The 55,309-nt window shown below is 68.1% G+C and carries 54 protein-coding genes and 1 tRNA gene (1 of these 55 cut by a window edge); 17 read left to right on the plus strand and 38 right to left on the minus strand.

Annotated elements, in window-relative coordinates:
• Positions 1–732 precede the first annotated feature (732 nt).
• The 16 genes from VDQ18_RS03810 to VDQ18_RS03885 form a co-directional block, all read right to left on the minus strand.
• The gene (locus VDQ18_RS03810; RefSeq protein WP_323019691.1) at positions 733–1,293 is read right to left on the minus strand and encodes a hypothetical protein; all 561 of its coding nucleotides are present in this window, start codon (positions 1,291–1,293) and stop codon (positions 733–735) included.
• Positions 1,290–2,357, minus strand: a complete 1,068-nt coding sequence (gene recA, locus VDQ18_RS03815; RefSeq protein ID WP_323019692.1) for a recombinase RecA — start codon at positions 2,355–2,357, stop codon at positions 1,290–1,292. Before recA ends, VDQ18_RS03810 begins: the two co-directional genes overlap by 4 nt.
• Positions 2,358–2,520: 163 nt before the next feature.
• Positions 2,521–4,533, minus strand: coding sequence for a sigma-54-dependent Fis family transcriptional regulator (locus VDQ18_RS03820; RefSeq protein ID WP_323019693.1), 2,013 nt, complete (start codon positions 4,531–4,533; stop codon positions 2,521–2,523).
• Positions 4,534–4,593: 60 nt separating this feature from the next.
• Entirely contained in the window at positions 4,594–5,073 is a 480-nt protein-coding gene (locus VDQ18_RS03825; protein ID WP_323019694.1) for a hypothetical protein, read from the minus strand.
• 234 nt (positions 5,074–5,307) lie between these two features.
• Positions 5,308–7,491, minus strand: coding sequence for a catalase/peroxidase HPI (gene katG / locus VDQ18_RS03830; RefSeq protein WP_323019695.1), 2,184 nt, complete (start codon positions 7,489–7,491; stop codon positions 5,308–5,310).
• Positions 7,492–7,537: 46 nt separating this feature from the next.
• Positions 7,538–7,933, minus strand: coding sequence for a VOC family protein (locus VDQ18_RS03835; RefSeq protein WP_323019696.1), 396 nt, complete (start codon positions 7,931–7,933; stop codon positions 7,538–7,540).
• Between the two features lie 108 nt (positions 7,934–8,041).
• Positions 8,042–9,085 (minus strand): NAD(P)-dependent alcohol dehydrogenase, encoded by a 1,044-nt coding sequence (locus VDQ18_RS03840; protein ID WP_323019697.1) that lies wholly within the window; start codon positions 9,083–9,085, stop codon positions 8,042–8,044.
• A gap of 57 nt (positions 9,086–9,142) precedes the next feature.
• The gene (locus VDQ18_RS03845; protein WP_323019698.1) at positions 9,143–10,774 is read right to left on the minus strand and encodes a molecular chaperone GroEL; all 1,632 of its coding nucleotides are present in this window, start codon (positions 10,772–10,774) and stop codon (positions 9,143–9,145) included.
• A gap of 67 nt (positions 10,775–10,841) precedes the next feature.
• Positions 10,842–11,645, minus strand: a complete 804-nt coding sequence (locus VDQ18_RS03850; RefSeq protein WP_323019699.1) for a metal-sulfur cluster assembly factor — start codon at positions 11,643–11,645, stop codon at positions 10,842–10,844.
• Positions 11,646–11,650: 5 nt separating this feature from the next.
• On the minus strand, positions 11,651–12,673 hold the full coding sequence (locus tag VDQ18_RS03855; protein ID WP_323019700.1) for an amidohydrolase family protein: 1,023 nt from the start codon (positions 12,671–12,673) through the stop codon (positions 11,651–11,653).
• Between the two features lie 33 nt (positions 12,674–12,706).
• A complete protein-coding gene (locus VDQ18_RS03860) occupies positions 12,707–13,786 on the minus strand; it encodes an NAD(P)-dependent alcohol dehydrogenase (RefSeq protein ID WP_323019701.1) in 1,080 nt (359 codons plus the stop codon).
• A gap of 69 nt (positions 13,787–13,855) precedes the next feature.
• Entirely contained in the window at positions 13,856–14,224 is a 369-nt protein-coding gene (locus tag VDQ18_RS03865; RefSeq protein WP_323019702.1) for an MmoB/DmpM family protein, read from the minus strand.
• A gap of 21 nt (positions 14,225–14,245) precedes the next feature.
• On the minus strand, positions 14,246–15,307 hold the full coding sequence (locus VDQ18_RS03870) for an aromatic/alkene monooxygenase hydroxylase subunit beta (RefSeq protein WP_323019703.1): 1,062 nt from the start codon (positions 15,305–15,307) through the stop codon (positions 14,246–14,248).
• 47 nt (positions 15,308–15,354) lie between these two features.
• Positions 15,355–16,413 (minus strand): 2Fe-2S iron-sulfur cluster binding domain-containing protein, encoded by a 1,059-nt coding sequence (locus tag VDQ18_RS03875; RefSeq protein ID WP_323019704.1) that lies wholly within the window; start codon positions 16,411–16,413, stop codon positions 15,355–15,357.
• 78 nt (positions 16,414–16,491) lie between these two features.
• Positions 16,492–18,156, minus strand: coding sequence for an aromatic/alkene/methane monooxygenase hydroxylase/oxygenase subunit alpha (locus VDQ18_RS03880; protein WP_323019705.1), 1,665 nt, complete (start codon positions 18,154–18,156; stop codon positions 16,492–16,494).
• Positions 18,157–18,690: 534 nt separating this feature from the next.
• Positions 18,691–19,890, minus strand: coding sequence for an RNA polymerase subunit sigma-54 (locus tag VDQ18_RS03885; RefSeq protein WP_323019706.1), 1,200 nt, complete (start codon positions 19,888–19,890; stop codon positions 18,691–18,693).
• A 143-nt stretch (positions 19,891–20,033) separates the two neighbouring features.
• Between VDQ18_RS03885 and VDQ18_RS03890 the strand changes: the two genes are divergently transcribed.
• Positions 20,034–20,993: a hypothetical protein gene (locus tag VDQ18_RS03890; protein ID WP_323019707.1), complete on the plus strand. Its 960-nt coding sequence runs from the start codon at positions 20,034–20,036 to the stop codon at positions 20,991–20,993.
• Here VDQ18_RS03890 and VDQ18_RS03895 read toward each other — a convergent pair.
• From VDQ18_RS03895 to VDQ18_RS03905, 3 genes are read right to left on the minus strand one after another with little or no spacing between them, the layout of a single operon-like run.
• Positions 20,990–21,169, minus strand: a complete 180-nt coding sequence (locus VDQ18_RS03895; protein WP_323019708.1) for a hypothetical protein — start codon at positions 21,167–21,169, stop codon at positions 20,990–20,992. The two genes, VDQ18_RS03890 and VDQ18_RS03895, sit on opposite strands and share 4 nt — an antisense overlap.
• Positions 21,170–21,189: 20 nt before the next feature.
• Positions 21,190–22,326 (minus strand): hypothetical protein, encoded by a 1,137-nt coding sequence (locus VDQ18_RS03900; RefSeq protein WP_323019709.1) that lies wholly within the window; start codon positions 22,324–22,326, stop codon positions 21,190–21,192.
• A complete protein-coding gene (locus VDQ18_RS03905) occupies positions 22,323–22,619 on the minus strand; it encodes a hypothetical protein (RefSeq protein WP_323019710.1) in 297 nt (98 codons plus the stop codon). The genes VDQ18_RS03900 and VDQ18_RS03905 overlap by 4 nt, the downstream gene beginning before the upstream one ends.
• A 49-nt stretch (positions 22,620–22,668) precedes the next feature.
• Between VDQ18_RS03905 and VDQ18_RS03910 the strand changes: the two genes are divergently transcribed.
• Complete coding sequence (locus VDQ18_RS03910; RefSeq protein ID WP_323019711.1) at positions 22,669–22,965, plus strand: hypothetical protein; 297 nt, start codon at positions 22,669–22,671, stop codon at positions 22,963–22,965.
• Between the two features lie 348 nt (positions 22,966–23,313).
• Positions 23,314–24,168, plus strand: a complete 855-nt coding sequence (locus tag VDQ18_RS03915; protein ID WP_323019712.1) for a GNAT family N-acetyltransferase — start codon at positions 23,314–23,316, stop codon at positions 24,166–24,168.
• A gap of 13 nt (positions 24,169–24,181) precedes the next feature.
• On the opposite strand, the gene VDQ18_RS03920 is transcribed toward VDQ18_RS03915, so the two are convergent.
• Positions 24,182–24,255: transfer RNA gene (locus VDQ18_RS03920), tRNA-Gly, on the minus strand.
• Positions 24,256–24,386: 131 nt separating this feature from the next.
• Here VDQ18_RS03920 and VDQ18_RS03925 point away from each other — a divergent pair.
• Positions 24,387–24,839, plus strand: coding sequence for an Lrp/AsnC family transcriptional regulator (locus tag VDQ18_RS03925; RefSeq protein WP_323019713.1), 453 nt, complete (start codon positions 24,387–24,389; stop codon positions 24,837–24,839).
• Positions 24,840–24,891: 52 nt separating this feature from the next.
• On the opposite strand, the gene VDQ18_RS03930 is transcribed toward VDQ18_RS03925, so the two are convergent.
• Positions 24,892–25,554: a GcrA family cell cycle regulator gene (locus VDQ18_RS03930; protein ID WP_323019714.1), complete on the minus strand. Its 663-nt coding sequence runs from the start codon at positions 25,552–25,554 to the stop codon at positions 24,892–24,894.
• Between the two features lie 268 nt (positions 25,555–25,822).
• Here VDQ18_RS03930 and VDQ18_RS03935 point away from each other — a divergent pair, with 268 nt between their 5' ends.
• Together VDQ18_RS03935 and VDQ18_RS03940 are read left to right on the plus strand one after the other, a co-directional pair.
• Positions 25,823–26,605 (plus strand): ABC transporter permease, encoded by a 783-nt coding sequence (locus tag VDQ18_RS03935; RefSeq protein WP_323019780.1) that lies wholly within the window; start codon positions 25,823–25,825, stop codon positions 26,603–26,605.
• A 134-nt stretch (positions 26,606–26,739) separates the two neighbouring features.
• Positions 26,740–27,183: a cytochrome C gene (locus VDQ18_RS03940; RefSeq protein ID WP_323019715.1), complete on the plus strand. Its 444-nt coding sequence runs from the start codon at positions 26,740–26,742 to the stop codon at positions 27,181–27,183.
• A 55-nt stretch (positions 27,184–27,238) separates the two neighbouring features.
• Here the strand turns inward: VDQ18_RS03940 and VDQ18_RS03945 are convergent, their stop codons facing one another.
• Positions 27,239–27,679 (minus strand): MmcB family DNA repair protein, encoded by a 441-nt coding sequence (locus VDQ18_RS03945; RefSeq protein WP_323019716.1) that lies wholly within the window; start codon positions 27,677–27,679, stop codon positions 27,239–27,241.
• A 150-nt stretch (positions 27,680–27,829) separates the two neighbouring features.
• Between VDQ18_RS03945 and VDQ18_RS03950 the strand changes: the two genes are divergently transcribed.
• Positions 27,830–28,573, plus strand: a complete 744-nt coding sequence (locus VDQ18_RS03950) for an isoprenylcysteine carboxylmethyltransferase family protein (RefSeq protein WP_323019717.1) — start codon at positions 27,830–27,832, stop codon at positions 28,571–28,573.
• Between the two features lie 238 nt (positions 28,574–28,811).
• Here VDQ18_RS03950 and VDQ18_RS03955 read toward each other — a convergent pair whose 3' ends face one another.
• The 6 genes from VDQ18_RS03955 to VDQ18_RS03980 form a co-directional block, all read right to left on the minus strand.
• On the minus strand, positions 28,812–29,147 hold the full coding sequence (locus VDQ18_RS03955) for a hypothetical protein (RefSeq protein ID WP_323019718.1): 336 nt from the start codon (positions 29,145–29,147) through the stop codon (positions 28,812–28,814).
• 71 nt (positions 29,148–29,218) lie between these two features.
• The gene (locus VDQ18_RS03960; protein ID WP_323019719.1) at positions 29,219–29,629 is read right to left on the minus strand and encodes a hypothetical protein; all 411 of its coding nucleotides are present in this window, start codon (positions 29,627–29,629) and stop codon (positions 29,219–29,221) included.
• On the minus strand, positions 29,619–30,575 hold the full coding sequence (locus VDQ18_RS03965) for a D-glycerate dehydrogenase (RefSeq protein ID WP_323019720.1): 957 nt from the start codon (positions 30,573–30,575) through the stop codon (positions 29,619–29,621). Before VDQ18_RS03965 ends, VDQ18_RS03960 begins: the two co-directional genes overlap by 11 nt.
• Positions 30,575–30,907 (minus strand): tRNA-binding protein, encoded by a 333-nt coding sequence (locus VDQ18_RS03970; RefSeq protein ID WP_323019721.1) that lies wholly within the window; start codon positions 30,905–30,907, stop codon positions 30,575–30,577. The genes VDQ18_RS03965 and VDQ18_RS03970 overlap by 1 nt, the downstream gene beginning before the upstream one ends.
• Positions 30,904–31,716, minus strand: a complete 813-nt coding sequence (gene proC, locus VDQ18_RS03975) for a pyrroline-5-carboxylate reductase (protein WP_323019722.1) — start codon at positions 31,714–31,716, stop codon at positions 30,904–30,906. Before proC ends, VDQ18_RS03970 begins: the two co-directional genes overlap by 4 nt.
• Before the next feature lie 56 nt (positions 31,717–31,772).
• On the minus strand, positions 31,773–32,675 hold the full coding sequence (locus tag VDQ18_RS03980) for a LysR substrate-binding domain-containing protein (RefSeq protein WP_323019723.1): 903 nt from the start codon (positions 32,673–32,675) through the stop codon (positions 31,773–31,775).
• 87 nt (positions 32,676–32,762) lie between these two features.
• Between VDQ18_RS03980 and VDQ18_RS03985 the strand changes: the two genes are divergently transcribed.
• Positions 32,763–32,894: a hypothetical protein gene (locus tag VDQ18_RS03985; RefSeq protein ID WP_323019724.1), complete on the plus strand. Its 132-nt coding sequence runs from the start codon at positions 32,763–32,765 to the stop codon at positions 32,892–32,894.
• Here VDQ18_RS03985 and VDQ18_RS03990 read toward each other — a convergent pair.
• From VDQ18_RS03990 to VDQ18_RS04000, 3 genes are all read right to left on the minus strand, one after another.
• On the minus strand, positions 32,879–33,382 hold the full coding sequence (locus VDQ18_RS03990; RefSeq protein WP_323019725.1) for a YbjN domain-containing protein: 504 nt from the start codon (positions 33,380–33,382) through the stop codon (positions 32,879–32,881). The two genes, VDQ18_RS03985 and VDQ18_RS03990, sit on opposite strands and share 16 nt — an antisense overlap.
• A 285-nt stretch (positions 33,383–33,667) precedes the next feature.
• Positions 33,668–35,251 (minus strand): tannase/feruloyl esterase family alpha/beta hydrolase, encoded by a 1,584-nt coding sequence (locus VDQ18_RS03995; RefSeq protein WP_323019726.1) that lies wholly within the window; start codon positions 35,249–35,251, stop codon positions 33,668–33,670.
• A 168-nt stretch (positions 35,252–35,419) separates the two neighbouring features.
• Positions 35,420–36,142 (minus strand): transglutaminase family protein, encoded by a 723-nt coding sequence (locus tag VDQ18_RS04000; protein ID WP_323019727.1) that lies wholly within the window; start codon positions 36,140–36,142, stop codon positions 35,420–35,422.
• A 156-nt stretch (positions 36,143–36,298) separates the two neighbouring features.
• On the opposite strand from VDQ18_RS04000, the gene VDQ18_RS04005 reads away from it, so the two are divergent.
• The 3 genes from VDQ18_RS04005 to VDQ18_RS04015 all read left to right on the plus strand — a co-directional run bounded on the left by VDQ18_RS04005 (position 36,299) and on the right by VDQ18_RS04015 (position 39,722).
• Positions 36,299–36,634, plus strand: coding sequence for a hypothetical protein (locus VDQ18_RS04005; protein ID WP_323019728.1), 336 nt, complete (start codon positions 36,299–36,301; stop codon positions 36,632–36,634).
• An 82-nt stretch (positions 36,635–36,716) separates the two neighbouring features.
• Entirely contained in the window at positions 36,717–37,757 is a 1,041-nt protein-coding gene (locus tag VDQ18_RS04010) for a type I restriction endonuclease (protein WP_323019729.1), read from the plus strand.
• Positions 37,758–37,829: 72 nt separating this feature from the next.
• On the plus strand, positions 37,830–39,722 hold the full coding sequence (locus tag VDQ18_RS04015) for a cation-translocating P-type ATPase (protein WP_323019730.1): 1,893 nt from the start codon (positions 37,830–37,832) through the stop codon (positions 39,720–39,722).
• A 3-nt stretch (positions 39,723–39,725) separates the two neighbouring features.
• On the opposite strand, the gene VDQ18_RS04020 is transcribed toward VDQ18_RS04015, so the two are convergent.
• The 7 genes from VDQ18_RS04020 to VDQ18_RS04050 form a co-directional block, all read right to left on the minus strand.
• Positions 39,726–40,607, minus strand: a complete 882-nt coding sequence (locus VDQ18_RS04020; RefSeq protein WP_323019731.1) for a hypothetical protein — start codon at positions 40,605–40,607, stop codon at positions 39,726–39,728.
• An 11-nt stretch (positions 40,608–40,618) separates the two neighbouring features.
• On the minus strand, positions 40,619–42,103 hold the full coding sequence (locus VDQ18_RS04025; RefSeq protein ID WP_323019732.1) for a hypothetical protein: 1,485 nt from the start codon (positions 42,101–42,103) through the stop codon (positions 40,619–40,621).
• Entirely contained in the window at positions 42,088–43,182 is a 1,095-nt protein-coding gene (locus tag VDQ18_RS04030; protein WP_323019733.1) for a glycosyl hydrolase family 8, read from the minus strand. The genes VDQ18_RS04025 and VDQ18_RS04030 overlap by 16 nt, the downstream gene beginning before the upstream one ends.
• On the minus strand, positions 43,179–45,407 hold the full coding sequence (locus VDQ18_RS04035; RefSeq protein WP_323019734.1) for a cellulose biosynthesis cyclic di-GMP-binding regulatory protein BcsB: 2,229 nt from the start codon (positions 45,405–45,407) through the stop codon (positions 43,179–43,181). Before VDQ18_RS04035 ends, VDQ18_RS04030 begins: the two co-directional genes overlap by 4 nt.
• Complete coding sequence (bcsA, locus tag VDQ18_RS04040) at positions 45,407–47,818, minus strand: UDP-forming cellulose synthase catalytic subunit (protein WP_323019735.1); 2,412 nt, start codon at positions 47,816–47,818, stop codon at positions 45,407–45,409. Before bcsA ends, VDQ18_RS04035 begins: the two co-directional genes overlap by 1 nt.
• A gap of 50 nt (positions 47,819–47,868) precedes the next feature.
• Entirely contained in the window at positions 47,869–48,606 is a 738-nt protein-coding gene (locus tag VDQ18_RS04045; RefSeq protein WP_323019736.1) for a hypothetical protein, read from the minus strand.
• Between the two features lie 288 nt (positions 48,607–48,894).
• Positions 48,895–49,353, minus strand: coding sequence for a nucleoside deaminase (locus tag VDQ18_RS04050; RefSeq protein WP_323019737.1), 459 nt, complete (start codon positions 49,351–49,353; stop codon positions 48,895–48,897).
• An 85-nt stretch (positions 49,354–49,438) separates the two neighbouring features.
• Here VDQ18_RS04050 and VDQ18_RS04055 point away from each other — a divergent pair, with 85 nt between their 5' ends.
• The 6 genes from VDQ18_RS04055 to VDQ18_RS04080 form a co-directional block, all read left to right on the plus strand.
• Complete coding sequence (locus VDQ18_RS04055) at positions 49,439–50,479, plus strand: pseudouridine synthase (RefSeq protein ID WP_323019738.1); 1,041 nt, start codon at positions 49,439–49,441, stop codon at positions 50,477–50,479.
• A gap of 192 nt (positions 50,480–50,671) precedes the next feature.
• The gene (locus VDQ18_RS04060) at positions 50,672–51,661 is read left to right on the plus strand and encodes a 5-bromo-4-chloroindolyl phosphate hydrolysis family protein (protein WP_323019739.1); all 990 of its coding nucleotides are present in this window, start codon (positions 50,672–50,674) and stop codon (positions 51,659–51,661) included.
• Complete coding sequence (locus tag VDQ18_RS04065) at positions 51,654–52,820, plus strand: toxic anion resistance protein (RefSeq protein WP_323019740.1); 1,167 nt, start codon at positions 51,654–51,656, stop codon at positions 52,818–52,820. Before VDQ18_RS04060 ends, VDQ18_RS04065 begins: the two co-directional genes overlap by 8 nt.
• On the plus strand, positions 52,798–53,751 hold the full coding sequence (locus VDQ18_RS04070) for a DUF2927 domain-containing protein (protein ID WP_323019741.1): 954 nt from the start codon (positions 52,798–52,800) through the stop codon (positions 53,749–53,751). The genes VDQ18_RS04065 and VDQ18_RS04070 overlap by 23 nt, the downstream gene beginning before the upstream one ends.
• A gap of 35 nt (positions 53,752–53,786) precedes the next feature.
• Positions 53,787–54,899, plus strand: coding sequence for an SPFH domain-containing protein (locus VDQ18_RS04075; RefSeq protein WP_323019742.1), 1,113 nt, complete (start codon positions 53,787–53,789; stop codon positions 54,897–54,899).
• Positions 54,900–54,905: 6 nt separating this feature from the next.
• On the plus strand, positions 54,906–55,309 hold the 5' end (the start) of the coding sequence (locus VDQ18_RS04080) for a primosomal protein N' (replication factor Y) - superfamily II helicase (protein ID WP_323019743.1). The gene runs 775 nt beyond the window's last position; the window shows 404 of its 1,179 coding nt (coding positions 1–404); the start codon lies at positions 54,906–54,908; the stop codon falls past the right edge of the window.

Below are 55,309 nucleotides of genomic sequence, written 5' to 3' on the forward strand. Positions count from 1 at the left end.
CCGGGGCCCGGGTTTCGCCCTGGGCTCGCGCCTGCGGGCGACCGGAAGCGGGGGGCCAGCCCCCCGCGCCCCCCCGCCAAAGGGGGTTTTCCACCCCCTTTGGAAACCCCCGAGGATATTTGCGGCGCAAAGAAGGGGCGAGGTTCGGGGGAGCTTTGGAGGCGCGGTGCCCTTTGGACGTGTCGCCGGCCTTTCGCCGTGTTTCCCCTGCCCTTTCGGAACCCCAGTGAGTGACGGGAAGCTGAGGCCCTGTCAGGGATCTTGGGCTTGCGTTTGGTGAATGCTGCGGAGGCGAATGGGTGCCCGGACAGGAGCGCTTGGTCAGAGAGGACTGGCGGGATTGCCTGGGGCGCGGCCGCTGGGCCTTGTCGCGCCTGGTCACGCAGGATCCGTGGGCCTGCCCTGTCAGCTCGCGGGCGTGTCCTCCGGTCGTATATGAAGTTCCTGTCTTCTGCGGTGTTCTCGGGCCTGCGGAGGAAGTGATCGGCCGCACTGTCCCTGTCCCGTCGCGCTAGGGGCGCGCTCCTGGGGCGGTTCCGGCAGGCTTGATCCTGTGATCACGACCGGGGCGCGTTTCGCAGACACTGGATTCATCCAGACACAGGCCCGCAGGCAGATCAGCCCCTCGGAGCCGCGGCTGACGCCGCCGACGTCATCCCGGACAAACGGCGTCGCAGTGACCTGACCAGCGCGGCTGCATCTTACCGAAGATACGCCCCGCCTCGCCGGATATCAGCGCAGGACGCGAATCAGGTCGCCGTTGGCGATCTCACCGTCCGTCTCGACGCTGCACAGAAGCCCGCGCAGGCGCAGCGGCGGGTGGTCGGGGGCGGTGATCCAGTCCTTGGCGGCGCTGCCGTAGCGGACTTTCCACTTCACGCAGGCGTCGTTGAAGACCTCGGACAGCCGCAGCACCGCGCTGCCGACGGCCAGGAGTGTGCCGGTCGGCAGATTGGCCTCGCTGGTATCCAGATCCGCCACGAAAGTATCGCCCGGATGGGGCGTGCCCTCGCGGTCGCGCCAGACCAGATCCATGACCCGCTGCGGCAGGATCGAGACCTGGATCCCGGGATGCGGGCTGCCGTCGGGCAGGCGCAGCCAGGGGGCGGTAGACCAACGTTCGCCAGGGATCCCGCCCGCGCGGGTCAGCGTGATCCGGTCGACGAAACGCCGTTCGTTATAGGCGGGGCGCAGGCAGAGCATCTCGACCGCCGCGCCGTCCTTCGGCGCGGCCAGCACATGCGGCAATCCGGCGGCGAGTTCTTCGGCCGTGACCTGCGCCCTGCCCGTCACTCGTCAAGCACCGCGCCGTCTTCCTCGCTCATGTGGAAGTCGAGGCCGTTCGCCGCGCGGATCTTGTCCTCGATCTCGTAGGCGATCTGCGGGTTGGACTTGAGGAAGCCCTTGGCATTCTCACGCCCCTGCCCGATCCGTTCGTCGCCGTAGGAATACCAGGAACCCGATTTCTCCACCACACCGGCCTTGACGCCGATGTCCAGGAGTTCGCCGGTCTTGGAAATCCCGTCGCCGTACATGATGTCGAATTCGACCTGCTTGAAGGGCGGCGCGACCTTGTTCTTCACCACTTTCACGCGGGTCTGGTTGCCCACAACCTCGTCCCGGTCCTTGATCGAGCCGATGCGGCGGATGTCGAGGCGCACGGAGGCGTAGAATTTCAGCGCATTGCCGCCGGTCGTGGTTTCGGGCGAACCGAACATGACGCCGATCTTCATGCGGATCTGGTTGATGAAGATGACCATGCAGTTCGAGCGCGCGATCGAGCCGGTCAGCTTGCGCATGGCCTGGCTCATCAGGCGGGCATGGACGCCGACCGAACTGTCGCCCATGTCGCCCTCAAGCTCCGATTTCGGGGTGAGCGCGGCGACCGAGTCGACCACCACCACCGAGACGGCGCCCGAGCGCACCAGCATGTCGACGATTTCCAGCGCCTGTTCGCCGGTGTCGGGCTGCGAGATCAGCAGGTCGTCCAGATTGACGCCCAGCTTCTTTGCATATTGCGGGTCGAGCGCGTGTTCGGCGTCGACAAAGGCGCAGGTGCCGCCTTTTTTCTGTTCCTCGGCAATGACATGCAGCGTCAGCGTCGTCTTGCCCGAGCTTTCCGGCCCGTACACCTCGATAATGCGGCCCTTGGGCAGGCCGCCGATGCCCAGCGCGATGTCGAGGCCGAGCGAGCCGGTCGAGGTCGATTCGATCTCGGCCACGGGATTGTCTTTCCCCAGCCGCATGATCGAGCCCTTGCCGAACTGCCGTTCGATCTGCGCCAGCGCCGAGTCGAGCGCCTTCTGCTTGTCCTGTGCGCGTTTGTCCTGCATGTCGAGAAGGCTCGCCGTTGCCATGTTCAGACCCCTTATCCCATAGCCCGTACCGGGCGGCAATGTCGCGTTTGTTCCACTCTTGTTCTCGCCAATATGCGCACAAAACAGGAACATTTCAAGCGGAGTTTCAGAAACCCCAGCTTCGCAGACATATGGTTAAGGAAGCATTGATGCTGGCGCCGGTTCAGGGCTTGCCGATGCGGTAATTCTTCAGCTTGCGGTAGAGCGTCGGGCGCGAGATGCCGAGTTGCGCCGCCACCCGGGTCAGGTTGCCCCCTTCGGCGATCATCGCCCGGCGGATCGCGCCTGCCTCGATGCTCTCCAGATCGCCGGAATTGCCCTTGAGGATATTGCCCAGCGATTCATCGGTCGGATCGTCCAGGTCTTCGCGGATCTCGGCCGGAAGATCGGCCAGGGTCACGACATCGCCCCGCACCATCAGGTAGCTGCGCTGCACCAGGTTGCGCAATTCGCGGACATTGCCGGGCCAGGGATAGGACAGCAGCCGCTCCATCGCCGCGTCGGCGAAACGCAGCGCCGGGCGGTTGAACTCGGCCGCGTAGAGCCCGGCGAAATGCTGGCAGAGCCCCAGCACATCCTCGCCCCTCTCGCGCAGGGGCGGAACCTCGATGGTGACGACGCTGATCCGGTAGAACAGGTCGCGGCGGAATTTGCCCTTGTCGATCTCCTGCCGCAGGTCGCGATTGGTGATCGACACCAGCTTCACATCGACCGGACGGCGCTGGTTGTCGCCCATCCGGTAGATCGCCCGTTGCTCCAGCGCCCGGAGCAGATAGGGCTGCAATTCGATGGGCATGTCGCCGATCTCATCGAGGCAGAGCACCCCGCCATTGGCCAGTTCGAACTTGCCGGGCCGCCCGCCGCGCGTGGCGCCGGTGAAGGCGCCGTCGACATAGCCGAACAGCTCGGCCCCAATCAGGTCGTTCGAGACGGCGGCGCAATTGACCGGGACATAGGGCGCCTTTTCCGACGGCAGGCTGCCATGCACCAGCCGGGCGAACAGCTCCTTGCCGACGCCGGTCTCGCCCAGGATCAGCACCGAGACATTGGTATGCGCGGCGCGTTCGGCCAGTTCCATCGCCTCGACCATCTTGGGCGAGCTGCCGACGATGTCGATCCGCCGCTCGGCGACGTCACGGCGGGGCTTGATCGAGCGCGTGGTCGGCAGGGGCTTGCCCGGCGTGCGCTCGGTCTTCAGAAAAAGCGCGGCGCCCCGATTGGCGCCGTCGAAATAGAGCAATTCGAGTCCCCGGGCCTCGATCGCGGGGGGCAGCAGCTTGACCAGATCCTGATCGCTGTGCCCGTCGAGCTTGGGCAACAGGCGGCTGCCCAGCGCCAGCGATCCGACCGCGGGATGCTCCTTGTCGTCCAGCCCCCGGCGGAACAGGATCCGCCCGTTGCGGTCCAGAAGCAGCACCTTGTTGTCGAGCTGCGCGCGTTCGGACATCAGGAACGCCTCAAGCAGCTGGGTGCGGTCCTGCCGCTGCTGTTCGGCCAGCGCGATCTCGATCTCGCGCGCGGCGGCCAGCACCAGGGCGATGTTGTGCTGCTGGAAGATCTGCGGCGGGCCGGACAGATCGACCACGCCGACCACCGCCTGGGTCATCGGGTCGCGGATCGGCACCCCGGCGCAGGTCCAGCTTTGCACGCCCTCGACGAAATGCTCGGAGGCATGGACATAGATCGGCAGGCCGGTCTTCAGCGCGGTGCCGATGCCATTGGTGCCGACACTGCTTTCCGTCCAGTCGCCGCCCACTTCCAGATGGATCGACTGCCCCTCGTCCAGCACCGATTCATCGCCGATGGCGTCGATGATCACCCCCTGGTCATCCGCGAGGATCAGGATGGTCTTCGCTTCTTTCAGATAGGGTTCGAGGCGGCGGAAGGCGGCCAGCGCCGCCCGCCGCAACGAGGCGTTGCGCTCGCGGCGCTGATAGATCTCCTCGTCATCGGCGATCTTGCGGGCGACCAGACCCGAGGCGTCGATCCCCAGTTCGGCGCTGCGGCGCCAGGAATCGAGGATCGGCTCGCGGACATTGCGCGGGCGCGCCTCATCGGAGCGGCCCGAGCTGACAAAGCTCTCCCAGGCCTGCCGGGTGCTGCGCTCGGAGACGCCGCTGGCACCCGCCTTGCCGGCCGGGGGATCGTTCGGTTTGAAATAGCTACTGCGGGCCATGATAAGAGCGGGTTCCGTTTTGCCATGCTGAGCCCGAACCGGCTCGGTCATCGGGTCACGTCACACGCCGAGGGCCTCCTCTAGCGCGCGGGCGAGGTCTTTCTCGGTGAACGCGCGCGTCAGGGGGATCTCGGCAAAGGGGGCAAGAGCGCCCCGCATTTGGTCGTCGATCGGCGACAGGAAACCGTTCTCGGCGGTGGCCAGGACGAAGCGCCGGGCGAACGAGGCGCCGCGGATCTCGCCCAGCATCTGCAGCTGGCGGCTGGTGACCTTGTCGACCAGAACCACGCGGCCGTTCAGGCTGACCTTGACATAGGGTTCGACCGTGTCGCCGCGCGCGGGCGCCTTGAGGTCGCGGATGATCAACCCCTCGGCCTGCGGCTGCTGGGCCCGGCGGGCCTTGTCCTGTTGCATCTTGGTGTATCCGCCGTTGCTGATCTGGTCAGCCAGTCGGCGGATGGTGGTGGAGTTCTCGGCAATCATCCGCCGGGCACGCAGGTCCTCGGCACGCGGTCCTTCGCGCTTGGAAATGATATCCACGGTTGGTCTCCTCCTAATTCCAAATGGTAGCATTGCGGGCCTATCCCGCAAAGGAAATTCGGCTTTGATCCGGGCGAGAAATGCGCCGGGACAGCGCGGGCCGCCGAACCGGAGCGCGGCGAGTATGCCCGGATTTTACCTTTTACTAACAAGGCCCTGTAACGGGTCGTGATCCCGGGGGACGGATCCGCCCCCGGGTTTCGTTGCTTCGTTCAACATGGCGCCGAGGCGCCGTCAGAAACGATCGGCCTGCATCACCTTCGTCCAGGCGGCGACGAAGGCGTTGACGAAGGCACGCTCGTTGGCGGGGCTGGCATAGACCTCGGCCAGCGCGCGCAGTTGCGAGTTGGAGCCGAAGACCAGATCGACCCGGCTGCCGGTCCATCTCACCGCGCCGGTCTTGCGGCAGCGGCCCTCGAAACGGGTGGCCTCGGCATCGAGCGGCGCCCAGACGGTCCCCATGTCGAGGATGTTGACGAAGAAATCGCGGCTGAGCGTGCCGGGACGGTCAGTCAGCACCCCGGCGGGATCGGCACCATGCGTCGCGCCGATGGTCCTGAGGCCGCCGACCAGCGCCGTCATTTCAGGCGCGCTGAGGCCCAGAAGCTGGGCGCGGTCGACCAGAAGCGCCTCGGCCGGGACCGAATAGGCCTGTTTCTGGAAGTTGCGGAAGCCGTCGGCGATGGGTTCCATCGGCGCGAAGCTCTCGGCGTCGGTCTGCGCCTCGGTCGCGTCGGTGCGGCCCGGGGTGAAGGGCACGGCGATGTCGTGGCCGCCGGCGCGGGCCGCGGTTTCGACGCCCAGGGCACCGGCCAGCACGATCAGATCGGCCATCGAGACCGTCTTCGGCCCCCGGTTGAAGCCCTCCTGCACCGCGCCCAGCGTAGCAAGGATATGGGCAAGCCGCGTGGGTTCGTTCGCCTCCCAATCCTTCTGCGGCGCCAGGCGGATGCGCGCGCCATTGGCCCCGCCCCGCTTGTCCGACCCCCGGAAGGTCGAAGCCGAGGCCCAGGCGACCCAAACCAGATCCGCCACCGGCAGCCCGGTCGCCGCGATCTGCGCTTTCAGCGTGGCGATGTCGGCGGCGTCGATCAGCGGGTGGGTGACCGGAGGCAGCGGGTCCTGCCAGATCAGATCCTCGCGCGGGACCTCCTGGCCGAGATAGCGCGCCTTCGGCCCCATGTCGCGGTGGGTCAGCTTGAACCAGGCGCGGGCGAAAGCGTCGGCGAACTCACCGGGGTTCTGCTGGAAGCGCTTGGCGATGGGGCCATAGACCGGGTCCATCCGCATCGCCATGTCGGCGGTGGTCATCATGATCGGAACGCGCTTGGCCGAGCCGTCTACCTCGGGCGCGTGATCCTCGGGCGCCAGCCCCTTGGCGTGCCAGATATGCGCGCCCGCGGGGCTCTTGGTCAGTTCCCAGTCGTAGCCGAAAAGCACATCCAGATAGGCCGTGTCCCAGCGGATCGGGTTCGGGGTCCAGGCGCCCTCGATCCCCGAGGTCGTGGTGTCCACGCCCTTGCCGCTGCGATGCGCGTTGATCCAGCCAAAGCCCATCGCCTCCAAGGGCGCGGCCTCGGGTTCGGGGCCGACGAGGCCCGGATTGCCCGCCCCATGCGCCTTGCCGAAGGTGTGGCCGCCTGCGACCAGCGCCACGGTATCTTCGTCATTCATCCCCATTCGGGCAAAGGTGTCGCGGATGTCGCGGCCCGAGGCGATGGGATCGGGGGTGCCGTTCGGCCCCTCGGGGTTCACATAGATCAGCCCCATCTGCACAGCGGCCAGCGGGTTCTCCAGCACCCTGTCGCCCGAATAGCGGCTGTCGCCCAGCCAGGTCTTCTCGGCGCCCCAATAGATGTCTTCCTCGGGCGCCCAGACGTCTTCGCGCCCGCCGCCGAAGCCGAAGGTGCGTCCGCCCATGCTTTCGATGGCGACATTGCCGGCCAGGATCATCAGGTCGGCCCAGGAGATCGCGTTGCCGTATTTCTCCTTGATCGGCCACAGAAGCCGCCGCGCCTTGTCGAGGTTGCCGTTATCCGGCCAGGAGTTCAGCGGCGCAAAGCGCTGCGTCCCGGTCGAGGCCCCGCCCCTTCCGTCCGCCGTGCGGTAGGTCCCGGCCGAATGCCAGGCCATGCGGATGAAGAACGGTCCGTAATGGCCGTAATCGGCGGGCCACCAGTCCTGACTGTCGGTCATCAGATGGGTGAGGTCGGCCTTCACCGCGTCGAGGTCCAGCGCCTTGAAAGCCTCGGCGTAGTCGAAGCCCTCCGGCATCGGGTCGGCGCTGCGCGGGTGCTGGTGCAGGATGCGCAGGTTCAGCTGGTTGGGCCACCAGTCACGGTTGCTTTGCCCCGCGACATTGGTGGCGCCGTGCATGACCGGGCATTTCCCTGCCGTGGCGATCTTGTTTCCGTCCATGTGTGTCTCCCTCAGGCGGATTGTCTGGTCGGGCGCTTGGCGCGCCTTATTGGAACCGGCCCCCGCGCTGGAGGACCTCGATCTGGTAGCCGTCCGGGTCGGCGATGAAGAAAAACCGCGCGACCGGCGTGTCGCCGTTTTTGAAATCCACGAGCTTGCGGGGGTTCAGGCCCAGCGCCGTCATCCGGGCGTGTTCAGCGTCCACATCGGCGACGCTGACGGCGAAATGGCCGTAGCCGTCGCCCAGCGCATGGGGCTCGGTCCGGTCCTTGTTGACGGTGAGTTCCAGCTCGAACCCGCTTTCCGGGTTGCGCAGGTAGATCAGCGTGAAGCCCTCGAAATCCAGCCGGTCGGCGGGGGTCAGGCCGAAAGCGTCGCGGTAGAAGGCGGTCGAGCGCGCCTCGTCGAGGACGCGGATCATGGAATGGATGGCCTTGGCCATGGCAGCCTCTCGGTGTGGCAAAAGGTCCCTGCGGCACGCGGGAGGGAATGCGGCCGCAGGGACATGCCCGGCCCGTCGGGGAGACGGCCGGAGTGGCGCAATAGGGTGTCAGGGAACGATCACGCCCCGGCCGGTGAACTTGCGGTTCTTGAAGTCCGAGATGGCGGTGTTGATGTCGTCGAGCTTGTACTCGGTCTGATGCATCATCACCTTGCCGTCGGCGTTCATCTCCATCAGCTCGACCAGTTCGGTGTAATCGCCGACGAGGCTGCCTCCGATGCGGATCTCACGCGACACCAGATCCAGCGTCGGCACCTGGATCGTGCCGCCATAGCCCACCATGATCAGGTCGCCCCCCTGCCGCAGCATCTGCCAGCAGAGGTTCTCGGTCCCGTGCTCGCCCACGAAGTCGATGACCACATGCGCGCCGCCGCCGGTGATGTCGGCCACCTGCGCCAGCAGGTCCGGCCCGCCGTCCAGCACGAAATCCGCGCCCAGCTCGCGCGCCAGTACCTGCGCGCCGGGCTCGCGGTCGACGGCGATGACCCGCGCGCCGCTCATGTGTTTCAGGACCTGCAGCGCGATGTGGCCCAGCCCGCCGATGCCCAGCAGCAGCACATAGGCGCCCGGCCGCAGCAGTTTCGCGGCCTTCTTGGCGGCGCGGAAGGCGGTGATCCCGGCATCGGCCATCGGCGCCACGCTCAAGGGCGTAATGCCGGTGTTCAGCTTGATGACCGAGCTTTCGTTGGTCTTGAAATACTCGGCGAAGCCGCCGTCCAGCCCCAACCCGGGAAAGAGGCCATGATCGCAATACATGTCATGGCCATAGCGGCAGTTGAGGCAGATGCCGCAGCTGCGGTGCGGGTGGCAGATCACCGCGTCGCCCGGCTTGACCGAGGTCACGGCGCTGCCGACATCCTCGACCCAGCCCGCATTCTCGTGCCCCATGATATAGGGCAGCAGGTTGCCGTGGGTGTCCATGATCTCGCGCCACACCCCCTCGATGATGTGCAGATCGGTGCGGCACAGGCCCGCCGCGCCCACCTTGACGATCACCTCGTTCGGGCCGGTGATGGTCGGCGCCGCGACGTTCTCGATCTTGAGCTGGACGTTCATCTCGGGGTCGTATTCGTAAAGTCTCGCTGCTTTCATCTCTCTGATCCTTTGCGGGAATGGCCGCCGCCCCGCGCCCGGGACGGCGGGAAGGCGTCACTTGCGGCCGAGGAGTTCGGCACCGCCGCCCAGCGCCGGGCCCTCGGTCGGGTCGGGTTCCCCCTCGCCGAGGCTGGCGACCAGCGTTTCGGTGGTCAGGATCAGCGTGGCGACCGAGGCGGCGTTGACCAGCGCACTGGCCGGCACCCGCGCCGGGTCGATGATCCCGGCCGCGAACATGTCGCCGAAGGCCCCGGTCGCGGCGTCGTAGCCGATGCCCGCCGCCCCGCCGGTCACCCGCGAGACCACGCTCTCCACATCGGCCCCGGCGTTGCGGGCGATACGGCGCAGGGGTTGGGTCAGGATCTGCCGGACCAGCGCCACGCCCTTGGCTGCGTCGCCCTCGGGCGTGAGCCCGTCGAGACAGGGCGCGATCTGGGCCAGCGCCGTGCCGCCGCCCGCCACGACGCCATCCTCTGCCGCCGCCTTGACGGCGCAGAGCGCGTCCTCGACCAGCTGGATCGTGCGCTTCTGCTCCACCGGGGTGAAGCCGCCCGCATAGATGATGGCGCTGCCGCCGGTCAGCTTGGACAGCCGCTCGCGCAGCTTGTCCTTCTCGACATTGGGCGGCGCCACGTCATGCTGGCGCTGCACCTGCGCCCGGCGCGCGGTGATCGCGGCGGGATCGCCCTGCCCTTTCAACACGCTGGTGCCCGAGGCATGCGAGCGCACGATCTCGGCCCCGCCGAGCTGCGCGCGCGTGACGGACTCGACCTTCTTGCCCAGATCGCGGGCCAGAACCTCGCCGCCCGTGAGGATCGCCAGATCGTCCAGCATCGCCGTGCGCCAATGGCCGTATTCCGGCGGATGCACGATCAGGTATTTCCCCGCCCCGCCACCATCCAGAAGCGAGATCACCACCTCGGGCGCGATCTCCTCGGCGATGATCATCAGCGGGCGGCCTTCGTCGTCGGCGATGCGGCGGGCGTTGGCCAGAACCTCGGGCTTCAGGATCTTCTGATCCGTCATCAGGATCAGCGGGTTGCGCAGCACCGCTTCCATCGCGTCCCGGTCGGTGACCATGTGGTGCGAGATATAGCCGCGCTCGAAGGACATGCCCTCGACCACCTCCATCGTCGTGTCGATGGTGACGCCGAAATCGGCCGAGATGACGCCGTCGCGCCCGACCCGCTGATAGGCCTCGGCCACCAGCGCGCCGAGCTTGGCATCAGTGGCCGAGACGCGGGCCACGGCCTGCAGATATTCCGGGTGATCCGCGCAATCGCGCGAGCTTTCGTCCAGCGCGGTCAAGATGCGCTGCACCGCCAGATCGATGCCCTTGCACAGATCGACCGGCGCCACGCCCTTGCAGGTCAGCTGCACCCCGCCCTGCACCAGCGCATTTGCCAGCACGATGGCGGTCGTGGTGCCGTCGCCCGCCACGTCGTTCGTTTGCATCGAGACTTCGCGGACGACCTGCGCGCCCATGTTCTCGAACCGGTCGGTCAGCTCGATCTCGCTGGCGATGCTGACGCCGTCGCGGGTCACCATCGGCGTGCCGACCGGGCGGTCGACCATGGCGTTCATGCCCTTCGGTCCCAGCGTCGGCTCCACCGCCGCCGCCAGCCGGGCCACGCCCCGGGCGAGGCTCTGCCGCGCCGCCTCGCCATGCACCATGAGTTTAGCCATATCTTCCTCCCTCCCCGAGGGTGAAACCCCTCGGGACCTTCTGATTTCGTTGCGTGATTGTCGGCGGTCAGGCGCGCTGAGCCGCCCCTTCCCGGGGCGGCACCCGCCCCTGGATGAAGTCGACAAGCGTCGGTCCCTCCGGCCCGATCTCGACTTCCTTGTAGCGCGTCGCGGCGAGGCCCCGGCACATGGCACCGTTGAACTCCATGTTGATCCGCGTCGAGCGCAGGCGCTGGACGTGATCGGCGAAACCCGCCTCGGTGACGGGCGCGCCCTCCCAGGTGACGAAGGCCGGGGCCTCCGGCCCCCGGGCCAGACCCCGCTCGGCCAGCAGCGACAGGTAGCGCGGCAGTTGCGCGCGCGATTCCTCGCCGCCGAAGGTCACCTCGGCCAGCTCGCCCAGCCGCATCCGGGTGATGGCGCCCGGCGTCCGCCCCTGCGCCAGCAGGCCCGAGAGGACGGATTCCTGGCGCCGGTCAAAGGCCTTGGCCAGGAATCTCGCCTCGACCTCGGCCAGGTCCGCGCCGTCGCAATACTCGGCGAAGACCTCGTGATAGGCGCGGCCGCTGTTGACGCCCTCGTTCACCTTCTCGCCGAAGCAATGGTCCTGAAGCTGGACCTCGACCCCCTTGACCCAGGGCAGCCGGGCGACCTCGCGCCGGATGCCGAAGGCCATGAGGAAGGCGAAATTGGGCGAACACCAATAGGTGGGCAGCCGGAACTCGATGCGGACCCGGCTGTCCCCCGTGAGCGTCACGCGCTCGACGAAGCCCATCTCGGTGATGGGTTCGTCGAGCTCCGGGTCCGTCACCGCCTCGAGGCGTTCCCAGACATCGAGTTCCAGTTCCGCGATCAGGGTGGCGACGGTCATCGGCCTCACTCCGCGGCGATCTGGACCGGGGCGCCGGCCAGCTGGGCCCGCTTGGCCCCCACGTCGATGTCATAGAGCCGGGCGGCGTTGAGACCGAGGATCTTCTCCTTGACCGCATCGGTCAGCTGCACGCCGCGCTCGGCGGCGATGTCCTCGGGGATCTGGTAGTTCCAGAACTTCTCGACCAGCCATTTCGGCGTCCAGATCGCGTAATCCGAGCCGAAGAGGATCTTGTCCTCGCCGATCCAGAACAGCAGCTCCGCCATCACCTCGCCGAAATAGCGCGGGCGGGTGTGGATGAAGGGCATCGCCACGGCCAGACCGGCATAGACGTTGGTTTCCTGCGTGGCGATCCAGCAGAAATCGTCCAGCCGCGGCAGGCCGCAATGTTCGACGATCCAGTTCAGGTTCTGGAAATCGGTCGCGGCGTAATCGACGTCATCGACGCTGAAGGCATCCTTCGACAGCGGGATGATGGTCGGGCCCTTGTGGACATGGACGTTGCGGATGCCCAGCTTGTCGCAGAGTTCGAAGCATTTGTAGGCCGAGGGATCGTTCAGCGCCCAGCCCTTGCTGTCGCCGTTCCACTCCGCCGTGTACATCTTCACCCCTTTGATATCAAAGGTCTCTTTCATGTAGTGGATGTATTCCAGCGCCTTCTCGCCATCGCGCGGATCGAAGGAGCCGTTGACGATGAAGCGCTCGGGGTGGCGGCGCGCCATCGAGGTGCTGCGCTCGATGGACGAGAAGCCGTTCTTGTAGAAGTCCTTCAGATAGGTCGACTGGATGATCGCCATGTCATCCGGCCCGTCGACGAAGAGGTCGCGATAGATGTCGTCCTCGGTGTATTTCTCGAACCGGGCCTTGGCCCAGAGTTCTTCCTTGGGGCTGAGGTTGGTGTGATAGGCGTAGAAGCAGTCGATGAACTGCTTGCCGTGGATGTTCGACTGGTTCTCGGGGCTGCCGTCCCAGAAATGGACATGGCCGTCCAGCACGAAGATCTCTTTGCCGTCGGGGGTCTTGTACATGGTATCCTCCTTACCTGACTTGTACGTTTCGCCTTAGGTGGTGATCGCGACCTTCAGGACACCGTCGCGCTGGTTCCCGAAGAGCTCGTAGGCATCCTCGATCTGGTCGAGGGTGAAGCGGTGCGTGACGAGGCTTTTCATGTCGACGCGGCCCGAGCGGACCACATCCATCATCCGCCGCATCCGCTCTTTCCCGCCCGGGCAGAGCGCGGTGCGGATGGTCTTTTCGCCCAGGCCCGCCGCATAGGCGTCGAGGGGAATGCGCAGATCGGTCGAATAGACCCCGAGGCTGGACAGCGTGCCGCCCGGCCGGATCACCCGCAGCGCGGATTCGAAGGTCGATTGCAGGCCCAGCGCCTCGATCGCCACATCGACGCCGCGACCGTCGGTCAGCTCCATGATCGCCGCCACCGGGTCGTTCGAGGCCTTGATGTTGATCACCTCGTCGGCGCCCATCTTGCGGGCCATGGCCAGCCGTTCGGGGATGCCGTCGACGGCGATGATGCGGCTCGCGCCCATCAGCCTGGCCCCCGCCGTGGCGCACAGGCCAATGGGCCCCTGGGCGAAGATCGCCACCGTGTCGCCGATCTTGATGCCGCCATTCTCGGCGCCGGCGAAGCCCGTGGACATGATGTCGGGGCACATCAGCACCTCTTCATCCGTCAGCCCGTCGGCAATCGGCGCCAGATTGGCCATCGCATCGGGCACCAGCACGTATTCCGCCTGACAGCCGTCGATGGTGTTGCCGAATTTCCAGCCGCCGATGGCCTTCCAGCCGTGCTTGGTCCCGGCGCCGTCCTGCGAGCAATAGCCGCAGAGGCAGGCGTGGCTCCAGCCCGAGGGCGTGATCGCCCCGGCAATCACCCGCTGGCCTTCGCGGAAGCCGGTCACGGCAGAGCCCAGCTTCTCGATCACGCCGACCGGTTCGTGGCCGATGGTCAGCCCCTTCTCGACCGGGTATTCCCCCTTGAGGATATGGATATCGGTGCCGCAGATCGTGGTGGTGGTGACGCGCACCAGCGCGTCATTGGGACCCACATCCGGGATGCGCTTGTCCTCGAGGACGATGCGCCCCTTTTCCACGAAAACCGCGGCCTTCATCATCGCAGCCATACTGGCCCCCTGTGCTCGTCATTGTCCGTTGGGGCGCGGCAGGCCGCGCCCCGGGGTCGCGCAAAGCGGTCAGATGTATTCGAAGACGTCGTCCATGTTGCCATAGAGGATGACCGTGTTGTCATCGACCCGGACCATCCGCCCGTAGTGGGTGGAGGTGTTCACCTCGAAGATCTCGGCGGTCATCTCGCGGCCGAGGTATTCGCTGATCTCGTCCATCTTGAAGACCAGCTTGCCCTCGCCGTCGACGCGGATCGTGGCGGGGTTGTAGGTCACCGTCACCTTCGGGTCCTGGCCCATGAATTCGGCGATGGCACGGGCCTCGACCGAGTCGTTCATGGTGACGCCGCATTGATGCGAGATCGTCTGTTCGAAGGTGATGTCCTTCATCGACTTGAAGATGTTCTGCTTCGAGGAATCGCGAGCGGTGCTAGACATTCTTTTCGTCCTTTCAGAGGATTAGCTGAGGCCCAGCTCGCGGAGGATCTGGCCGATGCGCTCTTGGCTCACGGCTTTCACATCCTCGAACGACACGGGCTTCGAATGCGGCTGGGACCAGATCGGCTGCAGCGCCTGGGCGGCTTTCTCGGCCAGGGCGCGGTGCTTCTTCAGCCAGGCGCCGAACAGCGCGCGGTTGTGGGCGCCGTGCTTCTCGTCATGGGCCAGTAGATAGATCAGGTCGACCGTGTTCGCGAGGTTGCGCTCGTAATCGGCCTCGGCCGCCGAGACGACGGGGGGCGTGATGAAGTCGTTGTTCGCCGCCGCCGCCTGCATGAAGAAGCCCGAGCGGATCAGCTCGCCCACCAGCGGCTCGAAGACGATGTTGATGGCGAAATACTGCTCGAGGTAATCCTCGCAGCCCATGATCGTCTCGACCGCCTCGCGGCAGGGCTGCCAGATCGGGTCTTCCAGCCAGGCCTGCTTGCCGAGTTCGTCGTCCCAGCCCTCGATATCCATGCCGATTTCGGCCAGGTAGAGGGTGATGTCCTGCGTCAGGCGCATCTTGTAGGACGAGTTGGTCAGCGTCGCGTTGTTGATCATCTGCGTGTAGCCGTAGCGCTGCGCCTGCATGAGCGAGGTGCCGAGGCCGAATTCCGCGTGTTTCCACGCGCCCAGATGCTTTTGCAGGATCTTCTGCCAGGCCTTGTCGAAGGCGCGCGGCGCGCCGGCCTTGCGGGCATTGGCGATCACCGCCTGCACCATGGTCTCGATCTTGGACTGGCGCTGGTAATGGGTGCGCTCCCATTCCTGGTCGGGCGCCCGGAAGGCGTGCCAGTTCGACGACAGCGCCGCGGTGTTGTCCTTGCGGTAGGCGCCACCGCCCTTGCCGCCCTCGAATTCGATGATCCAGTCCTGGATCAGATAGCGCTCGGGGTCGGGCTGGACGTCGACGGTGACATCCTCGTAATGCGTGGCCCGTTTGCCGCGCGGCTCGAAGTAATTGTATTTGCGGCTGTTCGAGCCGACGAAGATCGCGTCACCGGCGGCGCCGGATCCCACGGAACTGGAAGTTGCTGGCATGGTTGCCTCCCTTTGGATGTGGTCACGTCACTAGCGTTCGGGCCGTCTCAGTGGCCCGAAGAACCGGAAGTGGGCGTGAACTTGTCGTAGAAGATGCGTTCGCTATCGAAGTCGTTCATGAAGAGGACGGGCGTCAGCGCGTCGATCATCGGCGGCGGGCCGCAGGCATAGACATCGCCCTGCCCCTCGCAGCCCAGCGCCTTCAGCCGCCGGTCCACGCATTCGTGGACAAAGCCGCGCTCGCCGGTCCAGCCCGCGTCGTCGCCCGCATGGCTGAGGACCGGGATGAATTCGACCTCAGGGTAGGCGTCGGTCAGGGCCTTGATCTCGTCGAGCTTGAAGAGGTCGCTCTGGGTACGTGCGCCGTAGAAGAACAGCACCGGCCGCGTCTCGCCGCTGGTCACCTGATCGTTGAGGATCGACCAGACCGGCGACATGCCCGAACCCGCCCCGACCAGGATCACGGGTCCTTGCCGCTCCTCGCGTCGGAAGCACATCCCGAAGGGTCCTTCGACGCGCACCTCGGCTCCGGCCCGGATTCCGCCGTCATCGAGTTCGTTGGAGAACCGTCCGTCGGGGTATTTCTTGATGATGAAGCTGAGGTTTTGGGTTTCGCTCGGCGGATTTGCCATGGAGAACGAGCGCGTAATCTCCTCCCCTTTTTCCGTCCTGACGGTGATGTCGACATATTGACCCGCCCAGAATTTGAGAGGCGCATCCAGCTCGATCTGCACACCCCGGATATCGTGGGTCAGTTTCTGGAAATCGACGATCTTGCCGGCGTATTGCTTCACCGGAATGGATTTGGACAGAACCTCTTCGTCATAGTTCAGAAGCTCGATCTCCACATCGCTGTAGGCGAGCGCCCGGCACATCAGGATATGGCCGCTGTCCTTCTCGCCGTCGTTCAGCGCGAAGGTCGAGTATTTCAGCATCTCGGTTTCGCCGTCGAGCTGGACGCATTTGCACGCCGAGCACTGGCCTTCCTTGCAGCCGTGCGGCAGTGCGATGCCCTGACGGAAGGCCGCGTTGAGAATGGTCTCGTTTTCCTCGACCTCGAACTCGACGCCGACCGGCTCCAGCCGGACCTTGTACACGTCTGTCATTCTAGTCCTCCCGAACCACGTCTGGCGTGGTCGCGCGTTGGGGGGTGAGGGCCGCGGACGGCCCCCACCGGATCGGGGTCAGTTGCAGGGACGGATGGTGAAGCCCTTGCGGTACTCGGCGACATGCGCCTCGCGCTCGGCGTCCGACATGGCGCGCAGCATGTTGAGCGGCGAACGCAGCGTGTGGCCGCGCACGTGGTCCAGCGTCCACATGTCCTTGTTGTCGAACCGCAGGTGCGGCTGCGGCACCAGCGTCTTGCCGTCTTCGCGCACGAAGTTCAGGTCAGTGATCGCGTCGGCCAGGTCCCAGCCGTCATAGACCGTTTCCCATTCGCGCTTGCCCGAGAACTTGCCCATCGCCGGGGTCGGCCGGCCCTGGTATTCGTCCGAGAAGGCCTCGACGGCGGTCCAGCGGTCCAGCTCATGGGCGAAGGTGTGCCATTTGCCGTCGATCTGATCGACCACCATGTCCTCGCGGATGAGGCAGGGCACGAGGCACGACCAGCAGCGATGCGGATAGACGTAGCCGGTGTCCTGGTTGAAGGTGATGACCGTCTCGCCGGGCTTCGACAGCTTGGCGTACCATTTCCAGAACTCGCCGAATTCGGCGTACCAGCCCGGGTATTTGGCTTCGAACCATTCGAAGTCCTTCTCGGACTGGGCCTCGATGCGCCAGAAGTTCACCGGCCAGCCGACGGCGAAGAACTGGGCGACCTTGTGGACGTAGTTCTTCTTGGTGATCCGGTTCCAAGCCTCGTGCACGTCGTCGTGGTGGACCTTGATGCCGTATTTTTCCAGCGGCAGCATGTAGGTGCGGTAGTAGTCTTCGAAGATCCAGCGGTGCCACATCTCCGCGTAGGATTCCTTGTCCTTGTCGCGGTTGGTGGTGCCGTATTCGATCAGCGTGCCGATGGCGGCGTCGACGATGGCGTGGTTCTGCCAGAAGGCGTAGCGCAGGTCGCGTTCCAGAAGCAGGTGGTTTTCCGGCTCCTTCAGCGCGGCCATCAGCAGCGAGTGGCCGTTGCCGATGTGGCGCGATTCATCCGATTGCACCGACAGGAACACCGTGGGCAGCGCGTAGTCGCCGTTGCGGGCGGCTTCCGAGGGCATGGCCACGAAGAGCGTGTTGGTGAAGGCGGTTTCCGCGACCACGGTCAGGTACATGCAGGCCGAGGTCATCACGTCGCCGGTGATGAAACCCTCGCCGAACTGGCGGCCGATGGTGGTGGCATAGCACTTGCCGAAGGCTTCCTCGGTGATGTCGAAGCCCGCCGGGTCGATGTAGTTCTCCATGTACCACTTCTTCAGGTTCATCTGAATCGTGGAATGGCGGAACTCGTCGACCATCTGCATGGTGAAGCCGGTGCGCAGGTCCTCGCCCGGTGCCAGACGGGCGACCATGGCCATCGACCGCGCGGCCGAGATTTCCGGGAAGGGGATGATCGCCAGGAACAGCTTCATCCATTCGACCCAGCGCGGTTCCACGTTGCGGAACATGTCGCCCCGCAGCGCCGCGTCCAGCGCGCCGTAGACCCGGTTGTCCTTTTCTTCCTGCATCGGGAAGTAGGACCGCAGGACCTGCTTCATCGGGTCGCGCGGGGCCTTGGTGATCTTGTAGTCGGTGGGGAAGGTCGCCGCTTCCTGCACATAGGTCGGGTTCCACCCAAGATCCGAGATCTTCTTGGTGGCTTCCCCGACCGAGATACCCCGTTGGGACGTGATCTTGTTGAGCGTCAATGTCATGCCGTGAGCCTCCTTACAGCTCGGCGGCCCGTCGGGGCCGCGGTTGTCGGCTTTCACCGTTGCGGTTGGACGCCTCGGGCTTGCATCCGCGGCGCCGGCTGGCGGCAAAGGTTGAGGCTCCCGGTCTTGGATGGCGCGGTCCGGGTCTCCTCCCTGGCCCGCGGTCCTCGACCGCTTCTCCCTGTCCTTCGTTCTTGGGGCCGTCGCCGGGTCGTCCGGCTGTTCCCCTGTTCTGTCCTATTTCCTGCAAGAGCCGTTCCAGAGGCGGCCCGGCACCCCCGGAAAACCGGGGCTGTGGCGGTAAGCGCCTGATTTACGTGATTTAAAAATGCATGATTTTTTTGCAGGGGCCGGGTGGAGAAGGGTCCGCCGATGACGCCCCCGGACAGGGTGTCAAAAAACGTTACAGCGCTGTCCACGGGGGTGTTAACGCGACGTTACATGCTGCAGCGCGGCTGTTACGTTAGCGGTCGCAGCATAAGGAAACGGCGCGATCCGGGGACCGCGCCGTTCGGGGCATCGAAGGGGGAAGGCTCAGGCCGATTGGCGGCGTTGCGCGGCGGGGGCCTTGCCGATTTCCTGCCGGTACTTGGCGACCACACGGCGCGAGACCGCCATGCCCTCGGCCGCCAGCCGCTCGGCAAGGTCCTGATCCGACAACGGGTTGCCCGGGTCCTCGGCGGCGATCCAGGCCCGCAGCCGGGCCATGACCCGCGGTTTCGAGGCCCCGTCCGCGCAGGCCGCCCCGACGCAGAGGTCGCGCGCCGCGACGATGCCGCCCGGCCCCTCGATCAGGAGGCCCGCCAGGACCCGGCTGACCGTGCTGGCGTGAAACCCGGTCTCGGCGGCGATCTCGGCCATGGTCATCGGCACCAGTGCCTCGGCCCCGTCGCGGAAATAGCCGCCCTGCCGCGCGACCAGCACCGCCATCACCCGCCGGATCGCCGATTGCCTGAGCGCCAGCGCCTGCTTCAGGGCCCGCGCCTGCGCCTGCGCCTCCCGCAAGGCGGGCGTGGCGGCGCCCGGGCCGACCGGCAGGATGCCGATCTGCGCCTCGCGTTCGAAGGCGAACTCGACCTGCCAGCCCTCGGCTCCCGGCGTCACCCGCACATCGGGCTCGCGCATCAGGGTCGGATCCCGGACAAAGGCCGCGCCGGGCTTGGGGTCGAGCCGCCGGAGCGTGGCGAGGCAGCGCGCGACCTCCCCGGGCTCGAGCCCGGTCGCCGCGACCAGCGCCGGCCGCCCGCCCCGCTCCATCACCGCCAGATGCCGCAGCACAAGGGCCATGGCGGCATCGTAAAGCCCGCGGTCCTGCACCTGCAGCCGCAGGCATTCCTCGAGGCTGCGGGCGAAAAGCCCGGCGGGCTCGATCCGCCGCTGGACCAGTGCCAGCCCCTTTTCCACCACCTCGACCGAGAGCCCCAGCTCGGCGGCGATCAGCGCCACGGGCCGCGACAGCCAGCCCGAAGGCTCCAGATCCTCGATCAGCGCCATGACCAGCCGTGCCACCGGCCCGCCGCCCGCCAGAAGCCCCGCCAATTGCCGCATGGCATGGTCGTAAAGGCTGCTCGCGCCATCGGCGGCGGTCAGTTCCAGCGCCTCGGTCGTGGAATTGCCCAGACGCATCTGCGGCCGAGCGCGGACCACCAGCAAGGGGTTGTCGCGGGCGCAATCGGTCAGGTGATCCTCGACCTCGCCAGCGGACATCTGCAGGATGCCCACCACCTGCCCCATTCTGAAAACCTGTGCCTGACGGGTGCGCAATTGCGTGCCTAGAGGCATCCTCTTCCCCTGTTGTTGCAGTCTTCACAAAGCGCTGGCCATCGCGGCGAGGGCCAGTCTATCCTTCACGCACCGACCCAACGCATGGCTGGCCGATGACCTTGTCCGATCCCGGCGGCGGCGTGCTCCCCCTCGACACCGCGCCGCCCGAACTCAGCTACCCCGGCCTCTCGCCCCAGCTTCTGGCGCGGGTGAAACAGCTGTGGTCGGCGAGCGGCCTCGATTTCGACCGCGCCTGGCGGCTGGGCCTGCGGCCCCTGCCCGGCTTCCGCCCCGTGCCCCGGATGGAGCTGGCGGCGAACAGCGCGGGCGTGGATCTGGTGTTCCTGTTCGACCAATGCCTGCTCTGGGTCCGGGCGCTGCATGCCGCCGCCCATGCCGGCCACGGCCATCAGGTGGCGGGCCTCAGCGCCGCGCAATGGCAGGGCCTCGCGGGCCTCACCGCGCGGCTGACGGACCAGCTGGCGGCGCTGCGCCTGTTGGCCCTGACCGGGCTGCCGATGCCCGCCATGCAGATCGCCCGTTCGGTGTCGGAAGACGCCGATATGGCGCTGGTGCTGCTGGTCCGGCCGAAGCTGGCCCAGACCTTCGCCGATTGCCGCAATGTCGAGGAGGCGAGTGATTTCTGGCGCCGCCACATCGCCGGGGGCCGGGCCTTCAAGACCGTGTCCGAACGCCTCTATGCCGTCGGCATCGACCATTCCGCCGATACCGAATACGCGGGCTGGCGGCGGCAGGTGCTGGCCACGCTCGGCGCCGCGGTCCACAGCAACGCGCTGCAGACCCGTCTGCCCGAGACGCGCAGCCCCGACAGCCTGCTCAACGACGACAGCCTCTATTTCGCGACCTTCCGGGTGCATGAACTCTGTGCCTTCGCGCAATTGATCGAACCCGCCTTCACCGATCTGCTGATCGAGGCCGGGGCCGCCGCCCGAACCGAAGGAGCGGGCGGGCTGGCGGCGCTTGCCGCGCCGATGAACGCGATTGTGGTGAACCAGCTGCACAGCCTGACCGCGCCCGAGCCACCACAGGCCCGGGCCACGGCACGGCATTAGTGCATCGGGTCGTCCTTCTTGCCGATCCGGTTCTGCGCCACCCATTGCGCGGCCAGGATCAGCGCGCCCGAGGCGAATTCCTTGCCGTGTTTCTCGACCATGTCTTCGGCGACGCGGGCCAGCGCCTGAAAGAATTCGTCCTTGCTTTTCTCTTCGCTGGTAAGGGCTTGGGTCATGTCTGCCTCGCTGTTGGGGGTTATTTGAACATGGTTTTCGGGAAGGTGGCGATGGCGACGGAGCCGTCCGCCCCGCCCATCGCCAGATGCGCGCCGTCCTGGGTCCAGGCCAGCGCCGTGACCGGCTGGCCCTGCCCCTCGGCCAGCATCAGCTCGTCGCGCTCGCCGATCCGGCCCAGCACGACAAGGCCGTTGGCATAGCCCACCGCACAGAGTGCGCGGCCGGGCTGGGGGGCCAGAACCTCGACCGGGATCAGGCCCGGGCGGCCGGTGGAAAGCGCCGTGCCGCCGTAGTCGCCGAAGGGCAGGTCCGGCCCCTGCCAGCCGACCACGCGATAGGCGCCCGAGGCGATCAGCGCGTTCGAGGCGCCACAGAACGCCGCGGTCTTCACCGCGTCGGGGAAATCGACGATCCGGTCGGCCTGTCCGGCCGCCAGATCGACCAGGAACAGCGCCTTCTCGGCGCAGCCCCCGGCCAGCCAGCGCCCGTCCGGCGAAAAGGCGAGCGTGAGCGCGCTGCCCTCGACCGCGACCTGCGCCTCCGCCGTGAGGTCGCCCCGCAGGATCGTCACCTGCCCCGGCCCCCAGCAGGCGATCCGCGCCCCGTCGGCCGAGATCGCAAGCCGCGCCACCGGATGCGCCAGCGTGCTGGTGGCGATCACCTCGCCCCATTCCTCGCTGAGCAGCGTGACCTGCCCGCCCTCCTGCGCCACGACCAGCTGTTGCGCCTGCGGCCGGGCGGCCAGCGCGGTGATCGCCACGCCGTTGAGCGTGGCCTTGCGCAGCAGCTGGCCGCGGGCGGTGGCGTGCCAGACCTCGGAGCCGCGGGCATGGACGAAGGCGAAACCCTGTTCGCCGCAGCGGACCACCGGCAGGTCGGGCGCCGCGACCGGCCCCTCGCTGAGGACCGGCGCGGGCAAGGGCTGCTCGCGCGGGCGGATCGTCATGCGGCCGCTGTCCAGCTCCATCCGCAGGCGCTTTTCCGGGCTCTCGGCATCCTCGATCCGCAGGAAGGCGAGCCGCCCGTCCTCCTGCAGCGCCACCACCGCGTTGCCCGCGGCATTGGCCAGCACCAGCCAGACCGGCGCGCCCAGCGACCAGCGCCGCGCCAAGAGCTCGAAAAGGCTCATCGCCTGCGGGGGTTTCTCCATGTTCATCGGGTCTGTCCTTTCATCGCGCGGGCAAGCTCGTCATCGAGGCCCGCCAGCATGGCATCCAGCCGGTTGAGGGTTTCGAGGCTGTCATCGAGCGCCCGGTGGCTGGTCTCCTGATCGGCCCCGAGCGCCGCCGTCGCCTCGCCGTCGCGGTCTTCCTTCAGCGCCAGCACCTCGAGGCCGCGCGCGATCTGCACCAGCCGCAGATGCTCGCGATTGGCGGCGGCGATGTCCTGCGTGAGCCGCAGGCGGTCCTGCAGGATCGCCTCAAGGCTGCGTGCGTGTTGACCGGTCATGGCGGCCTCCTGTATGGGGCGCGGGCCTTCCGAGGAAAGGAACCGGCCGATGATGGATCCCGTCGACACGCGCTTCTTCACCCTGCTGGTGCAGGTTCTGGCCGAAGACGCCCCTCCCCCCGACAGCGAGGCCGAGGCGGTGACGCAGGCCGCGAAACGCGCGCTGGAAACCGGCGCGCCGCTGGACCTGCTGGCCGCGCGGCGGGCGCTGGACGGGCTGGAACCGGGCCGAAAGGACCGGATCCTGAGCCGGGTGCATGCCGGGATGGCGCGCGATCTCTCGGCCATCTGGGACCAGCTTCCCCAGGGCTTCGGCCGCCCGGGCGACCCGCGAAAACTGCATTGAAAGACCGGGCGCCGCTGCGATGCAGCGTCGCTTTCTGGGTTCGATCAACGGCCCCACCTCCCTTGGACAACCGAAGTTTCGACAGGTCCTCAGTGTGCAAAAAGGGGGATCTGACGCAAATGAATCCGCAGCTTTTCGGCGGTTTTCCGACGATCCGCCCGCGCGGGGCGTGAAAGCTGTAACGGAATTTTACACCTGGCCCCGATAAGCGTAACGCTCTGTTTCACCTGATATTTTCTGCGTCGCAGCAAATCTGCGGATGCAGCGCGGCAAAGCGAATCACCTGCTTGATTCGCGCGCTCCGATCGGCAAAGGCTGGGCTGACCGCCGCCAGCGACGGAGCGCCCGATGCCCGCTTTTCCCCTGACCCTGCCCCTGCCCGATGGCCGCCTGCGCCCCCTCGTGCCGGGCGACCTGCCCGCGCTCATCGCGCAGCTGTCGGACCCGATGGTCGCGCCCTGGCTGGCCGCCGTGCCGCAGCCCTTCACCCCGGTCGAGGCCGAGGCGCTGCTGGCGCTGGCCGAGGATCCGGCCGAAGGGGTGCGGGTGCTGGAGCTGGACGGCGAGCCGCGGGGCTGCCTGCGGATCGCGCCCGCGCTCTGGTACTGGCTGGCGCCCTCGCTGGGCGGACGGGGGATCATGACACGCACGCTGGGGGCGGCGATCGCGGCCCATGTCGCGGGCGGCGGGGCGCCGCTGGTCGCCACGGTGCGCGAAGGCAACGCGGCGTCCGAGGCGCTGCTTCTCCGCCTCGGCTTCTCGCGCGCGCCCCGGGGGCGGCGGATGTTCTTTCAGGCGACCGGCCGGGCCGAGCCCTGTCGGGATTTCCACCTGACGCCCGAACAATGGTTGGTCCTGAACCCGCCGCTGCGCGAGTCCGGCGACTTCCGCCTGCGTCCGGCCACGGCCCGGGACGCGGGCCTGATGGCCCTGATGCTGCCCCGCCCCGGCTCGGCCGGGGCTGTCCCCTGGCCCCGGGCCGAGGGCATCGCCGATTTCCTGGAAACCCACCGCTGCCGCCGCCCCTCGACCGGGCTTTTCGTCATCGAGTACGACACCCGCCGCAGCCTGGGTCTGGTGCTGCTGGGGCGGGAAACGGCGCTGCTGGTGCATCCCTCGCTGGCCGGAACCGCGCAAGAAACTGCGCTGCGTCAGGCAGTTGCGGGACTTGGCCCCTCAGACGAGGCCGGTTGCAACGGATGATCGGGGAACAACCTGGAGCGGGTAGCGGGAATCGAACCCGCCCCATCAGCTTGGAAGGCTGAGGCGCTACCACTACACCATACCCGCCAGGTGCTGCAGGGATAGCGCCTCGGCGGGCGGAGGGCAAGAGCGGCCGACAATCCGTCGTCCAAGTGTTAAGGACGCTTGCAAATTGCAAAAATCGCGCGATAACCCTAGGAACTTCGGGTTTTCCGGCGATGATGAATTCTATTGACGAAACCATTCTTCAACTGCTTGCGGCCGATGCTCGGCGCGCACTGGCCGATATCGGCGCCCATGTCGGCCTGTCCCCTTCGGCGGTGAACGAGCGGATCCGGCGGCTGGTGGCGCGCGGGGTGATCCGGCGCTTCACGGTCGAGGTGGATCCCACCGCGCTGAACCGGGCGATCCTGGCCTTCGTCTGGGCGACGCTCGCCGAAACCGGCGACGAGGCCAAGCTGCACGCGCAGGCCAGCCAGGACCCGCGGGTCATCGAATGCCATCACGTAACGGGTGAATGGCGCTATCTGCTGAAAGTGCGGGTGGAATCGCTGGCCGCGCTCGAGGATTTCATGACCGAGCTGAAGGCAGCGGGTCAGGTCGGGCGCTCGCATGCGGTGGTGGCGATGTCCTCGCCGGTGGCCGACGCCTATGTGCCGCCGGTTGGCTGACGGAGGGTCGGCCGACACGCCGCGGCCCTGAGGCCGCGGCGCAGGTCACGCCTCAGCGGCGGCGGTCGCGGCGCGCCTGCATCGGCTGGAACGCCACCGAGACATGCGCCTCGCAATAGGGCTTGCCCGCGACCGAGGGCAGGCCGCAGAACCAGAATTCATCCGTCGCCGGGTCGCCGATCGGCCATTTGCAGGTCCGCTCGGTCAGTTCCATCAGGCTGAGCTTGCGCGCGGTCTTCTCGACCTCGCGCACCGTGGCCAGGGCCTCGGGCGAGATTTCGTTGGCCGAGGGCTGCGGCGGCAGCGGCTGGCCGGCGGGCACAATGGGACGGCGGCCCGGCACCAGCGGCGCCACGACTCCGCCCTGCGCGGCGGCGGGCGCCGCGGGCGCGGCGCGGGCGGCCACGGGTTCCGGCGCCTCGGGCGCGTCATCCTCGGGCTCGGGCGCGGCTGCAGGGGCCGCGGCGGCCGGGGCCGCTGCGGGTTCAGGGGGCGGCGCGGCCTCGGCGGGCGCGGCGCTGGCCGTCGGGGCAGCGGCTGCGGGGCTTGCCGCCCCCTCGCCTTCGCCACCGCGGCTCGACAGGCCCAGCCGGTGCACCTTGCCGATCACGGCATTGCGCGTCACCGAGCCCAGCTCCTTGGCGATCTGCGAGGCCGATTTACCTTCGGCCCACATCTTCTTGAGCAATTCGACCCGCTCGTCGGTCCAGGACATCCGTGACGCTCCGCAAGAGTGAAGACGGCCCGGGCAGCGCCTTGGCGCCGCGGGACTGGCCGTCGATCGTCCCTATTCTATCTGCGAGCGGGTGAGATACAAGGAGGCGCAGCCGAGGGCAAGGCCTGCCCCCGCTTCCGGGCCCCCAAACGGCCCCTTTGCGCCCCCGGCTACCGGCCCCAGTAAGGAGAAGTCCATGACCCATGCCGTCACCCCGCCCGATGCGGACGCCAGCGCCGCCGCCCAGCGCATCACCGCGCTTCGCGCCATGGGCGCGCGCCGCTTCGGTCGGTTCAACACGCTGGGCACCTGGACGCTGGCCCTGCGCGAGATCCGCCGCTTCCTGGCCGTCTGGCAGCAGACCGTCGCCGCGCCCCTGGTGACGGCGGGCCTGTTCCTGGGCGTCTTCTCGCTGGCGATGAGCGGGCGGCCCCCGGTGATGGGCGTGCCCTTCCTGCATTTCCTGGTGCCCGGCATCCTGATGATGTCGGTGATCCAGAACGCCTTTGCCAATACCTCGTCCTCGATCGTCGGCTCCAAGGTCATGGGCTCCATCGTCGATACGCTGATGCCGCCCCTCTCGCCGGTCGAGCTGCTGGCGGGCTATCTGGCCGGGGGCATCGCCCGCGGGCTGCTGGTCGCCGTGGTCATGGTGCTGGCGGTGGGGCTGACGCTGGGCCTGTGGCCCGCGCATCCGCTGTGGCTGCTGGCCATCACCGTGGTGGCAGGGGCTCTTCTGGGGGCGCTGGGGATCGTCGCCGGGATCCTGGCGAACAAGTTCGACCAGATCGCCGCCATCACCAATTTCGTGGTGACGCCGCTGTCGTTCCTGTCCGGCACCTTCTACTCGGTCGAAGCGATGCCGCCCGCCATGGCCGCGGCCAGCCACGCCAACCCGTTCTTCTACCTGATCGACGGCGCGCGCTTTGCCTATCTCGGCGCCTCGGACAGCTCGCCCTGGCTGGGGCTGGCGGTGACCGGGGCGGCGGCGCTGGCCCTGTCGCTGCTGTCCTGGGTCTGGCTCAGCCGCGGTTTCCGGCTGAAGGCCTGAGCCCGCGGCCCCCATGACCGACCTGTGACATATCGCTGCAATCCCTAGACCGGGGCGCCGCCCCGGGCCTATAGAGGGCAGCGAAAGCCATCTGCGGGGCAGCGCCGCCCCGCGCAGCCGGAGAGAGTGTTGCCATGATGAAAGTCCTTACCCTGTCCGCCGCCGCGCTTGTATCGCTGGGTGCCAGTGTCGCCTATGCCGAGGGCGACGCCGCCGCCGGTGAAGCCCTGTGGCGCAACTGCCGCTCGTGCCATGCCATCGTCGCCGACGACGGCACCGTCATCCAGCGCGGTGGCCGCACCGGGCCGAACCTCTATGGCCTGCCGGGCCGCGCCCCGGCCTCGGTCGAGGGGTTCCGCTATTCGGACGGGCTGCATCAGCTGGCCGCGTCCGAAGGCGGCGAGGTCTGGACCGAGGATCTGTTCGAGGAATACGTCGCCGATCCGACGGGCTTCCTGCGCGCGCATCTGGGCAACAACTCGGTCCGCTCGCCGATGAGCTACCGTCTGGCCTCGGGCGCCGAGGATATGTGGGCCTATCTGGTCAGCGTCTCGCCCGAAGCGGCCCCGGCCGAATAAGCGCGCCATCCCAGGACCGTTGCAACGCCCCGCCCCCGTGCGGGGCGTTCGCGTTTCAGAGCCCCGGGTCGCGCAGCCCCTGCTGCCGCAGCGCCGCCATCCGGGCGAATTTCAGCGTCATGGCCTTTCGCCGGGCGCCGGGCAGCGGTGTCTCGGCGCCATGGCCGACGATCTCGCCGCCGTAATCATCGGCCAGGATCAGCCCGGCGCCGCTGTCCAGCGGCAGGATCTCGGTCGGGAAATCCGGCGGCACCGCCCAGAAGAAGCGGTCGCACCATTCCAGATAGCCCTGCCATTTGCGGTCCGAGGTGAAATCGGCGCGGCAGGATTTGCATTCCACCACCCAGATCTCGCCCTTCGGTCCCAGTGCCATGACATCGACGCGCAGGCCCGGCTTCGGCACCACCTCGTCGAGGCAGGCGAAGTCGTGGCTGCGCAGCAGGCGGCAGACGCCGCGCGCGATCCTTTGGCCGGGCATCAGCAGATCATCGGGCATGGGCGCGAGAATAAATCATGAACACGGGCTTTCCAAGCCTCAAACCGCAGGTGGAGACGGGCCTTTCAGGCCCCGTTTCGCCCCGGATCGCCGTTGACGCAGGCCCGGGGCGCATGCTGTGGCTGACCCGTCAAGGGGAGACGTTTCTCGATGCTGTCCGATCGCATGGTGGCCGCAGGCCACGTCCTGTTCCGCTGGCGCAGCTATGCGCTGCTGGTGTTCCTGCCGCTTTTCGTCTGGGCTGTCTGGGACGGCGAGAGCATCGAGGCACAGGCGGGCGAGGCACTGGGCCAGACGGTCGAGGCGCTGGCCATCCTCATGGTCCTTTCGGGCGAGGCGATCCGCATCGCCACCGTGGGTTTCGTCCCCCGGGGCACCTCTGGCCGCAACACCGCGGTGGGTCAGGTGGCGACGGTCCTGAACACCGGCGGGCTCTATTCGCAGACCCGCAACCCGCTCTATCTGGGCAATTGCCTGATGTATCTGGGGGCGGCGCTGTTTACCCAGCATCTGTGGTTCGTGGCGGTGCTGAGCCTCGCGCTGGTCCTCTATTACGAGCGGATCATCGCAGCCGAAGAGAGCTTTCTGGTCGAGAAATTCGGCCAGCCCTATCGCGACTGGGCGGTCGAGACACCCGCCTTCCTGCCGCGCCTTCATGGCTGGCGGGCGCCGGGGATGCCCTTCTCGCTGAAAACGGTGATCCGGCGCGAGCATGCTTCGATCTTCGGCGGGCTGGCGATCCTGTATCTGATCGAGCTGGGTCTGCATAACCTGCCCGATGGCAGCGACGGCATCGCCCCGGGCTGGCACTGGCTGATGGGCTTGGCCGCCGTGCTGGAGCTTCTGGCGATCACCGCCAAGAAACGCGGCTGGCTGGAGGTCGACGGGCGCTGAGCCCGGTCACGCGTGATCGTGATGGCCCTTGCCGGAAGCGGGGCGCCCCCCTACATTGGGCAGTGGCGGGTTCTGCTCTTCTCGAGGACGGCACTTTTCCAGTGGCCGATAAGCATTTCCGAGGGGGCTGGCTCTGCCGGGATCCTGGTCCCGGTATCTGGCGCCCACCTGATTCGTCAGGCTCTCGGGAAAACACAGCCCGATACGGTCGCTGCGGGCCCGCCACCTTCCCCTTTGCTCAGCGACCGGCCGCCACCCGGATGGGGGCAGGCTGGCCGTACCGGATCCGCTGACGGTGGCCGCCCTTGGGGCCCTGATCGTCCTTGTCGGCCATCCGCATGATCGAGATGGCGAATTGCACGCCGGCAAAGACCAGACCGTTGAAGAAGAACAGCATGAAGGCGGCGATATAGCCGCCCTGCGTCGCCAGCATCAGCCCGCGCAGATTGGCAACGTTGAAGCCCAGAAGCAGCCCGACGAAAATCGCCGACAGCACAAAACCCACCGCCACTTGCCGCAAGTAGAGCTTCACCAGCTTGGGCAGTCCGGGGTCGGGGTCGGGCATCATGGTCATGGCAAGCGCCTCCTGTCCTGTCAGGATAGGCGCTTGCGCCGGAAAAACCAGTGGGTCGAATGTCGCGCCCCCTAGCGCGCCGGGACCTGCCCGGCGAGGCCCTGCGCCGCGACGGCGATGATCGCCAGCGCCAGCCGGTGGAACAGCGACGCGGTCTCCTCCGACGCATCGGGGGTGACGGCGGCGGGATCCAGCGCCTCCAGCCTCGTGACCAGCGCCCGCAGATCCTCGCGAGCCGTGCCCGCGCGCTCGGGATCGTCCAGTGCCGCCAGCGCCTCGCGCGCCTCGGTTCGGGCCGCCTGCACTTCGCCCTGCATCGCTGCCAGATCGGTGCGCAGCCCGGTCCGGACGTCATCGGCGAGGCCCCGCAGCTGCCAGACCAGCACCACTGCCAGCAGCAACACCAGCGCCACCAGCATCAGCGTGGCGTTGAGCAGCGCCAGCCCCAGTTGTTTCAGCCGCGATCCGGTTTCAGACGGCATTGGGCAGCGCCCTCCCCTCTTTGAAGGCGATGGCATTGGCGACGGCCATCAGCCCCATCTCGGTCCGCACTTCCAGCGCGGCGGTGCCCAGATGCGGCAGCAGCACGACATTCTCCATGGCGCGCAGGGCCTCGGGCACCCGGGGCTCGAATTCATAGACATCGAGGCCCGCCCCGGCGATCCGCCCCTCGGCCAGCGCGGCGATCAGCGCTGCCTCGTCGACGATATCGCCCCGGGCGATGTTGACCAGATGCGCATGCGGCTGCATGGCCGCCAGCGCCTCGGCATTGATCAGGTGGTGCGTGGCCGGGGTCGCGGGCAGCGCCACGACCACCACATCCGATTGCGCCATCAGCCCGGTCAGCGAGGTCACCGCCTCGGCCCCCGGCAGATCCGGCAAGTCCTTGGGCGAGCGGGTGAAATAGGCGATCTTCATGCCGAACCCATGCAGCGCCCGCCGGGCGATGGCCTGCCCGATCCGCCCCATGCCAACGACGCCCAGCCGCTTGCCCGACAGGTGCAGGCCCAGCATCTGCGTCGGATGCCAACCCTCCCAGCGGCCCGAGCGCACCAGCCGCTCGCCCTCGCCCGCACGGCGCGCCGACATCAGCATCAGCGTGAGGGCAATGTCGGCGGTGGCATCGGTGACGGCGCCCGGTGTGTTGGTGACGGCGAGCCCCGCCGCCTTGGCCGCCGCCACGTCGATATGGTTGTAACCCACGCCGAAATTGGCCAGCAGCCGGGCCCGGGGCGCGGGCACCTGGGCGAAGATCCCCGCCTGGAAACGGTCGCCCAGCGTCGGCAGGATCACGTCGTAATCGCTGAGCGCCGCGACCATTTCAGCCTCGGACAGCGGCGCGTTCGAGGGGCGGATCGTCACCTCGAAGGCGGCGCGGGCGGCGTCGAGCACGGGGTCAGGCAGCGGCCGGGCGATGAAGAGCCGCATCAGCAAAGCCTCGCGCCATTCGGGACACCGCGTTCAGGGCCGACGAGCACGACCTTGTTCTCGGCATCATGCAGGCCCAGCACCAGCACCTCGGACATGAAGGGGCCGATCTGGCGCGGCGGGAAATTCACCACGCCCAGCACCTGACGGCCCAGCAGATCCTCGGGCCGGTAATGCGCTGTGATCTGCGCGGACGAGCGCTTGACGCCGATGTCGCCGCCGAAATCCACCGTCAGCTTCCAGGCGGGTTTGCGGGCCTGGGGGAAATCCTCGACCGCGATCACGGTGCCGACGCGGATGTCCACGGCCATGAAATCGTCGAAGGAAATCATCGGCCCAGCTCCCGCGAACGGTCGGCCGCGGCCTTCACCGCGCGGCGCAGCAGGGGCGGAAAGCCCGCATCCTCGGCCATCAGCACGCCCAGCGCCGCCGCCGTGGTGCCACCGGGCGAGGTCACGTTGATCCGCAGCTGCGCGGCGCTTTCCGGCGATTGCTGCGCCAGTTCGCCCGCACCGCAGACCGTCGCCCGGGCCAGCTGCATGGCCATCTCGGCGGGCAGCCCCTCGGCCTCGCCCGCCGCGGCCAAGGCCTCGATCAGGTGGAAGACATACGCCGGGCCCGAGCCAGAGACCGCCGTCACCGCGTCCATCTGCCCCTCGTTTTCCAGCATCACCGTCTGGCCCACGGCGGCCATCAGGCTGTCGGCCAGCGCCAGTTCTCCGGGGGAAACGAAGGGATTGCCGATCAGCGCGCTGATGCCGCGCCCGACCGCCGCCGGGGTGTTGGGCATGACCCGCACCACCGGCGTGCCCGCGCCCAGCGCCGCCTCCAGCGACGCCAGCGACGTCCCCGCCGCGATCGAGACAAAGAGCGTCCCGCCGCCGCCCAGCGCCTGCAGCGCGGGCAGCGCCTCGCCCATCATCTGCGGCTTGACCGCCAGCAGTGCCACGGCGGGCGCGGCGGGCAGCGGGCCGTTCAGATGCACGCCGGTCGCCTGCAGCCAGTCCGATGGCCGCGGCTCCAGCACATGCACCGAACCCGCGGGCAGCCCCTGGTTCAGCCAGCCCTCCAGCAGCGCCGAGCCCATCTTGCCGCAGCCCAGCAGCACCAGCCCGCGCTCGGCGATATCGTTCATGTCCATGAAAACCCCCATCGTTCGGCCGCAGCCTAGCCGCGCGGGACGGCCGGGAAAAGCCCTCAGAGCGCCGCCCAATCGGCCTCGGCCGCGGCGATCTCGGCGATCAGCCAGTCGCGGAAGGCCCGGACCGCCGGTTTGCGCGCCGAGAGGGCCGAGGTCACGAACCAGAAGGCCTGCCCGCTGGGCACCCGGCGCGGCAGGGGCGCGGCCAGCGTGCCACGGCGCACGGCATCGCCCGCCACCGCCTCCCACCCCATGAAGAGCCCCTGCCCGGTCATCGCCGCGTCGAGGCAGAGCGCCGCATCGCCGTAAGCCGGTCCCGGTTGCAGCCCCTCGGTCCCGCGCCCCTCGGCGGCGAGCCAGACCGCCCAATCGGCCAGATCCTCGCGCCCCCGGATCACCGGGTGGCGGTACAGGTCGTCAGTGCTGCGGATCCCGGCCGCCAGCGCGGGCGCACAGACCGGGAAGAACCGCCGTTCCATCAGTTTCAGCGCTGGAACGCCCGGCCCCGCGTCGCGCCCCACCCTTATCGCCGCATCGACGCCCGAGGCGTCGAGGTCAACGAGCGTCACGCTCGGCTCCAGCCTGAGGGTGATCTCAGGGTGCCTTTCGGCGAAACGGTGCAGCCGCCAGATCAGCCAGCGCGAGGCAAAGACCGGCGCGACCGAGAGCACCAGCACCCCCGGCTCGCCGCCCCTGAGCGCGCCCGCGGCGGCGTCGAGCCCGGCCATGTGCTGCGTCAACCGCGGCAGGACATCGGCCAGCGCTTCGGTCGGGGTCAGGCCGTCGGGGTGGCGGTGGAAGAGCGGGCGGGCAATCGCCTCCTCGGCCTTGCGCAGCCGCTGGCTGAGGGCGCCGGGCGTCACGCCCAGTTCAGCGGCCGCTGCCGTCAGGCTGCCGAGCCGCCCGGCGGCCTCGATCACGCGCAGCGCCGACAGGGGCAGGAGGTTGAGGTGACGCATGAAGGTTTTCTAAACCCCAGCCCTCGATTCGTCAATTTTCAGGCGAGCTGGCTTCAGGCAGGATAAAGCCAAGCCAAGGAGGTTCCGATGTTCTGGAAAGCCGTGAAAGACTGCGCCCGCTGGTGCCGCGACCCGTTGAGCCACCCCGATATCGCCCGCATGAGCGAACGCGAGCGCGCCGATCTGCCGTTCGAGAGGCCCGCTCAGGCGCGGCCGTAGGCCTGGGTGATCGCCAGTTTCAGCGCCTCTTCCGGCGGACGGTCGGCCCAGGCGACCAGCTGGAAGGCCGGGTAGAACCGCTCGCAGGCGGCGACGGCGGTGCGGATCATCTGGTCGACCTGCTCGCTGGCGGCGATCTGCCCGCCGCTGAGCAACAGGCCGTAGCGCCAGACCATCAGCCCCTGTTGTGCCCAATAGCTGAAGCCCCCCGACCAGACCATGTCATTGGCCAGGTTGAGAACTTCGTAAAGCTCGGGCATCCGGGCCGAGGGCGGTTCCATCTCGAAGGTACAGATCAGCCGCAGCGTCTCGTCCGGCGCCGACCAGGCCAGCGTCAGCGAATAGGTCCGCCACTGGCCTTCAACCGCCATGGCGATCTGGTCGTCGCCCACCCGGTCGAATTCCCAGGCATGGTGCTCGGCGAGGGTCTCGACGATGTCGATCGGATGAATCTCATCCGTCAGGAGGTCGTGCTCGGACAGGGGCATATCCCGGTCTTTCCTGCTTAGCCTCAACAGACGCCACGCCCACTATTACTGCGGGCTCAGGCAAGGTGCGGCGATCTTTGTCGCCGTCAATACTAGATATGGTGGGAGAAAAGGCCATGCCTGTAAAGGAAATTTCCTGTGGACAAGCGACAAGGCGCCGGGAATTCCCGAAATAGCTGGGGATAACTGCGCTCGTGCCCGGATCGGCCCTGCCCGCTGCCCCGGCGCGGGATGGCAAAAGGGCCCGCGAAGAACGCGGGCCCGGATGTCTCGGCCAAGCCTTGTTTATTCCACGCAGCGGAAGCTGGCGGCGTCGGCCTCAGGCCCAGACTGGTATTGCGGCCAGGTCGGATAGAGGCAGAGCGGGCGGGTCACGCTGCCATCCTCCGAGGCATTGACCAGCTCGCCCGGCGCCTGATCTTCGGTCACCCAAGCTTCCAGCACGCTGAACAGATCCGCCCGGTTCGGCATCCCCGCCGGCCCGACGCCGCCGTGGTTGATCGAGGGGAAGATGTAGAAGCGGGCAAAATCCTGCACGGCTTCGGGGCCCAGCGTCTCGTTCACGCGGGTCCAATAGGCCGCGACCTCGCCCGGGGGAACCTCGGAGGCGCCGCCGGCATAGAGGATCATCCGCCCGCCGTGGTCGCGGAAGGCCGAAAGGTCCGGGTTGGTCGCGTCCAGCAAGGCTGAAACCTCCTGAATCCGGTCGCGCAGGGCGGGGTCGTTCGGGTCGAAGCCGAAGCTGTCGTATTCGGCATCGCGCGCGAGGATGAAGCGGGCATAGGCGTCGCCCAGCCCCCAGACATAGCCGTCATTGGCGCCCTGGTTCGGGGCGGGACGCGAGGGCTGGGCGCGGCTGCCGGCGAAGCTGCCCTGCCAGACGGTATTGCCCCAGGGATAGCCCGCATGGCCGGTCAGCCCGTTGGCCAGCTCGTACTCCAGCGTGACCGGACGGTGCATGTTCATCACCGCGTCGAGCTGCGCCTGCGTCAGGCAGCCCTCGGTCGCGCCCTCGGCACAGAGGAGGCCGGTCAGATCCGGCGCGCAGCCCTCGAAATCGGCGATCCAGCCATCCGCCAGCCCGTCCTGCGGGTCGCATTGGGCATAGACCGCCTCGGTCACCAAGGGCGCGAGTTCGGGGCTGACCCAGCCCGCGCCGTCGTTGCCGTAGAAGCCCATCGAGGATTGCAGATGCGCGAAGTTGAGCCCCGAGAGGTTCGACACCGGATCGCCCACGAGGATGCCCTCGTAGCGGGTCGGGTGATCCTGCGCGGCGATCATCGCCTCCTTCCCGCCCTGCGAGAAGCCGATGAAATAGCGCAGCTCCGGCGCGCGGCCGTAATGCGCCTCGATGATCTGCATCGCCGCCTCATAGGTCTCGCCGACCGAGGAGCGGGCGTAGCGGGTGAAGGCCTCGTCATTCAGCGCGAAGGAGGCGCGGCGCGGGTCCCTGTCCGGGCCGAAGGGCAGGCTGTCGGCGGAATGGCCGCTGTCGCCCGAGAAGGTCGCATGCCCCCGGTGCGGGAAGGCGGCAGCCGCCTCGGCGGTCTGCCAGCGCCCGCCGTCCTGCCGGGGGATGCTGCCATTATAGCCGCCACCGCCGAATTGCACGGCCGCGCCGCTCCAGTCCTCGGGCAGGACGACGCGCAGGCTGATGGGCCAGCCCTGGGGGTCGGTCGGCGGCACCTGCGCCAAAACCTCGCAATGCGCGGGCTGGGCGTCGGTGGCCGCGACACTCTGGGCCGAGGTCACGGTGACGCCGGTCAGGGCCTGCGCCCCCAGGGCATCGCAGGCGATCTGCGCCTGAGCCGGCAGGACGGCAAGTGCCATCACCCCGCTGGCGAGCGGGATCGAAACTTTGAAAAACATGATCTCTCCTCCAAGGCCGGAGGCACCCCTCCCGGTGCCGGCCTCCGCCCCGACGGGTCAACAGAGGCCTGCCACACGCTAAGGGCGAGCGGGTTGACTTGTCAACGATGTATCCATGGATGGCCACATTCCACCGTTCCAACGGCAATTATGAATCCAATGTATACATCATGACTGGTTATGGCCCCGCAGCCGCCCGACGCGCGCATTCATCCAATGCCGGATGACGTAACGATAGAGCCAGCCGCGCAGCCCGCCGAAACCCTGCGCATGGCGGGCGTAGAAGGCATCGGGACTGTCCCAGAGGCCCAGATCGGCATTGATGCCGGTGCGCTGGATGTAGGTGCTCTCGCCCCGCCAGGCGACGCCCGGCGCCTCCAGACACTCGGTCCCCGCACCATAGCCGCACAGCGCCCCGGGGCCGAAGCGGCGTTGCAGCGCCGAAAGATATGCGGTGTCGAGGATGAAGCCCTCCAGATCCAGCCAGCGCCCCTGATGGCGGATCTCGACCCAGGAATGCAGGATGCTCTCGGGCGCGATCGGATAGACCAGCGGCGGCACCACCCCCTTTTGCAGATGCTTGTGGATGGTGAAGCCGTGCAGCCGGCAGGGCACGCCCAGCGCCCGGAGCAGCGCCATCAGCAGGATCGCCTTGGTGTTGCACTGGCCATAGCCATCGGCCAGGACCTCCGAAGCCGGGATCGCATCCGCGCGGTTGTAGCCGAAGGCAACCTCGTCGCGCACGAAGTCATAGGCGGCACCGATCCGCCCAGCCTCGGGCAGCGCCGCCCAGCCGCGGCGGGCGATCAGCGCGGTCAGCGCCGGGTGGTCGAGATCCAGAAGCGGGGTCCGGGCCAGCAGCGCGGCTTGGGTCGGGGCAAGGTCGTTCATCACAGTCTCCAGGAGGGGCAGCGCGGTGGTAACTCCTCCAGTCACTGGAGGATCAAGCCCTTTCTCGCCCGCCCCGCACGAGCGCGTGACAGGGGATAGGCGTGGGCCGCGGCCGGGCGTAGGCTGAAAGCCCCGCACAGCCGCCCGGAGGTTCAGATGCGCCCTGCCCTGCCGCTCGCCGTCCTGCTCGCCCTGCCCCTGCCCGCCAGCGCCGCCAGCTACGATTGCACCCTGCCGACGCTCACCCCAAACGAGCAGGCGATCTGCCAGACCCGCGACCTCAACGACATGGATGTCGAGATGGCGACCATGTTCCGCCTGCTGAGCGGCCTGTTCGGCATGGGCATGCGCGGCGCGATGCAGGACGACCAGCACGCCTGGCTGCAGGGCCGCATGGCCTGCGGCCCCGACACCGCCTGCATCCGCCACGCCTATCGCCAGCGGATCGACGCGCTGCAGGCGATCTATGACGGGATCGACCGGCCGATTTGAAACGCCGGTTCTTGCGGAATTTCTTGACTTGCGCCTTTCCCGAGGCTCACCCTCGATTATTGGTAATCTGGGGGGACCGGAATTGAGTATCGAGCAAACCATTAAACTCCTGTCGGATCGCGTCCAGCAGCATTCTACGACGATGCTGACCGAGGAAGCCGTGAAAACCGCGGTCGTCCTGCCCTTCCTGCAAAGCCTCGGCTACGATGTTTTCAATCCAACCGAGGTGATCCCCGAATTCAACGCCGATGCCGTGGGCAAAAAAGGCGAAAAGGTCGATTACGCCATCAAGATCGACGACACGATCCGAATTCTGATCGAATGCAAACCGATTACTGTGCAGTTGGAGCGGGTCCATCTGGCGCAATTGTTCCGCTATTTCACGGTCACCACGGCGAAATTCGCCATCCTCACCAATGGCCGCCATTTTCAGTTCTATTCCGACCTGGATGAGCCCAACAAGCTGGACGCGCGCCCTTTCCTGACCTTCGATCTGGCCGAGCCGCAGGCGCATGTTCTTGCAGAGCTGAAGAAATTCGAGAAGAAGGGTTTCAATGTCGAGGCGATCCTCGCCGATGCGGAGCGTCTGCGCTACACGTCGGCGGTCAAGGCGCAGATCCAGAAACTGATGGACGAGCCGCCCGAGGAATTGGTGCGCCTCGTCGCCGCGCCCCTGCACAGCGGGCGTTTCACCGCGCAGATCATCGACCAATTCCGCGGCCTCGTGAAATCGGCCTTCCGCGACATGGTGCGCGAGGCGGTGCAGGTCCGGCTTTCCTCGGCGCTGGCCACAACGGAGACACCGGCGGAGGAGACGCCCGAATCCGCCAGCGACATCGTGACGACCCAGGACGAGATTGACGGCTATCTGATGATCAAGGCAATCGTCGCCGGGACAATCAAACCGGCCCGCGTGGTGATGCGGGACCAGAAAAGCTATTGCGGCATCCTGGTGGACAACAACAACCGCCGTCCGCTGGCCCGGCTGCATTTCAACCGCTCGACCAAGTATGTCGGCCTCTTCGACGGGGAAAGCGAGGAACGGGTGCAGCTCGGCTCGCTCGACGATATCTACGATCTGTCGGACCGTCTGCGCGAGACCGCCTCGCGCTATGCCGACTAGGCCCTACGCCGATCCGGCTTGCCCCCCGGCCCGCTGCGTATCATAGCAGCGGAAGCCGGGGGATGAACCACGATGAAATTCCGACTGCCTGACGCCGACCTCCTTTTCACCGCCCTCACCCTCACCGGCCTGTTGCTGGCGGCGCTGGCGCGGTGGGCCTTTCCGCAGCCGGGGGTGGAGGTCGCGGGCTATGTGCTGGCCTATCTGGCGGGGGGCGTGCCGGCGTTTCTCAGGGCCGGGCGGGAGCTGATCCGCGAACGGGTCCTCGACATCGACCTGTTGATGGTGGTCGCGGCGTTGGCGGCGCTGGCTGTCGGGGCGGCGATGGAGGGGGCGGTGCTGCTCACGCTCTTCTCGCTGTCCAGCACGCTCGAGGATCGGGCCATGGGCCGCGCCCGCCGCGCGGTCGAGGCGCTGATGGCGCTCAGGCCCGACACGGCGCTGAAGCGTGAGGGGAGCGCCACCCGCGAGGTGCCGGTTGCGGCGCTGGTTCCGGGCGATGTCGTGGTCCTGCGCCCGGGTGCAAGGGTGCCGGTCGACGGCACCATCGCCGAGGGCAGCGGCGCGCTCGATGAAAGCACCATCACCGGCGAATCCATGCCCGTGCACAAGGGCCCCGGCGCGCCGGTGTTCGAGGCGACGGTGAACCTGGATGGCGTGCTGGACGTGACGGTGACCCGCGGGACCGCCGAATCGACCGTGGCCCGGATGATCGCCCTGGTGACCGAGGCGCAGGCGGCCAAGGCCCCCTCCGAGCGGTTCAGCGCGTGGTTCGGCCAGCGCTATACCGTCGCAGTGCTGCTGGGCGCGATCCTGGCCTTCGGCGTCTTCATGGCGTTGGGCTGGGGCTATGACGTCGCGCTCTACCGTGCGGCGACGCTGCTGGTGGCGGCCTCGCCCTGCGCGGTGGTGATCTCGGTCCCGGCCGCGATCCTGAGCGCGCTGTCGGCTGCGGCGCGGGGGGGCGTCCTTTTCAAGGGCGGCGCGGCGCTGGAGACCCTGGCCGAGGTCCGGGCCTTCGCCTTCGACAAGACCGGCACGCTGACCACCGGCAAGGCCGAGGTCACGGGGATCTGGACGCCGGACGGGGACGAGGCCGGGTTCCTGAGCGCACTGGCCGGGCTTGAGGCGCAATCCGAACACCCGATCGGCCGCGCGGTGCGGGCCGAGGCCCAGCGCCGGGGCCTGTCCCCTGCCCCGGTGACCGAGGTGCATTCGGCGCCCTCCGAGGGGATCGAGGGGCAGGATGCGGCCGGGTCGCTCTGGGCCGGGAACGCCCGGATGGTGGCGCGGCGCGGCGCGGGGTCGGAGGACCCGGCGCTCGCCGCGCTGGCCGAAGGGGCCGAGACGCTGATCTATGCCGGGCGCGGCGAGCGGCTCCTCGGCGCGGTCACGGTGGCCGACCGGCCGCGCGCCACCTCGGCCGCGGGGCTCAGGGCGCTGAGCGCGGGCGGCGTCACCGAACGGGCGATGATGACCGGCGACCGGCGGCCGGTGGCGCTGAGGATCGGCGCCGAGCTGGGCCTCAGGCCCGAGGAGATCCACGCCGACCTTCTGCCCGGCGACAAGGTGCGTCTCATCGCGGCGATGACCGAACGCGGCAAGGTGGCCTTCGTCGGCGACGGGGTGAACGACGCGGCGGCTCTGGCGCGGGCCGATGTCGGCATCGCCATGGGTGCGGCCGGGTCCGAGGTGGCGCTGCAGGCCGCCGATGTGGCGCTGCTCAGCGAGGACATGACCCGGCTGGCCGAGGCCCACCGTCTGGCCCGCCGCACCGCCCGAATCGTCAAGCAGAACCTGACCTTCGCGCTGGGGGCGATGGCGGTGCTGGTAACCGGCGGGCTCTTCTTCGAGCTGCCCTTGCCGCTGGCGGTGATCGGGCACGAAGGCGGCACGGTGCTGGTGGTGCTGAACGGGCTGCGGCTGCTGGCCGATCCGATCCGCAGCGACCGGCGTGGGCGCTGAGGCTCAGCCGGGCATCAGCACCCTGACGCCCTCGATCCCCGCCAGATCGCCCCATTCCGTGGCATAGCCCGCGTCGAGCTCCTGCAGCCGGGCCCGCGCCCAGCCGGGCAACCCGGCGGCGGGGTCGGGATCGGGCGCGGCGCCGTAGCGGCGGGCGAAGACCCCCGCCACCTGCCGCAGCTGCCCGGCGCTGGCGGGCGGCGCCTCGGCACTGGCCAGATAGCGGGTGAGGCGCAGCCGAGCCTCGGCCCCCAGCCCGGCGGCGGCGAAATCCAGAAGGCCTGCGGGCGGCAGGGGTGCGCGGTTGCCGACGATCTCGGCCAGCACGCCCGGCCAGACCTGCGGCAGATCCTCGTGCCGCCAGGCCAGCAGCGAGGCGCCCGGCACCTGTCGGCGGATCGTGTCGGCCAGCCGCGACCAGGGCAGCGTGTCCTCGGTCAGCAGGGGCAGCAGCGCTTCGGCCGCGCCCGCCTCGTCGGGCAGGATCGCCGGGATCACGCCCGAGGCCTTGCGCACCGCCAGCAGGAAGCTGAGCCCGGTGCGGGGAAAAAGCGTGCGCAGCCCATAGAGGCGGCGCGCCACGTCGCGGGTGTAAAAGCCATCGGGCGCCAGCACATCGGCGACGCTGCCCAGCAGGCCCGGGGCGCTGACCACCATGCGCCGCCGCTGGCCCGTGGCGCCAAGCCCCCTGAGCAGCGCCTCTTCGCGCGTCAGCGGGTCGGCGTCGCGCTGGAGATCCAGCGCCTCGGAGATACGCGCCAGGAACAGGCGCGGCGGCGGGGCGACGATCCCCCCAGCCTCCAGCGCGGCGCGGTTCTGGGCGATCCAGGCCGCGACTTGCCCCCGGTCAGTGCCATGCGCGCCGATATGAAGGACAAGGCGCACCCCCTGCGTCCCTAGCCGCCGGTCACGGCGGTGCGCGCATTGTCCAGTGCCGCGCGGGTCTCGTCGGTCGACAGCTCGTTGTTCAGCCGCTCGAACTCCGCCAGCGCCTGACGCGGCTGGTCGTTGTTCTGATAGGCATAGGCGCGCAGCATCGCCAGATCGCGCCGCAGGGGCCCGGTGAGTTGCTCCAGCGCATTCAGATAGGCAATCGACTGGGCATAATCGCGGCGGTGGAAGGACCGGACGCCCCGCTGGTCGAGGATGGTCGATTCCGCGGTGATCCGCTGCTCCTGCGTGAGGTTCGTGGCGGCGGCGAGGCGCGCGGCCTCTTCGGTCATGTTCATGGCCAGATAGGACAGGATCATGCCGAAACGCGCATCGCGCGGCACGTTGCCGCCCAGACCGCCACCCGATTGCACCGTGGCCGAGAAACCGGCCAGCGCCTCGCCCGTGCGGTCGAGGTTATAGGCGCACCACGAGCGTTCGTAGAGCAGCTCGATGGAGCGCGGATTGGCCGAAGCGGCGAGGCAGGCGGGCCAGTTGCCCTGTTCCTTCAGCGCGCGGGTCTGGCCGACGCGGCCGTCGCCCCTGAGCGCGAGGCGCCCGGCGGGCACCGGGACCGAGGGCGCCGGGGCTCCGACGCTGGGCGCGGCGCTGACGACCGGGGCGGTGGCGGCAGGGGCGGGCGCGGCGGTGGTTGTGGTGGTCGCGGCAGGGGCGCGCGGGGTGCTGGCCCGGGGCGCGCTGCCGCCGCGCCCGGCGCGCAGGCGCTCTTCCAGCGGGTCGATCTGGGTGCGGTTCGCGGGGGCGGTCTGGCGCGCCACCTCGAACAGCTGCACCATCTCGTCCCAGCTGGCCACGTCATTGGCCTTTTCCAGCGTCGGGATGACGTCGCCCGCGCGGGTGCACGACGACAGCACGCCGCGATAGGTGGTCACGGCGTTGGCGTTCTGCCCCGCGCTGGCGTAAAGCTCGGCCAGGCGCCAGGCGTTGTTGATCCGGTCGCAGCGCATCAGCGCCGGAACCCGGCGGGCGGCGGCGATGGCCCCCGCCGCATCGCGCCGCGCATAGGCCTCGTCAAAGGCGGCCTGGGATTCGTTCAACTCCAGGACGCGCAGCATCTCGGCATCGGGCTGCCAGCCGGGCACGCGCGAGCGGGCCTCGTCGATCAGGCCCCGGGCACCGAGGTAATCCTGACGCTCGATCCGCGCCCAGATCGGCGCCACATCGACCGAGGCGGTGGCGGTGGCGCCCATCGCCCGCAACTCGTTGACGTCGCCGGGCGGCGTCCAGCGCGGGAATTGCGCGCGCAGGCGGCGCATCTCGGCCTGAACAGCGCGCTGGTCGTCGTGGTCGAGGTAATAGATCAGCGCCCGCAGATCCTCGGCCGCGGGGGCCTGGGCCATGGCCGGCATCGGCGCCATCAGGCTGAGCGCCAGGGCGGTCGCGGCGCTGGCCAGAAGGGGGCGGAGGGCGGGGATCAGATCGGCACGCATTCGGGGCTCACCTGGTTGGCAGCGATCATCGCGAACATCTGCAACGTCGCCGGGTAATAGGGTTGCGAGGGGTCGAAGGGCGGCATGTCCGACCCCACACTCCCCGCGGCACCGGCGCAGGACACCAGCGCGGCCAGCGCCCGGTAACCCGCGTCGGACGACGCCTCGAGCACCGCGCCCGACAGCGGGTCCACCCGCGTGGGCACCGGCACCCCGGGCTGCACGGTGCGGGCATAGACCCGCATCATCTGCGTGACCGCCGGGTGGCGGTTCAGGCCCGACCACACCAGATAGAGCGGCACGCGCATCGCCTCGTAGCCCGCAGCGGTCGAGAAGCCCTCGGCCGGGACGATGCCGCGGGGCGTGACCTGCACCCAGTCGGGCACCGGCCCGCTGTCGGCCATCCGCACCAGCATCGCCTCGGCATGCTGGGCGGTCTGTGCCAGCTCGACCACGCCGGTGGCCATCGCCACCTCGCGCATGGCCAGCGGCATGATGTAGCTGGGGTTGAAGACCAGCCGGTCCTCATGCACGAACCCCTGCGCCGCGGGCAGGAAGACCGTCTCGCCCGTATTGGCCAAGGAGGCCACGATGCAGCGTTCGGCCAGCGCCGTGGCGATCTGCTGGGCGCGGACCAGATGCTGGCGCTCGTTGAAGCGGTTGGCGGCGCGGACCAGCGCCCAGGCATAGAACAGGTCGCCGTCCGAGGCGTTGTTGAGGTCGGGCACCGGGTTGGGCTGCCCCGGCAGGAAGCGCCAGGCCAGCAGCCCGTCGCCGCGGATCGAGAGGTTCATCTCGGTCCAGTCGAAGATCCGCCTGAAGGCATCCTGATCGCCGAATTCGGTCGACAGGAACAGGCCGTAGCCCTGGCTTTCGGAATGGCTGGCGTTCTGCTGCAACCCGTCGACCACCCGGCCGTCGTTCTGCAGATAGGCGGTTTTCCACGCCTCCCAGACCGGCGCCGCGGTATGCGACAGATCCGCCGTCGTCAGCAGGCCCTGGGCGCCTGCCTCCCCGCCCGCGCAGGCCGCGGCGAAGGGCGCGACTCCGGCCAGCGTCAGGAAATGGCGTCGGTTCATTGCTTGTGCTCCCGCGTGGCGATCACCAGTCTGAGCGCGAAAAGCGCCGAGACGAGGGCAAGGAAGAAGAGGCCGGCCACGTAGCGGATCGGCATGGCCGAGACGACATTGCCGACCACATGGCGGACGTTGGACAGGGTGACGGCCTCCAGCAGCACCGGCTGGCGGTCGGGCGCGGTCCAGTTCTGCCAGCGGCCGTCCCGGTCGAGGACCGAGACCTGCCCGCGCGGCCCGTCGGTATTGGTGCGCGCCGCGACGATGGCCGAGGCGATGGCGCTGATGTCGCTTTCGGGCGCACGGACCATCCACAGCTGGTTGGGCCGCCCGGGGTCGAGTTGCAACAGGACGGCCTGGGCGTTCTGGCGCTCAAGCCATTGCTCCAGCAGCAGGCCCGAGCGCGGTTGCAGCCATTGCAGCGCCGTCTGGAACCCGTTCTTCAGCCAGTCCCAGCCGCGCGACAGCGCCGCACCGCTGTCCGAACGCTCGCGCGCGCTGAGCAGCGCATGCGCGGGCTCGGCGCCGGTGGCGGCCGGGGCGGTGTCGTTGTGCAGAAGCGCCGCCTCCAGCGCCCGACGGCTGAGCTGATAGCCCCCCAGCGGCACCGAGCCCAGATCGTCCAGCGCCAGCAGGTAGAGATGCGTGTTCAGCGCCACCGCATCCGGCCGCTCGCCGCCGCTGAGCGCCGCCTGAAGCGTCACCACGTCGTTGTCGTCGAAGGAACGTGCCGACATCTCGTTGGTCTCGACACTGGCCGGGGTCAGCCCGGCGAAGGCGATGTGCATGTCGGGCAGATACATCGACGGGCTGTAGGGCACCGAAAGGGTCGAGCTCTGGCCGATGGCCAGGATCGGCGTGTCGTTGAAGGGGCACGGCATGTCGGGGGGCGAACCCGGGACCAGCACCTCGAAGCTGAGCGTGTTGATGCCCGCCCGCAGGAGCCGCGCCTCGAAACGGACCGGGAATTGCTCGATCAGCTCGCCGCCGCCGCGCCACATCGGCAGCAGGCGGACGTTCTCGTTGTTGATATGGACCAGCAGCACCGATTGGTCGGGCAGACCCTCGATGAAGATATAGTCGAGCCGGATCTCGGCCTTGTCATTGGTCAGGACGATCCAGTCGTCGGGCAGCCGGAAGCGCGTGTCGATGCGGGCGTAATGGTCATAGACCTCGGTCGTCGCGAAGCCGAATTCCGAGAAGGCGACCGGGCGCATCGTGTCGATCAGGGGCGGTTGGGCCCGGTCGGCGACGCGCGGCAGGATGTTCTCGAATTCAGGCAGGGCATGCGGGCGTTCGTCGGGGACGAATTCGACCACCATGACCTGCGCCCCGTCACCCGAGACGCGGAAGGTCAGCCGGTTGACCGCCGACGGCAGGAAGGTGATCCGCGCGGCCGAGCGCCCGGCGCCCTGCACCGACCAGTATTCGGTGAAGCGGAACGGGATCGGGTCCCCCCCCAGCGCGGCGCTGATCCGCTGAGTGATGGTCGAGACCCAGGCGTCGCGATAGGCGCCAAGCCCGTCGGCGCCGCGGATCTCGATCCCGCTGCCGGTGGCGGCGGCGGCGGCGAGGCCCATCAGGAACCCCTCCTGCCCCGAGATCCCCTCGGACGAGGCCAGCACGGCGCCGGAATTCGCGAGGTCGATGTCCGACCATAGCGCGAAGGAGGCTTCCGGCCCGCAATAGATCCGGTGGTATTGCACCAGTTCGATGCGGACATTGTTCTGTCCGGGCAGCACGGCGGCCGCGTTCATCGGGAAATCGACGGTGCCGAAGCTGGTGAAATTCTCCAGCCGCCCCTCGCCCACCATCGTCTCGTTGACCCAGACGCGGTAATGCGAGCGCTCGGGCAGGACGTTGATCGAGGACAGCGTGGAAATCCTGAGCGCGCGCACCTGATCGGGGCGCGGCACGAAAAGCGCGAATTGCAACGTGCGCCGCTCGCCGTCAAAGCGGATGGCGCTGCCCGCGGGGCGACCGCGGGCCTCGATCGGGCGCAGGGGGCTGATCACCGTGGGATCGACGGCGATTTCCTCGACATAGGTGCCGCGATGGGCCTCGGCCTCGATCCGGTCGGCATTGAGCTGGTCGATCATGCTGTCCGAGACGCCGCCCGACGGATCGCTGTCCAAGGGCAGCGGGATGATCCCGCCCGATTGCCCGAACGCCGCGCCCGGCAGGGCGAGGGACAGGAGGGCCGCGGCCAGAAGGGGACGGAGGCGGCGCATCAATAGGCCTCCCCCGGGGTGTTGGCGCCCTGCGGCGGCGCACCGCGCCCGGCATTCTGCGAGATCGCCGCCTGCAGCAGGCTGATCGGCCGGTCGGTGGTGGGCGGGTCGAACGCCTCGCCGAAGGCCATCATGTGGGCGGGCACCGTCCGGGTCACCTGGGCGTTGCGCTCACGCTCGCGCACGCGCTGCTGGCGGGCGGGTTCCTCGGCCAGCGCGCGCAGCGTGTGATAGATGCCCTGGAAGGACAGCTGGAACACATAGAGCATGCCCCGGATCAGGCCCATCTTCTTGTGGCGGCGGGCGCGGATCGCTTCCCACGAGGCGCTGTCGCCGAAGATCATGTGGGCGATGGTCTCGCGCACGATCATCGGCTGGGTCGGGTCGAACTTGACGCCCAGCGCCACCGCCTCGCCCTCACGCGTGACGCTCTGGACCTGCACGCGGACCGCGTTCTCCAGATGCGGCGAGCGGGGGAATTCGGGCGTGAAATAGAAGGTGTCGGCGACGCGGGGCATCACCGGCGTGGTGCCATCGGGCAGCGGTTTCGAGCGCAGGACCAGCCGGCAGCCCGAGGTCGAGGCATCGACCACCGTCGCGGGCAGGAATACCGGATGGTCGAGGCCCAGCGCCACGGTGGCGGGAACGTTGACCGGCACGCGCGGCACGGCGCGGCGTTGCTGGCGCTCGGCCACGGCGCGCATCGAGGCGCCGACCAGCAGGAAGTTGTAGATCGCCCAGCCACCCACCACCATGATGATGTTGTGATCGCCCGGGAACATGACCCAGCGCACCGCCGCGGCGACGACGCCCAGCAGCGTCAGCGCGAAGATGAAGATCAGGGGCTTGTAGATCGGCGAGACGAAATCCTCTTCCAGAACCTCGTCCTTGGCGGTGACGTTGAACTTGGCGCCGCGCGGGTTCCAGAAGGTCTTGAAGATCGCCGCCGCCAGATAGGGCGCCTGCGCGGTTTCGTAGATCTCGGACACCAGAGGCCAGCGGACCTTGCCGTAAAGGGCGTTCTGGATCAGGAAGTTCACCGCCATGTAGCTGGTCATGTAGACCGCGACCTCGCCGATGGTGGCGACGAAGATCTGCAGGCCGAAGAACAGGTACATCAGCGGCGCCAGGATGAAGGTCATCCGCACCAGCGGGAACAGCCAGAAGGTCATCGAGTTGAGGTAGCACAGCTTCTGCGTCAGGCTGAGGCCCCGGTATTTCAACGGGTTCTTCAGGATCAGAAGCTGCATCATCCCCGTCGCCCAGCGGCCGCGCTGCTCGATGAAGGAGACGAAGGTCTCGGGCTGCAGACCCGCGATCATGGCGTGATCGACATAGAGCGATTTCCAGCCGCGGGCGTGGATGCCCAGCGCGGTTTCCGCGTCCTCGGTGATCGTGTCCCCGGCGAAACCGCCCGCCTCGTCCAGCGCCTTGCGGCGCAGAAGCGCCGCCGAACCGCAGAAGAACGCCCCGCCCCAGCGGTCAAGGCCGCGGTGGCTGAGGTGGTAGAACATCTCGTTTTCCGGCGGGCAATCGTCGCGCAGGCCGATGTTGCGGTCGATGGGATCGGGGTTGAGGAAGAAGTGCGGCGTCTGCACGAGGAACAGCTTCGGATCCTCGACGAAATAGCCGACCGTGCGGGCCAGGAAATCGCGGCTGGGCACGTGGTCGGCGTCGAACACCACGACGATATCCCCGTCGAGTTTTTCCAGCGCCGCCGACATGTTGCCGGCCTTGGCATGGACGTTGCGCTCGCGGGTCGAATACATCACGCCCAGCTCGGCGCAGAGCTGGATCAGGTCGCGGCGGCGCTTGCGGGCCTTCTCGGCCAGTTCGGGATTGTCGCTGTTGCAGCGCTGGTCGGTGCCGCCGTCGTCGCAGAGCACCACGGTGCGCTTGTGCTCGGGGTAATGCATGTTCTTGGCGGCCGAGAGGGTGACCGCCAGCATTTCGACCGGCTCGTTGTAGGACGGCACGAGGATATCGACCGTGGGCAGATCGCTGGCCGCGACGCGGGGCGGCAGCGTGCGGTTCACCGGATCGGCGGTCATGAAGGCCGACAGGAAGAAGACGCCGATCGCATAGGTCTCGACCATGAACAGCACGATGGCCGGGATGAACGAGACGACATCCGTCACCGGCGGCAGCGTCTCGGTCACGCGCCAGGCCCAGTAGCGCAGCACCAGGGTCGAGGCGATGGACATCATCGCGAACCGCGCGACCATGCTTTCCATGACAACCGGCTTGAGCGCGACGACGACCAGGAACGAGGCGATGCCCAGCGTGGCCTGCACCTGGATCGAGGTCGGCACGCTGACAAGCCCTGCCACCAGGACCAGAAGACCCAGCCACAGCAGCAGATTCGTCTTGTCGCCCAGGGACAGCGTCCGCGTCCCGATCATCTTGCCCATGTCACCTGTCCCTGCAAAACTCTTTACCTCCCCGAACCTGGGTGTCGGGCTCAGCCCTGAGGCGCCGCATGCGGCGACATCGTGTAAATCGTGCCGCTGGCGCCCCCGACCCCGAAGGCGCGGCCGCCCATCGGCTCCATCGCCTGCTCGAGCGAGCCGTTGACGCAATTGCGCATCATCACGTCGAGCGCCTGCGTACCGCGCGGCAGGGGCCGGGCACCGACCCCCATGCGCCGCAGCACCAGCACGCACAGCGTGCCCGCACCCACCGATTCGGTGGCATAGACATAGCTGCCCAGCGCGTCGGACCCGGTGTTCAGCCCCGAGGCCGAGACCCGCTCGAAGGGCGGCGGCAGGCCGCCGAAACGGGCCCGCATCTCGTCGAAGTCAAAGCGCGTGAGCTCAGCGCTGCGGCCGGTCTGGGCGCGGATATGCAGCAGGTTGTCGCCCCGCACGGCGGTCGCGTTCGGCAGGATGATCTTCTGCTCGATGGCGCCGTTGAGGTTGCGTTCGAAGACCAGAAGCGCCTCGGGCGCGTTGACCATGGCCCGCGAGGGCTGGACGACCGTGAATTCGACGGTGTTCTCCAGCGCCTCCATCCCGGGGTGGCTGGTGGAGTTGAAGAAACGGTTGAGGCCCCCCGCCGCCTGATCGCCCGCCTCCTGCGAACATCCCGCCAGAAGGGCCAGCGCGGCAAGCCCGCCCCACAGCGCGCGAACCGAGAGCGAACGCCCGGAATCGGACGCATCGCGGCGGGTTGGGGCCGTGGCCCGTGACCGGTCAAACATGGTGCCTGCTCTGCCTTTTTTCCGAGGAGTGCAGCGAACCACCCGTAGCGGCAGCCTGCAGGCCCCGGGGCTCACCCTGTGCCTGCGCCCAGCCGGGAACGCGTTTCTGCCTGTGCCTCGGTTTATTGTTTTGCCTGCAAATCTACTGAATTTGCCGGAATCGCGCAATCCACTTTCTCCGAACGGGCTACAAACGCTCGAATTTTAGGGATTTTCTTAGGATCACGTCCACAATTTGCGCCCGCTGCTCTGCGGGGCAGCATTTGTTGTGCGCAAAACGTCTGACATTCATCGCCGCAGGGTGGTAAAGAAGTCACGGAGCAGCCGCGCGGCCTCGTCCTCGGCGATGCCGTCATAGACCTCGGGCGCGTGATGGCACTGGGGATGGGTATAGACCCGCGGCGCCTGCGCCACGCCGCCCGATTTGGGGTCGGAGGCCCCGTAGTACAGCCGGGCGATGCGGGCAAAGCCGATGGCGGCGGCGCACATCGGGCAGGGTTCCAGCGTCACCCACAGCGTATGGCCCGGCAGCCGTTCGCTGCCCGCCGCGGCGCAGGCCGCGCGCAGCGCCAGCATCTCGGCATGCGCGGTGGGGTCGGACAGCTCGCGCGTGCGGTTGCCGGCCTGCGCCACGATGCGTCCCGAGGGGTCCACCACCACCGCGCCGACCGGCACCTCGCCCCTGAGGGCGGCCGCCCGCGCCTCGTCGAGGGCGATCTGCATGGGGCTGGCGGGAACGGGCTTCATTGACATGGCGGGCGCAACACGGTTGATGGGACTGGATGCCCGCTTGCGCGCCGCCGTGCAAGCCCAGACCCTTTCCCGGAACCCGATGACCCTGACGCCCAAGCCCCCCCGCCGTCCTGCCGCCACCGCCCTGCCCCAGGGCGACAAACGGGCGGGCGAGCGCATCGCCAAGGTGCTGGCGCGCGCCGGTGTCGCCTCGCGCCGCGCGGCCGAGACGCTGATCGCCGAGGGCCGGGTTTCGGTCAACGGCACGATCATCGACAGCCCGGCGCTGAACGTGACGCCGCGCGACAAGGTCACCGTCGATGGCCAGCTGCTGGGCGCCAAGGAGCCGACGCGCGTCTGGCTCTATCACAAGCCTCTGGGTCTGGTGACCTCGGAGAAGGACGAAAAGGGCCGCACCACGGTGTTCGAGACCCTGCCGCCCGAACTGGGGCGCGTGCTGTCGGTCGGGCGGCTCGACCTCAATTCCGAGGGGCTTTTGCTGCTGACCAATGACGGGGATTTGAAGCGGCGGCTCGAACTTCCCTCGACCGGCTGGCTGCGCAAGTACCGGGTCCGGGTGAACGGCACGCCGACCGAGGCGATGCTGGCGCCCCTGAAGCTGGGCGTCACCATCGACGGCGAGAAATTCCAGCCGATGATGGTCAATGTCGACCGCCAGCAGGGCGCCAACGCCTGGCTGACCGTCGGCATCCGCGAGGGCCGCAACCGCGAGATCCGCCGCGCGCTGGATACGGTCGGGCTGACGGTGAACCGGCTGATCCGCACCGCCTATGGCCCGTTCCAGCTGGGCAATCTGGAGCCCGGCGCGGTCGAGGAACTGCGCCCGCGGGTGCTGCGCGACCAGCTGGGGCTTGCGGCCGAGGACGTGGCCGAGGGCCGCGCCGCTCCCCCTGCCCCGCCCGCGAAAAGCGCCGCGAAAACGCCCGCCAAGCCCGGCCGTGCCCCGACCAAGACGCCGGTCGGCGCCGATGGCAAGCCGCAGCGCGTCTCCTGGGGGATGAAATCCCACGGCGGGCGCAAGGGCCCCGATGGCGAACCGGCCAAGCCGAAATCCTGGGGCACCAAATCTGCCCGCCCGACAGGCGATGCGCCAAAAGGTCGGCCCAAGCCCCGCGGCTGACCCGCCATCGGCGCTTTCCATTCGCCCGACAGCTGTCTTATAGTTTCCACAACACGCCCTATATCTGGGGGCGAATGCCTCCCCACCGGGTAACGACAGGGAAACGGACGTGACCACCACCGGCTTGCAGAAAACCGCCTATGCGCTGCTGATCGCGCTTCTCGTCTACGCCTGGGTCGTGGGGGGCTGAGCATGGCACGACGCTATGGCGGCCCCTACAGCCCCGGCGGCGATCCGCGCCCGGAGGACGAGCGCACCGCGCCCGCGCCCCGGTCGGCGCGCCGCCAGCGGGCCCGCCGCCATCCGGCCGGCTTTCGCGTGAACCTGCTGTTCGTGATGCCCTTCCTCTGGGCCTTCAGCGCGTTTTTCCGCGATCCCGCGGGCATGGCGCAGCATCTGGGGGTCTTTGCGCTTCTGATGTTCTCGGCCTGGCTGACGCGTGAGGGGGTGATCGCCCAGGACGCGTATGACCAGCGCCGCGTCGCCCGCCGCCCGGCCATTCCGCGCAAGATCTTCGGCTCTGTTGCGATGGGGCTTGGCTTGGCGCTGGCCGGTGTCGGCAGCGCCTATGGCATGGCGGTGCCGGTGGTGCTGGGCCTGATCGGCGGCGCGCTGCATCTCACTGCCTTCGGGCCCGACCCCTTGAAGAGCAAGGGGATGGAAGGGGTCGACGAATTCCAGACCGACCGCGTGGCCCGGGCCGTCGAAGGCGCCGAGGCCTATCTGCGCGCCATGTCCGACGCCATGCTGCGCGCCCGCGACCGCGATCTGGAGGCCCGGCTCACCCGCTTCCAGTCGCATGTCCGCGAGCTGTTGCGCGCGGTCGAGGACGATCCGCAGAACCTGACCGCCGCCCGGCGCTATCTCAGCGTCTATCTGCAGGGCGCCCGCGACGCGACGGTCAAGTTCGTCGAGGTCTACGAGCGCCAGCGCGATCCCAGCGCGCGCAAGGATTACCTCGACCTTCTGGACGATCTGGAAGAGAATTTCATGCTGCGCACCGAGACTTTGCGCGATTCCGACCGCCAGGCGATGGAGATCGAGATCGACGTGCTGCGCGAACGCCTTGAACGTGAGGGGCTGCGCCCCGCCCTGCCCCCGGCCAATCCCGCCATTGACCCGCTCTCTCCGGCATTTCAGAACCAGACGAAAGTCCCCGTGAAAGGAAACCCCGATGTCTGACGACGTTCGCCAGCAGGCCACGCAACTGACGACCGCCATTCAGGAAGCGACCGCGCTGCGCCTGCCCGAGCCGGTCGGCGAACTCGTCCCCCTGGAACAGGCCGATGCGCCGGTGGCCGAGGCCATCCGCAGCCGGATGAACGAGATCGACATGACGGAAACCTCGTCGATCATCGGCTTCGGCTCGCGCGCGCAGCTGGAATTGCAGACCATCAGCCAGGCGATGCTGGACGATGTGAGGAACAAGGACGTGGGCCCGGCGGGGGACAGCCTGCGCCAGATCGTCACCACGATCCGCGGTTTCTCGGTCAGCGAGCTGGACACGCGGCGCGAGCGCAGCTGGTGGGAACGCCTGACCGGCAAGGCCGCGCCGCTGGCGAATTTCATGGCCCGCTACGAGACGGTGCAGGGCCAGATCGACAAGATCACCGAAACCCTGCTCGGCCACGAGACGGTGCTCCTGAAGGACATCAAGTCCCTGGATCTGCTCTATGAAAAGACCCTCGACTTCTATCACGAGCTGGCGCTCTACATCGCCGCGGGTGAAGAGAAGCTGAAGGAACTCGACAGCGTCACCATCCCCGCCAAGGTGGCCGTGGTCGAGGCCGCGCCCGAGGATCAGAAGATCATCGTGGCGCAGGAACTGCGCGATCTGCGCGCGGCCCGCGACGATCTGGAGCGCCGGGTGCATGACCTGAAACTGACCCGTCAGGTGACGATGCAATCGCTGCCCTCGATCCGGCTGGTGCAGGAGAACGACAAGTCGCTGGTCACCAAGATCAATTCGACGCTGGTCAACACCGTACCCCTTTGGGAGACCCAGCTCGCCCAGGCGCTGACCATCCAGCGCTCGAAGGAAGCGGCGGAATCGATCCGTGCCGCGAACGATCTGACCAACGAACTGCTGACCAAGAACGCCGACAACCTGCGCGAGACCAACCGCGTGGTGCGCGAGCAGATGGAGCGCGGCGTCTTCGACATCGAGGCCGTCAAGCACGCCAACGAAAGCCTGATCGCCACGATCCAGGACAGCCTGCAGATCGCCGACGAGGGCAAGGCCAAGCGCGCCGCCGCCGAGGAAGAACTGCGCAAGATGGAGGCCGAACTGCGCGACTCGCTCGCCGCGGCGAAGGCGCGTGGCGACAACCCGGCGGCCTGAGCGGGCCGCCGCCCTCTCTGCGCTGGTGCTGACCGCGGCCCTCGCCGCGGGCTGCACCTCGCTCCAGCGGGGGGAACCGGCGCCTGGCCCCAGCGCCGCCCCGCAACGCCCGGCCGAGGTGCTGCCGGTCGACCCCAGGTCGGCCGACATGCGCGCCTATTACACCCGGATCGAGGACGAACGCCGCGCCCGCGGCCTGATGCGCACCGATCCCGGGACGCAGGATGTCGTCGTGACCCCGGCGCGGCTGGCCGAGACCTATATCGCCATCGCCCTCAACAACGAGCTGTCCACCCCCGGGGCCAGCAGCGCCAGCGTGCTGCGCCGCTGGGAGGTGCCGGTGCGCTACAGTCTGGAATTCGGCGCCTCGACCGGGCGCGCGACGCGGGTGCGCGATTATCAGGATGTGCGCGCGCTGGCCGCGAGGATGGGCACCGCCGCGAACCACCCGATCACAGTGGCGCCCCTGGGCGACAGTTCGGGGAATTTCCACGTGCTGGTGCTGTCGGAATCCGAACGCCAGGAGGCGGGCGAGCGCATCCGCACCCTGATCCCCGGCATCGACGAGCGGGCCGTGCGCCTGATCACCGACATGCCGCGCGAGACCTTCTGCCTGGCCATGGCCTTTGCCCGCGACGGCTCGGCCGCCTATACCGAGGCGATTGCGGTGATCCGTGCCGAACACCCCGACCTCACGCGGCTCGCCTGCTATCACGAGGAGCTGAGCCAGGGCCTGGGTCTGGCCGCGGATTCGGGCCGCGCGCGGCCCTCGATCTTCAACGACGACCAGGAATTCGCGCTGCTGACCGACCTGGACCTGCTGCTTCTGCAGATCCATTACGACCCGCGCCTGCGCCCCGGCATGACAGAACGTGAAGCCCGTCCGATCATCTTTTCCATTGCGTCCGAACTGGTGGCGGGTGCAAGTTGACCGCAGATTTGAAAGCATTTCCGCAGGAGTGACCCATGGTTTTCAGCTTCCTCAAGGGCCAGTTCATCGACGTCATCGAGTGGCTCGACGACAGCCGGGACACACTCGTCTACCGTTTCGAACGCTACGGCAACAACATCATGATGGGCGCCAAGCTGACCGTGCGAGAGGGGCAGGCCGCCGTCTTCATCCATGAAGGCCAGCTTGCCGATATCTTCGGCCCGGGGCTCTACGAGCTTGAAACCAACAACATGCCGATCATGACCGCGCTGCAGCATTGGTCGCATGGCTTCAACTCGCCCTTCAAGTCCGAGGTCTATTTCGTCAACACCCGGCGCTTCCCGGGCCTGAAATGGGGCACGCAGAACCCGATCATGCTGCGCGACCCGGAATTCGGGGCGCTGCGCCTCCGGGCCTTCGGCAGCTACACGATCCGCGTGACCGACCCGGCCAAGTTCATGACCGAGATCGTCGGCACCGATGGCGAGTTCACCCAGGATGAAATCTCGGGCCAGATCCGCAACATCGTCGTGCAGAAGGTCAGCCAGTCGCTGGCCGCTTCGGGCATTCCGGCGCTGGACATGGCGGCGAACACGCAGGACCTGTCGAAGATCGTCGGCGATGCGATCCAGCCGACGCTGACCGAATACGGCCTGTCGATGCCGGAGCTCTATATCGAGAACATCTCGCTGCCGCCTGAGGTGGAGAAGGTGCTCGACCAGCGCTCGTCCATGGGCATCGTCGGCGACCTGAACAAATACACCCAGTTCTCGGCCGCGCAGGCGATCCAGAACGCGGGATCCGCCGGTGGCGACAGCGCCATGGGGACCGGGATGGGTATGGGGATGGGCATGGGCATGGCGCAGGCCATGGCCAATGCGATGGGCGGCATGGGCCAGGGCAATCAGGCCGCCGCCCCGCCACCGCCTCCCCCCGCCGCGGCGCAATTCCACGTCGCCAAGGACGGGCAGACCACCGGCCCCTTCGGCACGGCCACGCTGCAGCAGATGATGGGCGCGGGCCAGTTCGACCGCGACACGATGGTCTGGACGCAGGGCATGGCCGGCTGGGCCAAGGCGGGCGAGGTGCCGGCACTGGCCTCGCTCTTCGCCTCGATGCCGCCCCCGCCGCCGCCGCCCGCGGGGTAAGCCGCCATGAGCCCCAGCGACGACACGCCCCCGCCGCCGCCCGGCGCGGCGCCCTGGGGGCAACCGACACCCCCGGCCCCCGCCCCTGAGCCCGCGGGCAGCGACGAGCACCGCTTTCCCTGCGAGAATTGCGGCGCCCAGCTGCGCTTTGCGCCGGGGCAGCGGCGGCTGACCTGCCAGTATTGCGGCCACGAGCAGGACATCCCCTATACCGAGGACGAGCGCGACACCGCGCTCGAAGCCTATGACCTGCGCGAAGCGCTGGCCAACCACCTGCCGCCGCAGGCGATGGAGGAACACCGCGTCCTCAGCTGCACCAATTGCGGGGCGCAGGTGGAATTCGACCCGGCCCAGCATGCGGCGCAATGCCCGTTCTGCGGCTCGCCCGTCGTCACCGACACCGGCACCCA

The organism is Pararhodobacter sp., assembly GCF_034676075.1.
GTDB lineage: Bacteria > Pseudomonadota > Alphaproteobacteria > Rhodobacterales > Rhodobacteraceae > Pararhodobacter.

Excerpts from the sequence above, each read along its gene's own strand:
- VDQ18_RS03980 (WP_323019723.1), bottom strand. The coding sequence starts at position 32,675 with ATGCGTCACCTCAACCTCCTGCCCCTGTCGGCGCTGCGCGTGATCGAG.
- VDQ18_RS03880 (WP_323019705.1), bottom strand. The coding sequence starts at position 18,156 with ATGACATTGACGCTCAACAAGATCACGTCCCAACGGGGTATCTCGGTC.
- recA (WP_323019692.1), bottom strand. The coding sequence starts at position 2,357 with ATGGCAACGGCGAGCCTTCTCGACATGCAGGACAAACGCGCACAGGAC.
- VDQ18_RS04000 (WP_323019727.1), bottom strand. The coding sequence starts at position 36,142 with ATGAACGACCTTGCCCCGACCCAAGCCGCGCTGCTGGCCCGGACCCCG.
- VDQ18_RS03845 (WP_323019698.1), bottom strand. The coding sequence starts at position 10,774 with ATGGCTAAACTCATGGTGCATGGCGAGGCGGCGCGGCAGAGCCTCGCC.
- VDQ18_RS04050 (WP_323019737.1), bottom strand. The coding sequence starts at position 49,353 with ATGAAGCCCGTTCCCGCCAGCCCCATGCAGATCGCCCTCGACGAGGCG.
- VDQ18_RS03855 (WP_323019700.1), bottom strand. The coding sequence starts at position 12,673 with ATGTACAAGACCCCCGACGGCAAAGAGATCTTCGTGCTGGACGGCCAT.
- VDQ18_RS03925 (WP_323019713.1), top strand. The coding sequence starts at position 24,387 with ATGATGAATTCTATTGACGAAACCATTCTTCAACTGCTTGCGGCCGAT.
- VDQ18_RS03930 (WP_323019714.1), bottom strand. The coding sequence starts at position 25,554 with ATGTCCTGGACCGACGAGCGGGTCGAATTGCTCAAGAAGATGTGGGCC.
- VDQ18_RS04075 (WP_323019742.1), top strand. The coding sequence starts at position 53,787 with ATGGTTTTCAGCTTCCTCAAGGGCCAGTTCATCGACGTCATCGAGTGG.
- VDQ18_RS03915 (WP_323019712.1), top strand. The coding sequence starts at position 23,314 with ATGCCCGCTTTTCCCCTGACCCTGCCCCTGCCCGATGGCCGCCTGCGC.
- VDQ18_RS04065 (WP_323019740.1), top strand. The coding sequence starts at position 51,654 with ATGTCTGACGACGTTCGCCAGCAGGCCACGCAACTGACGACCGCCATT.
- VDQ18_RS03935 (WP_323019780.1), top strand. The coding sequence starts at position 25,823 with ATGGGCGCGCGCCGCTTCGGTCGGTTCAACACGCTGGGCACCTGGACG.
- VDQ18_RS03870 (WP_323019703.1), bottom strand. The coding sequence starts at position 15,307 with ATGCCAGCAACTTCCAGTTCCGTGGGATCCGGCGCCGCCGGTGACGCG.
- VDQ18_RS04030 (WP_323019733.1), bottom strand. The coding sequence starts at position 43,182 with ATGAACCGACGCCATTTCCTGACGCTGGCCGGAGTCGCGCCCTTCGCC.
- VDQ18_RS03950 (WP_323019717.1), top strand. The coding sequence starts at position 27,830 with ATGCTGTCCGATCGCATGGTGGCCGCAGGCCACGTCCTGTTCCGCTGG.
- VDQ18_RS03945 (WP_323019716.1), bottom strand. The coding sequence starts at position 27,679 with ATGCCCGATGATCTGCTGATGCCCGGCCAAAGGATCGCGCGCGGCGTC.
- VDQ18_RS03820 (WP_323019693.1), bottom strand. The coding sequence starts at position 4,533 with ATGGCCCGCAGTAGCTATTTCAAACCGAACGATCCCCCGGCCGGCAAG.
- VDQ18_RS03970 (WP_323019721.1), bottom strand. The coding sequence starts at position 30,907 with ATGATTTCCTTCGACGATTTCATGGCCGTGGACATCCGCGTCGGCACC.
- VDQ18_RS03960 (WP_323019719.1), bottom strand. The coding sequence starts at position 29,629 with ATGCCGTCTGAAACCGGATCGCGGCTGAAACAACTGGGGCTGGCGCTG.
- VDQ18_RS04015 (WP_323019730.1), top strand. The coding sequence starts at position 37,830 with ATGAAATTCCGACTGCCTGACGCCGACCTCCTTTTCACCGCCCTCACC.
- VDQ18_RS03985 (WP_323019724.1), top strand. The coding sequence starts at position 32,763 with ATGTTCTGGAAAGCCGTGAAAGACTGCGCCCGCTGGTGCCGCGACCCG.
- VDQ18_RS03895 (WP_323019708.1), bottom strand. The coding sequence starts at position 21,169 with ATGACCCAAGCCCTTACCAGCGAAGAGAAAAGCAAGGACGAATTCTTT.
- VDQ18_RS04045 (WP_323019736.1), bottom strand. The coding sequence starts at position 48,606 with ATGTTTGACCGGTCACGGGCCACGGCCCCAACCCGCCGCGATGCGTCC.
- VDQ18_RS03835 (WP_323019696.1), bottom strand. The coding sequence starts at position 7,933 with ATGGCCAAGGCCATCCATTCCATGATCCGCGTCCTCGACGAGGCGCGC.
- VDQ18_RS03865 (WP_323019702.1), bottom strand. The coding sequence starts at position 14,224 with ATGTCTAGCACCGCTCGCGATTCCTCGAAGCAGAACATCTTCAAGTCG.
- VDQ18_RS04055 (WP_323019738.1), top strand. The coding sequence starts at position 49,439 with ATGACCCTGACGCCCAAGCCCCCCCGCCGTCCTGCCGCCACCGCCCTG.
- VDQ18_RS03885 (WP_323019706.1), bottom strand. The coding sequence starts at position 19,890 with ATGGGGCAGGTGGTGGGCATCCTGCAGATGTCCGCTGGCGAGGTCGAG.
- VDQ18_RS04025 (WP_323019732.1), bottom strand. The coding sequence starts at position 42,103 with ATGCGTGCCGATCTGATCCCCGCCCTCCGCCCCCTTCTGGCCAGCGCC.
- VDQ18_RS03940 (WP_323019715.1), top strand. The coding sequence starts at position 26,740 with ATGATGAAAGTCCTTACCCTGTCCGCCGCCGCGCTTGTATCGCTGGGT.
- VDQ18_RS03990 (WP_323019725.1), bottom strand. The coding sequence starts at position 33,382 with ATGCCCCTGTCCGAGCACGACCTCCTGACGGATGAGATTCATCCGATC.
- VDQ18_RS03965 (WP_323019720.1), bottom strand. The coding sequence starts at position 30,575 with ATGCGGCTCTTCATCGCCCGGCCGCTGCCTGACCCCGTGCTCGACGCC.
- VDQ18_RS03905 (WP_323019710.1), bottom strand. The coding sequence starts at position 22,619 with ATGACCGGTCAACACGCACGCAGCCTTGAGGCGATCCTGCAGGACCGC.
- katG (WP_323019695.1), bottom strand. The coding sequence starts at position 7,491 with ATGGACGGAAACAAGATCGCCACGGCAGGGAAATGCCCGGTCATGCAC.
- VDQ18_RS03890 (WP_323019707.1), top strand. The coding sequence starts at position 20,034 with ATGACCTTGTCCGATCCCGGCGGCGGCGTGCTCCCCCTCGACACCGCG.
- proC (WP_323019722.1), bottom strand. The coding sequence starts at position 31,716 with ATGGACATGAACGATATCGCCGAGCGCGGGCTGGTGCTGCTGGGCTGC.
- VDQ18_RS03875 (WP_323019704.1), bottom strand. The coding sequence starts at position 16,413 with ATGACAGACGTGTACAAGGTCCGGCTGGAGCCGGTCGGCGTCGAGTTC.
- VDQ18_RS03900 (WP_323019709.1), bottom strand. The coding sequence starts at position 22,326 with ATGAACATGGAGAAACCCCCGCAGGCGATGAGCCTTTTCGAGCTCTTG.
- VDQ18_RS03860 (WP_323019701.1), bottom strand. The coding sequence starts at position 13,786 with ATGGCTGCGATGATGAAGGCCGCGGTTTTCGTGGAAAAGGGGCGCATC.
- VDQ18_RS03910 (WP_323019711.1), top strand. The coding sequence starts at position 22,669 with ATGATGGATCCCGTCGACACGCGCTTCTTCACCCTGCTGGTGCAGGTT.
- VDQ18_RS04060 (WP_323019739.1), top strand. The coding sequence starts at position 50,672 with ATGGCACGACGCTATGGCGGCCCCTACAGCCCCGGCGGCGATCCGCGC.
- VDQ18_RS04035 (WP_323019734.1), bottom strand. The coding sequence starts at position 45,407 with ATGCGCCGCCTCCGTCCCCTTCTGGCCGCGGCCCTCCTGTCCCTCGCC.
- VDQ18_RS03850 (WP_323019699.1), bottom strand. The coding sequence starts at position 11,645 with ATGACCGTCGCCACCCTGATCGCGGAACTGGAACTCGATGTCTGGGAA.
- VDQ18_RS04005 (WP_323019728.1), top strand. The coding sequence starts at position 36,299 with ATGCGCCCTGCCCTGCCGCTCGCCGTCCTGCTCGCCCTGCCCCTGCCC.
- VDQ18_RS03840 (WP_323019697.1), bottom strand. The coding sequence starts at position 9,085 with ATGAAAGCAGCGAGACTTTACGAATACGACCCCGAGATGAACGTCCAG.
- VDQ18_RS03955 (WP_323019718.1), bottom strand. The coding sequence starts at position 29,147 with ATGACCATGATGCCCGACCCCGACCCCGGACTGCCCAAGCTGGTGAAG.
- bcsA (WP_323019735.1), bottom strand. The coding sequence starts at position 47,818 with ATGGGCAAGATGATCGGGACGCGGACGCTGTCCCTGGGCGACAAGACG.
- VDQ18_RS03995 (WP_323019726.1), bottom strand. The coding sequence starts at position 35,251 with ATGTTTTTCAAAGTTTCGATCCCGCTCGCCAGCGGGGTGATGGCACTT.